Here is a 57,004-nt window from a genome sequence, read left to right on the forward strand (position 1 = left end):
GCGCCTTGTAAAACTCGGCTAGGACCCACGAGTCGTTGATATTAGCCTCTGGCCTGCAATCAGACCCATGGGTTTACACCGGGACTTTATACGAAGTACGCATAGGTCCATACCGGTGGTTAACCGCCTGAATTTTTCACAGCAATTTCTGTGCCGCGTGTGAAGTGCTTGAAGGCGGCCCGGAGGTGCAGGCGTCGCGCTGGTGACGGAATACTGCTTGTGTTGGGGCCTTCCCGGATGCGGCTTGTCTGCCGAGGCGATAGGCTTGGACAGTCCACTTTTTTAGGAATCCCGTGCGCGCCCATTACAAAGTCTGGCCCAAACGGCTGCCCCACACCATTACCGTGCCCGCCACCTCCTTATGGGACAACCTGGCCACCAGCGCGCGCCGTTACCCGGACAAGCCGGCCATGGTGTTTTTCGGGCGCAGCATCAGCTACGCCGAGCTGCACGAAAAAGCAGAACGGGTGGCGGCCTGCCTGCATGCGCTGGGTGTAAAAAAGGGCGACCGTGTGTTGCTCAGCATGCAGAACTGCCCGCAACTGGTCATCGCCCACTTTGGCATCCTGCGGGCCAACGCGGTGGTGGTGCCGGTCAACCCCATGAACCGGGCCGAAGAGCTCAAACACTACATCACCGACCCGGACGCCCGGGTGGCCATTACCACCGCAGATCTGGCGGCCGAGCTGGCACAGGCCAACAGCGCGCTGGAGCCCGCCCAGCGGTTGCAGCACCTGCTGGTGACCCACTTTACGGATTGTTTTGACGGCGCAGTCGACGGCCCGGACGCACCGCCCGACACCTGGCGCGACTGGCTGCTGACGCAACATGCAGCCCCCGTTCTGGACGGGGGCCAGGTGCACCACTGGGAGGCGGTGATGGGCACTCCTGGTGCGCCGCCCGCGCTCACGGTGGGGTCTGCGGACCTGGCCGTGCTGCCCTACACCAGCGGCACCACGGGCCTGCCCAAGGGCTGCATGCACACCCACGCCAGCATCATGCACAACGCGGTGGCCAGCGGCTTGTGGGGCAATGGCACCATGGAAAACGTCACACTGATGGTGGTGCCCATGTTCCACATCACCGGCATGGTGAGCCTGATGCACACCAACATCTGCGCCGGTGCGACCATGGTCATCATGCCGCGCTGGGACCGTGACCTGGCGGGGCGGCTGATCTCGCGCTACCAGGTGACGCACTGGACGAATATCCCCACCATGGTCATCGACCTGATGGCCAGCCCGAACTTTGCGCTGTACGACCTGTCCAGCATGGTCTACATCGGTGGCGGTGGCGCGGCCATGCCGCAGGCCGTGGCGCAGCGCCTGCTGGAGCAGTTTGGCCTGCGGTATGTGGAAGGGTATGGGCTGACCGAAACCGCGGCCCCCTCCCACAGCAACCCGCCCGATGCACCCAAGCAGCAATGTCTGGGCATTCCTTTCATGGGCGTGGATGCGCGGGTCGTGGACCCGGACACGCTGAAAGAACTGCCGGTGGGTGAGCAGGGCGAAATACTGATTTGCGGCCCACAGGTCTTCCAGGGCTATTGGAAGCGGCCCGATGCGACCGCCGCCGTGTTTGTGCAGATCGACGGCAAACGTTTCTTCCGTTCGGGGGATCTGGGCCACGTGGATGCGGATGGTTATTTCTTTTTGACCGACCGGCTCAAACGCATGATCAACGCATCGGGCTTCAAGGTCTGGCCCGCTGAGGTGGAGGCACTGATGTTTCGCCACCCCGCCATCCAGGAGGCCTGCATCATCTCCACCAAAGACAGCTACCGCGGCGAGTCGGTCAAGGCGGTGGTGGTTTTGCGTGCTTCGCACAAGGGGCAAGTTAGTGAGCAGAACCTGATCGACTGGTGCCGTGAGAACATGGCGGTTTACAAAGTGCCGCGCAGCGTGCAGTTTGTTGATGCCCTGCCCAAGAGTGGTGCGGGCAAAGTCATGTGGCGCAAGCTGCAGGAAGCAGAAAACCCATGAACATCCACCGGGCCGCGCCCGACACCCTTGGCAAGCCCCTGGCGGGCTGGCGCCTGCGCCTGTACACCATCATTTTTGAGGCAGACACCCGCGCGGGCCGCCTGTTTGACCAGTGGCTGATCGCCGTCATTCTGTTGAGCGTGGTGGCGGTCATCGTCGACAGCGTGCAGGGCATGGGCACGCGTTACCACCTGTGGTTTACCGTGCTGGAGTGGGTGTTCACCGTGGCCTTCACGCTGGAGTACCTGGCGCGTCTGGCCTGTGTGCGGCATCCGATGCGGTATGCACTGAGTTTCTTTGGCGTGATTGACCTGCTGGCCCTGTTGCCGACCTACATTGCCCTGCTGGTGCCGGAGGTGCATGCGCTGATCGATGTGCGCGTGCTGCGTCTGCTGCGCGTGTTTCGGGTTTTCAAGCTCACGGCGTATGTGTCCGAGTACCAGTCGCTGGGGCGTGCGCTGGCAGCCAGCCGGCGCAAGATACTGGTGTTTCTGTCGGCCGTGCTCATGATCGTGCTGGTGATGGGCACGCTGATGTATGTGGTTGAAGGGCCGGCCCATGGCTTTACCAGCATTCCCACGTCGGTCTATTGGGCTATCACCACCATGACCACGGTGGGCTTTGGCGACATCACGCCCAAGACCGATCTGGGCCGCCTGATTTCCTCAGCCATGATGCTGTTGGGTTGGGGCACGCTGGCGGTGCCTACGGGCATCGTCACGGCCGAGATGACGGCCCGCCGTGCTGTCGAACCGCTGCCCACCACCCGCACCTGCCACGAGTGTCTGACCGAAGGCCATTTGCCCGAGGCCCGTTACTGTCTGCACTGCGGTGCCCATTTGTCCGCCTACCTGCACGAAACCACCCGTTAACCCGCTCCAAGGAAACACCACACCATGTTCGAAACCGCCATCGCCGGTAGCCTGCCCAAACCTTCCTGGCTCTCTGAGACCGAAAAACTCTGGCCCCAGTGGAAGCTGGCCGGCCCTGAGCTGCAGCAGGCCAAGGCCGATGCCACTCTCTTGTGGATCAAGGCGCAGGAGGATGCGGGGCTGGACGTGGTGGGCGACGGCGAGCAAAGCCGCCAGCACTTTGTGCATGGCTTTCTGGAGCAGGTGGAGGGCATCGACTTTGAGAACAAGGTCACCATGGGCATCCGCAACAACCGCTACGACGCCCAGGTGCCGCAGGTGATTGCCGCGCTGCGCCTCAAGGGCCGAGTGCATGCGTTCGAGGCCCAACTGGCCCGCGCCCACACCAAAAAGAAACTCAAGTTCACCTTGCCCGGCCCGCTGACCATTGTGGACACCGTGGCCGACCGCTTCTATGGCGACAAGAAAAAAATGGCGTTTGCGTTTGCCGAGCTGCTGAACCAGGAAGCCCTGGCCCTGCAGGCCGATGGCGTAGACATCATCCAGTTCGACGAGCCGGGCTTCAACGTCTACATGCAGGACGCCGTGGACTGGGGCGTGCAGGCGCTGGAGATTGCCGCGCGTGGGCTGACCTGCACCACCGCCGTGCACATTTGTTACGGCTACGGCATCAAGGCCAACAACGACTGGAAAGAGACGCTGGGCCAGGAGTGGCGTCAGTACGCGCAGGTGTTCCCCGCGCTGGCCGCCAGCAGCATCCAGCAGGTGAGCCTGGAGTGTTACCACTCGCATGTGCCGCCCGACCTGATGGCGCTGCTCAAGGGCAAGGATGTGATGGTGGGCGTGATCGATGTGGCCAGCGACGTGATCGAGACGCCCGAACAGGTGGCCGACACCATTGGCATCGCACTGCAACATGTGCCCCTGAACCGCATATTTCCTTGCACCAACTGCGGTCTGGCACCCATGATCCGTGAGGTCGCGGTGAAGAAACTGGAGGCGCTTGCCAAAGGCGCGGCCCTGGCACGCCAGCGTTACGGAGCCTCTGCATGACGCAAAGCCCGAGCTGGTCCGCAGTGCCGCCCCACAGCGTGGGTTTTGACGGAAAGCGCACCGAGGCACTGGTGCAGCGGCTGGCACGCGACGTGGCCCAGGCCCGCCTGCCTGGCGCTGTGGTGCTGGTAGCGCGCCACGGGCAGCTTGCGCTGCACACAGCCATCGGCCAGCAGAACCCGGCAGATGGCACACCCATGGCACTGGACAGCATCTTTCGCATCTATTCCATGACTAAGCCCATCGTGTCGGTGGCGATCATGCAGTTGATGGAGCAGGGCGATCTGCTATTGAGTGACCCGGTGTCCAAGTATTTGCCCGCGTTTGCCAATGTGCCAGTGGTTGCTGACGAAGCCGGTACCGCCGTGCGCGCACCGCAGCGCCCACCCACCGTGCAGGACCTGCTGCGCCACACGGCAGGCCTCACCTACGACATCCTGGGTGATGATCCCATCCAGCAGCGCTACACGCAGGCAGGCCTGGGCAGCCGCACGCGCAACAACGCCGCGTTTGCGGATGCGTTGGCCGCCATTCCGTACCGTTATGAGCCGGGCAGCATCTGGCAATACAGCCGTGCCACTGACCTGCTGGGTGCGTTGCTGGAGGCCGTTACGGGCCAGACGCTGGGCGACTACCTGCAGCAGCACATCCTTGGGCCACTGGGCATGGTCGACACCAGCTTTGTGCTGCCACCCGACAAACATCAGCGCATGGCCCATGCCTTTGCCCACGATCCCGATGGGGGCGAGCAAATGCCTTTGATGGACCTGCGTGAGGCCGTGCCCCTGCAGGCTGGCGGCGCGGGCCTGGGCTCCACCGCGATCGACTACGCGCGCTTTCTGCAATGCCTGCTCAATGGTGGCACGCTGGGCGACGCCCGCATTCTCAGCCCCGCATCGGTGCGCCTGATGACTTCCGACCATCTGGGTAGCATCCCCGTCAACCGCACAGGCCGCGCGGCAGACCTGCTGCCTCCGGGGCACGGCTTTGGTTTGGGCTTCGCAGTACGGCTGGAAGATGGTCTGGCGAATCAGTTGGGCAGCAAAGGCATGTATTACTGGAGTGGCATCTCGGGCACCGTGTTTTTTGTGGACCCGGTCAAAGACTTCTTTGCGCTGATGCTCACCCAGGCGCCCAACCAGCGCACCTTTTACCGCCCGCTGTTTCGCAACCTGGTTTACGCTGCGCTGCAGGACTGAACAGGAGCACCGCCATGGGCCACGACCATTCGCACCCCCACGACCACCCCCATACCGACTGGAAACACGACGGCGTGCGCGTGGTGCCCGGCAACCAGCTCGATGGCAATGTGCCGTCCACGCCGGGCATGGACCGCAAGGCCGCCATCAACTTTGCCCGCGTGGGTGCGCAAAAGCTGTGGGCCGGTACCGTCACCATCCACGCCAATGCCAAGACCGGCGCCCACCACCATGGCCCACTGGAGAGCGTGATCTATGTTGTCAAGGGCCGTGCCCGTATGCGCTGGGGTGAACACCTGGAATTCACCGCCGAAGCCGGCCCGGGCGACTTCATCTACGTGCCGCCCTATGTGCCGCACCAGGAAATCAACGCCAGCGCCACCGAAGTGCTGGAATGCGTGCTGTGCCGCAGCGACGGCCAGGCCGTGGCGGTGAATCTGGACATCGAGCCCGTGGAGAAGCCGGAGAACGTGTTGTGGGTAGACCCCACGCACCCGAACGGGGGCGTATGAACAGCTTTCACCCGCACGGGGGCGATTGAACCCTCTTCACCTGCGTGGCAAGGAGATTTAGGAATCAAATAGGCCTCTATCCCGCATGGAATATGCGCAGGCAGCTCCTGAAAACATAGCGTTTCTGCGTGTAGCACATACATGCGACATACAGGCGTGCCCATTGTTCCGAGAATCGCGCATCGCAGGGCACTTCGCCCCACCAGATCACACGTCGTGCGCGTGGCACTGGCGCCGCATAACGCACGCACTTTTTCTTCAGGAATCCACCATGTACCGCACCAAGGCCTTGTTGGCCGTTTGTCTGTTGGCTGCCGCTGGTATGAGCCAGGGTCAGCAGGGCACCGGCATAGCGCTCCCCAATCTCCAACCCATCAGGGACATACAAATCAGTGAATTGAACCAATCGATTCAGTCGACCAATGGGGCCATCGCCCAACTGAGGGCGGTCCTGGCCGCCGCCATGAACTTGCGTGTCACCGTTCCTGCCAATGCCCCGCCAGCAACGGCTACCCCCGCCGGTGCTCAGAAAACAGCGCTGGAGGTGGCCTCCAGAAATTTTGGCACCACATTGCCCATCGCCACGGTGGGCGAGCTTGACCTCGCGATGCTGCAATGGCGGAAAACCATAGATGGCCTCAGCGGTAACGTGCAAATGATGATGCTGCGCATTCAAAGTCTGGCGAACAAGAACAACGACGGCGGCACTGTCCTCATCACCAACTCCGAGAAGAAAATACAAGCGACCCGGCCCGGCGACCTCAACGGCATGCGCTGAGGCGCATCCCGGGATCGGCCGCCTCGTTCAGGGCCGCCCATTGAGATTTTTAAGAAAAATAGGCCTCTAGCCCCGGCTCGCTCAAAAGTGAAGTGCAACACACCGATTGAAACTTCAATAAGGTGTGTCCATGAAACTGAACCAAGAGTACAAACAGCTCGATTACAAAGAGCGCCAGACCATTGCTGTATGCCTTGAGCTCGGATTGAGTATCCGGGCGGTAGCCCGAGTACTGGGTCGTGCCCCCTCCACGGTGAGTCGTGAGATCAACCGAAACAGCGGTGCTGGTGCCTATAGTTGCCGATTCGCACAACAGCGCTTTGTGCGCAGGCGTCGCCACAGCAGACCGCCCCCGAAGCTGGTGGCGGGCAATGCCCTCTTCGCCTCTGTGCACGCCTTATTGCAACTGCGTTGGTCACCCCAGCAAATTGCCTCTCGCCTAGCTACACTGCATCCGCATGAGGCGCACCAACGCGTCTCTCACGAAACCATCTACAACGTCATCTACGCCCAACCCCGGGGTGAGCTGCGCCGCGAGCTCATTGCCTGTTTGCGTCTGGCCCGCACCAAGCGCTGGCCCCGTTCACGTGGCGAAGACCGCCGCGGTCAGATCGCTGATCTCTTGAGCATCCATGTACGTCCCCCGCAGGTTGAGGATCGACTGTTCCCTGGTCACTGGGAAGGTGACTTGATCAAAGGAGCAGGCAACCTCAGTGCTGTGGGCACCCTGGTAGAGCGCAGCACCCGGCTCCTGATGTTGGTAAAGCTGCCGCATCCCAACCCAGCCACTGCAGCCCACGTGCTGCAAGCGTTTACGGACAAGCTCAACGGTATTGCCAAGCCTATGCGCCAAACACTGACTTATGACCGGGGGCGTGAGATGGCTCACCATGCGCAATTGACAGCCAACACCGGGGTTGCCGTGTATTTCTGTGATCCGCACAGTCCTTGGCAGCGTGGCACCAATGAGAACACCAACGGTTTGGTACGACAGTTCCTGCCAAAGGGGACAGACCTGTCGGGTTACAGCCAGGAGCAACTCGACGGGATTGCTGACTTGATGAATGGACGGCCTCGCAAGACGCTGGGCTGGTTGACTCCGCTGGAGGTGTACGGCCAGTGGCTGGCCAAGCTTGAGCACTCTCCTGACTCCATCCAATAAACTCAGCTTGTGTTGCACTTGGATTTGACTCCGCCCCCCGTGGAATATGCGCAGCCAGCTATTGAAAAAATAGCAAGTTGCGTATCTCCCACGCACTGGATGCGTCAGTCCTTGGCGACTTCCAGCACCAGCTTGCCGAAGTTCTCGCCGTTGAACAGCTTGAGCAGCGTGTCGGGGAAGGTGTTCAGGCCCACCACCACGTCTTCCTTGCTCTTCATGCGGCCGTCCTTCAGGTAGCCCGCCATCTCGGCCACGGCCAGGTGGTAGCGGTCGGCGTAGTCGAACACCACAATACCCTCCATACGCGCGCGGTTGACCAACAGGCTCAGGTAGTTCTTGGGGCCTTGCACGGCGGTCGTGTTGTTGTACTGGCTGATCGCGCCGCAGATGATGATGCGTGCGCCGCGTGTGATCTTGGCCAAAACGTCGTCGAGGATTTCGCCGCCCACGTTGTCAAAGTAAATATCCACGCCCTTGGGGCAGTGTTCTTTCAGTCCCGCACGCACACTGCCTGCGCCAGCCTTGTAGTCGATGCAGGCGTCAAAGCCCAGCTCTTTCACGACCCATTCGCACTTGGCCGCACCACCGGCAATGCCGACCACGCGGCAACCCTTGATCTTGGCCATCTGGCCCACGGTCTGGCCCACGGCACCGGCAGCACCCGACACCACCACGGTTTCACCGGCCTTGGGCAGACCCACATCCATCAGACCAAAGTAGCCGGTCATGCCGGGCATACCCAATACGTTGAGCCATTGAGTGGGCGTGCCTACGCGCAGATCAATCTTGAACAGGCCGTTGCGCTTCATCTCGTCCTGCGCCACGGTGATGTACTCCTGAATGCCGAAGCCGGCGCTCACATAGTCGCCCACGGCAAAAGCGGGGTTCTTGGACGCAATGACCTTGCCCACGCCACCGGCGCGCATGACTTCACCAATGCCCACGGGCGGGATATAACTTTTGCCTTCGTTCATCCAGCCGCGCATGGCCGGGTCCAGCGACAGCGCCAGCGTCTTGAGCGTGACGCCGCCTTCGGCAGGTTCGGCCACCGCCTCGGTGGTGTGGCTCCAGTTGGCAGCCGTGGGCATGCCCACAGGGCGGGCGGCGAGGCGGATCTGGTGGTTGACGAGATTGGCGAGGGACATGACAAAACTCCGGTCTGAAATAGGGGGCACCCGCCTGGGGGCGGTACAGGAGGCGCATCGTAGCCTGCCTGGGGGTGTACCGGCGTAGCCTGCGCGACAGACACTGTTGGCCAAAGGACTGCCGCTTCTGGCGTTTGGGTCTATCCTGTGCTTTCACTTCGAGGATCTCGCAATGTCGGCACTTTCACCCTCCCGCCCGTTTGATGTCGTGCTCTACGGCGCCAGTGGTTTTGTCGGGCGCCAGACCGTGGCGTACTTCGCAAAACATCCCGATGTGCAATCGTCCGGGCTGCGTTGGGCGCTGGCCGGGCGTTCTGCCCGCAAGCTCGAAGCGGTGCGGGCTGACTGTGGTGCATTCGACGCGGGCATTGTGGTCGCCGATGCGCAGGATGCTGCGGCACTGGATGCACTGGCGCGTAATGCCAGGGTGGTGCTCAGCACGGCTGGCCCGTTTGCGCTGTATGGCAGTGAACTGGTGGCGGCCTGCGTGCGCCACGGCACGCACTATGTGGACATCACGGGTGAGACACCCTGGGCCAAAGGATTGATCGACCGTCACCATGCGGACGCGCAGCACAAGGGTGCACGCATCATCCCGTTTTGCGGTTTTGATTCCATCCCTTCCGACCTCAGCGCCCTGTTGGCCAACCAGACGATGTGGGCACGGCATGGCGAGAAGTGCACGGAGGTGAAGGCAGCGTTCAGCATCCGGGGTGGTTTCAACGGTGGCACGCTGGCTTCCTTGTTCAACATCCTGGCGACCGGGCAGGACAAGGCGCTGGCCGATCTGTTTTTGTTGAACCCCGAGGGCACACGCCCCGCGCGGCCGCAGGACCATGCGGATCCGCGCGGGCCACGCCACGATGCGGATTTTTCTGCCTGGCTGGGGCCGTTTTTCATGGCCGCGATCAACACCCGCGTGGTGCGCCGCAGTGCAGCATTGCTGGGGTATGCCCCCGACTTCAGTTACCAGGAATATTTGCGCCTGGGCCGTGGCCCGGGTGCTGCAGTCGCTTCGTCGCTGCTCAGCGCCGGTTCGTTGGCGTCCAACGCTGCACTGCGCCTGGCCCCCGTGCGTCGTCTCGCCGAGAAGTGGTCACCACCGCCTGGTGCAGGCCCGTCCGAGGCCAGCATGGACGGTGGTTCTTTCCGCTGTCAGTGGGTAGGCACCAGCGCCAGCGGCCAGCAGGTGCGCGGCAGCATTGCCGACCAGGGCGACCCCGGCAACCGCGCGACCACCAAGATGGTGTGTGAGTCGGCACTGGCGCTGGCGTTACAACTGGAAGAACTGCCCGGTGGCTCTGGGCATGGTGGTTTGTTGACACCAGCCAGCGGTCTGGGTGATGTGCTGGTGCAGCGGCTGCGCGCTGCGGGAATGAAGCTGGAGATCCAGCCCTAGTTTTTTTAGTAGGGTAGCTTGAATCCGTTTTTGCCCGCATTGATGCGTTGCACCGTGGGTTTGCCATCCACCAGTTGGGCTGACAGCGAAACACTGGCGCCGGGCACCAGCAGGCTGCGGTCGCCCGGCCGGAAGGTCACCACCGGCGCGTCTTCGGGCACCACGATCAGCATCGCGCCGTCCTTGTATTTCAACTGCAGGCGCCGTCCGTTGGCGGCGGCGCTGACTTCGGCCACGGTGGCATTGGTCATGGTGCTTTGCGGTAGCAGGTCAAATGGGCGGTGGCCCTCACCCGCACCGCGCGCCGATTCGGGAAACACCGTCACGGCGATGGCGCGCTGGCTGCCGTCGGCCTGGGGCAAGGCGGCCGTGCCAATGAAGCTGCCGGGCTGGATGTCGGCCAGCGCAATCGGGTAGACCTCGGTGACCACCAGCGCTGCAGGTAATAGCAACTCGACCACTTCACCGCTGCGGTCTTTCACGGTCAATGTGCTGGCGCTGACGGATTGCACGGTGCCGCGCATGCGCACGGTGGCTGGTGCCTGGGCCCATGCGGCGCTAGCGGCGCAGTACAGGATGGATAGGAGTGCGGCGTGCAGGCGGGTCATCATGGCAATGGGCTCCGTGGGGGACTGTGATGCAGTCTACAGCGCGCCCACGGCGCTTCGTAAATATACGTAAACCCGGTCAACGGGTATTTCGCTGTTCCGTTGGAGGTGTAAGCCCGGGATATCTCTGGCTCGCTCAACAAGGTCGGAGCACATGCGGCCTTTGTGTATGCGGGAAAATAAACCATGTTGAATATCAAAACTCTGATCGTTGCCACCCTGATGACCGGCGCTGCCGCTGCTTCGTTTGCCCAGGCTGCGCCTGCTGCACCGGCCAAACCTGCGGCTCCCGCAGTGGCGGCCACACCGGCGGCAGCACCTGTCGCCGCAGCCACACCGGCCGCCAAGAAAAAGGCCCATGTGGCCAAAGCCAAGAAGGCCAAAGCCAAAAAGGCCGCTATGCCAGCGTAATACGCTGATTTCGCGCAAAGCGACCAAGGCACCCGGGAAACCGGGTGCCTTTTTTCATGCGGCCGCCACTGTTAGCTTATGCGGCTTCACCACAACCGCCGCCACAGCCGTGTATCGCTTGCAGAGGCAGGTGTTCGTGCTGGCTGAGCGCGCCGGTTTCGGGGTCGTAACCGGCTGATCGCAGGTGCAAGGCCAGCGATGCGTCCATGCTTTGCGCATGCTGCGGAAACCACAGGCCCAGTTCACGCGCCATGTGGCGTACTACCGCCAGATCGCCGCCGTGCCCGCTGGCCTCACCCTCACGCATCACCTGCAGGATGACCTTGTGCTGGGTAGCGTGGCAGTTGCCCGCAGCAAAGCCGGTGTCCTGCATCCACTGGTCTTCGCGGTCAAAGTGCTCCTGGGTGTGGGCAATCAGGGCCGACCAACTGGGCAGCAGCACCTCGTCGGTTGCGTGCACCACCTCGGCCAGCAAGGCCACAAACTCCTGGTGGGTGGCGTCCATCACCGGCATGTCCAGCACCAGGGCGTCGCTCCACTGCAGGGTGTCGGGATGGTTGGCGGTGGTCATCATGGCGGTTTCTCCAAATAGGGAAGGCCAGATTACCCAGTGACGCCGTCGGGCGTCTTGACCCACATCAGTCGGCGTGCAGTCTTCTCGGTTGATAATGCCGCGCAGCCCGTGTGTGGCTGGACTTTGGTGCCTTGTTCCCAGCCTTACTCTGCTTGACGCCCGCCATGACCCTGTCTTTCTCGCCTCCCGCCATCGCCAGCCCCCAGGATCTGGACGCCACCCTGCGTACCCAGGGTTATGCGGTGGTGGCGCCGCAGCATGTGGCCCAGTTGGCAAGGCTGGATCTGGCGGCACTACTGGCCTGGCGCCCGCTGTGGGACGACCTGCCGCCCGATGCCTATCTGCGTGATGGCGGCCGCTACCGCCGCCGCCGCCATGCCTGTTTTGTGGTGGAAGGCGCTGCCGTGGCGCTGGCCCCGCACCGCCCGCACTGGCAGCCGGTCGAGTACAACGCCCTGCATGGTGGCATGCAACGCCACTTTGAACCCATGCAGGCCGCGCTGGTGGCACAACCCGCCTGGCAGCAACTGCTGGTTTGGCTGGGCCAGGTGGCCAGTGCGCTCAAAGGCCCGCAGACCTGGTACACCGAGGCGCACCAGTTCCGCATTGACACCACCGACGGCATTGGCCGCCCCACACCCGAAGGTGCGCACCGCGACGGCGTGGACCTGGTGGCGGTGTTTCTGGTGGGCCGCGAGGGCGTGAAGGGCGGCGAAACGCGCGTCTTCGAGGCCGATGGCCCCAATGGACAGCGCTTCACGTTGACCGAGCCCTGGTCCCTGCTGTTGCTGGACGACCCGCGTGTGGTCCACGAGTCCACCCCCATCCAGCCAGTGGCCGAAGGCGGCCACCGTGATACGCTGGTGGTGACCCTGCGTGCCGGTAATTTTCAGGGCGAACCCGCGCGCTGAACCCCAGGTAACCCTTCCATGTCCTGCACCCCCGAAGACCTCCAAAAACGCTGCCAGGAGCTGGCCGCCAAATGGCAAACCTGCACCCGTCAAACCGGGTTGGACAGTTTTGTCGAATTCGCTGTGTCGGTGTCCAGCTTCACCGAATTTCTGGAGGGGCATGGCCTGTCGGGTTTGCACCAGAGTGCACACTCGCTGGAGCAAAAGGTGCTTTCGCTGATGGACCAACTGATGGACCCCTCGGGCGGAGGCGCACTGTCGGCCGATGCCAGCACGCTGCTCAACGCGCAGGTGCAGGAGTTCGCCGGAAGGGTCCAGGCGTTTGTCCAGGGACATTCTTCCCACCTGACCGAACGCCGCCACGCGCGCGACGCCACCCCGGATGCAGAGCCGGTCAGCACGCTGGAGCTGCCCAAGAACATTGCCTTTGTGACCGATACCCCCACCGCCTGGAAAGACCTGGTCGCCCAGGTCGGCTTCTTCCATGTGCAGGTGGAGATGGTGGGCACCGCGCAGACGCTAGCCGCTGCGCCGGAGCCGGCCATGGTGCTGGTGGACGCGGCCAACCGCCCGCTGACGGCGTTTGTGGCCCAGGTGCAGACACTGCGCGGCCAGTTTTCTGCCAGCAACATCGTGGGCGTGAATGTGGGCGTGGATTTCGAGAGCCAGCAGCAGGCGCTCAGCGCGGGCTGCGACGCCTGTTTTGCCACCGGTACCCAGCACGCGGCCATCATGGCGCGCATCGTCAAGCTGTGCAGCAACGAAGAAGAGCCAGCTTACCGCGTGCTGGTGGTGGAAGACTCCAAGACCGCCGGCGCGATGATCCGCCGCACCCTGTCCGAGGCGGGCATCGAGTCGCTGGCCATCACGCGCCCGCAAGATGTACTGACTGCGCTGGTGTCCTTCCAGCCCGACCTGGTGTTGATGGACATGTACATGCCCGGCTGCACCGGTGTGGAGGTGACTCGGGTGATTCGCCAGCACGCCGAGTTTTTGTCCACGCCCGTGGTCTACCTTTCGGGCGACAGCAATGTGGCGCTGCAGGTGGACGCGCTGCGCCTGGGCGGTGACCACTTCCTCACCAAGCCTTTCAACCCGGTGATCCTCAACGCCGTGGTCAAAAGCAAGATCGACCGCTACCGCACGCTGCGCCGCACCATGTTGCACGACAGCCTGACCGGCCTGCTGAACCACACCACCTCCAAGCAACAGTTGCAAAGTGCTATCAACGCCGCACGCCTGGACGGCAGCACCCTGTGTGTGGCCATGGTGGACATTGACCATTTCAAGTCGGTCAACGACACCTACGGCCACCCCATGGGCGACCACGTGATCCGCAGCCTGTCGTGGCTGCTCAAGCAGCGCGTGCGCAAGACCGATGCCGTGGGTCGTTACGGGGGTGAAGAGTTTGTGGTGATCCTGCCGGGCGCACTGTCCGAGCAGGCGTACACCTTGCTGGACCGTATCCGTGTGGATTTTTCGCGCATTCGCCATCCGGTGGACGACGGCTGGTTCAGCTCCAATTTCTCGGGCGGTATTGCACAGTGGAATGCCGACCTGGATTCCGAGGCCTTGCTCAAACGCGCCGACGAAGCGCTTTACCAGGCCAAACGTGCCGGGCGCAACCGGTTGCAGGTGCTGCAGTCGGGTTCACAAGCAAAATAGGCCTCTAGCCCCCGTGGATGTTGCGCAAACAGCTCCTGAATAGATAGCGGTTTGACGGTGGCTCAGACGGCTGCCACGCCCAGTTGGGCCACGCCGGGTGTCAGCAGGCGCTGCACCAGTTCGCGCACGGTCTTGATCTGGCTGCCAAAGGGCAGCTCGCCCGCACCGCGGAAGAACAGGCCTTTTTTGGAATCACCACGCAGCGCTGCCGCCAACTGGTTGTCAATGCAGAACTGGCCCCAGCCCGGCAGGCCATCCCGCAGGCCACATTGGGCCAGGCAGTCGAAGCTCTTGGTGCAGCGCGCTTTCACATGGGCCACGGCCTGCAGCCTGGGTTCGATCTTCAGGTAGGCACGCAGCCACGGTGTGCCAACGGCGCGTGCGGGCAGGCCGGCCACGCTGGTGAATTCCACCATGTCTTCCGGGCGCGCTTCGGCCAGCACGCGCTTGAACTCGGCATGAGCATCGCTCTCTTCCGTCACCGCAAAGGCGGTGCCCAACTGCACTGCATCCGCCCCCAGCGCCTGCAGACGGGCGATGTCCTCAAAGCTGCGGATGCCACCGGCCACGATCAGCGGAATGTGCTGCTCGTAACCTGCATCCTTGAAAAACTGGCGCACCTGCGGGATCACGTTTTCAAAATCAAAACGGGGGTCCTGCAGATCCGCAATTTTGGCCGCACCCAGGTGGCCACCGGCCAGGCGCGGGTGTTCGATGACGATGGCGTCGGGCAGGCGTTTCTTGCGCTCCCATTTTTTCACCAGCAACTGCACGCCGCGCGCGTCGGACAGGATGGGAATCAGCGCTGCTTGGGGATGGTCTTTGGCCAGATCGGGCAGGTCCAGCGGCAGGCCCGCGCCCACCACCACGGCGTCAATGCCGCACTCCAGCGCTTTCGTCACATTGGCCGCGTATTCGCTCACCGCGCGCATCACGTTGATGGCCAGCATGCCTTTGCCGCCCGTGCGGGCGCGGGCGGCCTGGATTTCGCGGTCCATGGCGATCAGGTTGGCCGCATTGATGCCGGTTTTCGCGGCATCGCCCGGCGCCAACTCGCGGGTCTGGTCCATCAGATCAGGATGGTGGCGCCGTAGGTCCACGCTGGACAGCGTGCCTATACCGCCAAGTGCCGCCACGCTGCCGGCCAGCCGGTTGCCCGAGATGCCGATGCCCATGCCGCCTTGCACGATGGGCAGCAGCGTGCGCCTGGCCAGGCACAAAGCTTGCAAGCCGCTACGGCGTAGCCAATCGCGAGAATCCCCGTCTATATGTGGCAATTCAGTGCTTGCGTGGGTCATGGCGTGCTCTAAGATAGTAGGCGTTGGACAGTCGCACAGCTTAGGACGGGCTGGGCGAACTGGCTTTGAGGTGGGTCAACTTGCCGCGTAATCGGCTGCGACCACCGATGCATGACACAAAAAAGGTAAACACCAAGAATGAACGCGCTTGTGCGAAGTCTGGCGGCCATGAGTGGTCTGCGTGACCGCGAGGCTCTGGATGCGGCGCTGGTGCGTTTGGTGATCAGCAGCGGCGAGGGCATGGTGCACAGTGCCTGCCTGATCCGTGTGGTGGGTGAGGGGGACGACCGGCGTTGCCTGGTGCTGGCCCGTGTGGACGCAGCCTCCGCCCCGCTCAGCCGCGACCTGCTCTGGACCGACTGGACCATCTTGCCCCATGTGCACGACTTTCCGCTGCGCCAGCAGGCGGTGGAGTCAGGGCATGCGGTGCATGCCGCAACATCTCCCCGCACCACTGTGGTTCCCTTGGTCACTCCGCAAGGTATCTGGGGCCTGCTGGAAATCGGCACGGACCAGGCCCTGTCGGCACAGGCGCTGGAGCTGGTGGACGGTATTTTGCTGACCTACAACAACCTGCGGGGCTTGCTGGACTACGGCGAAAAAGACGCGTTGACCGAACTGCTGAACCGCAAGAGCTTTGACGGCGCCTTTTTCAGGGCCACAGCCGAGCAGCATGATGACAGCCTGCCCGAAGGCGGTGATCGCCGCCATCTCCATTCCGAGGCGGGTGTGTGGCTGGCCGTACTGGACATTGACCACTTCAAACACGTGAATGACACCTTTGGTCACCTGATCGGTGATGAGGTGCTGCTGTTGCTGGCCCGCCTGATGCGCAGTTGTTTCCGCTTCCACGACCAGCTCTATCGCTTTGGAGGCGAAGAGTTTGTGGTGCTGATGCGCTGCGACAGCGTGGACCACGCCGAGGCGGCGCTGGAGCGTCTGCGTGAACGGGTGCAGGCCTATGCGTTCCCGCAGGTGGGCACCATCACGGTGAGCATCGGCTTCTCAATTCTGCTGCCGCACGACACCCCCAGCGATGCTTTTGGCCGTGCCGACAAGGCCGTGTACCACGCCAAGGAACATGGCCGCAACCAGGTCTGCAGCTACCAGGCTCTGGTCGCCTCGGGTGACCTGAAGGACCAGGTCGCCGAGGGCATGGACGTGGACCTGTTTTAACGCGCGCGTTCGAAAATGGCGGCAATGCCCTGGCCGCCACCAATACACATGGTCACCAGCGCGTAACGGCCATTGATGCGCTCCAGCTCGTACAGTGCCTTGACGGTGATCAGCGTGCCGGTGGCACCGATGGGGTGACCCAGCGAGATGCCGGATCCATTGGGGTTGACCTTGGCCGGGTCCAGGCCCAGATCGCGCGTCACGGCGCAGGCTTGGGCCGCGAAGGCTTCGTTGGCTTCGATCACGTCCAGGTCCTGCACGGTCAGGCCGGCTTTTTTCAGCGCGGCTTGCGTGGCAGGTACCGGGCCGATACCCATGTATTTGGGGTCCACACCGGCGTGGGCGTAGGCCACCAGGCGCGCCAGGGGTTGGAGTCCGCGCGCCTTGGCAGTCGCTGCATCCATCAGCACCACGGCGGCTGCGGCGTCGTTGATGCCGGAGGCATTGCCGGCGGTCACGGTGCCGTTTTCTTTCAGGAAGGCAGGTTTGAGCTTGGCCATGTCCGCCATGGAAACATCACTGCGGAAGTGTTCGTCTGTTTCGTAGGCCACATCGCCTTTCTTGCTTTTGAGCATGACCGGCATGATCTGGCTCTTGAAGTAACCGGCCTCGGTGGCCTTCTGTGCGCGGTGGTGGCTTTCCACGGCAATCGCGTCCTGTTCTTCGCGGCTGATGCCCCACTTGGCGGCGATGTTCTCGGCCGTCACACCCATGTGAATGGTCTGGAACGGGTCGTGCAGCGCACCAATCATCATGTCCACCATCTTGGTGTCGCCCATGCGCGAACCCCAGCGCATGTTCAGGCTGGCGAATGGTGCACGGCTCATGTTTTCGGCACCACCGCCAATGGCAATGTCGGCGTCGCCCAGCAGAATCGTCTGCGCGGCATTCACGATGGCCTGCAGGCCCGAGCCGCACAGGCGGTTGACGTTGTAGGCCGGGGTGGTTTCTGCGCAACCGCCGTTGATGGCGGCCACACGGCTGAGGTACATGTCTTTGGGTTCGGTGTTGACCACATGGCCGAAGACCACATGGCCCACATCCTTGCCGTCCACGTTGGCGCGCTTGAGCGATTCACGCACCACCTGCGCGCCCAGCTCGGTGGGGGCGATGTCTTTGAGGCTGCCGCCAAAGGTACCAATGGCGGTGCGCACAGCGCTGACAACAACAACTTCACGGGACATGGAAATACTCCTTCAAGGGATAAAACAAAAATGGGATGCCGCGGGCAGGCGCCTTCATAGGCCGAAGGTCAAAGAGGCAAAAAGCCGCTGTTTTTTTGTTGTGCCACCAGGTCGGCTAGCACGATGCTGGATTCCTGCAGGCGGCCCGACAGGATGCGCGCAATGTTGCGGTAGATCACGTGGGCGATCTCGGGGTTGCCGTCGACCCGCTCGCGTTCGAAACGCATGGTCACACTGTCACGTGTGGCCACCACACCGGCCGAGCGCACGTCGTTGCGCACCAGCGCCATTTCACCGAAGCATTCACCCGTGCCCAGGGTTGCCAGAACCACGGATTCGCCATTGCGCTGTGTCTGCACCACCACCTCGCCCGAGATGACAACGTAGAAAGCGCTGCCGATGTCGCCTTCGTTGAACACGGCTTCCCCGGCCTTGAGGGGGTAATGGTCGGCACTGGCCAGGGTTTGCATCAGGCAGTTGGAGGTCATGCCGGAAAACACAGGCACACGCTGGGCGATCTTCTGCACGATTTGCGGGTCCAGCTTCATGCCGGGGGCGGGCGTCAGGATCTGGGCGCGCACGTTCTCGGCCAGGATCTGGACGATGGCGGGATCAATTTTGGAGGACATGGATACGGTTTCAATAACACGCGGCCCTTGTCAGGCGGCGCGAGACGTATCGTACACGCGCCACCCCGTCATTCAGGTAACGGTCTGAAACAGCTGGACCCGGTCGCGACCGGCCTCTTTGGCGACGTACATCGCGTCGTCGGCGTTGCGCAGGAGTGCTTCGGCGGTATGGCCATGCTCTGGGTACAGGGCAATGCCGATACTGCACGCAATCTGCGCCAGATGGGCATCTGCCAGTGCGAAAGGCTGGTTGATGGCGTTGCGGATTTTTTCGGCCACTGCCACGGCGTCCTGTGCCTGCTCAATGGGCGAGAGCAGCAGCACAAATTCATCGCCCCCCATGCGCGAGACCGTGTCCGAGGCACGCACACATTCCTGCAGGCGCAGGGCCACCGCGCGCAGCAACTGGTCACCGGCCTCATGGCCCCAGGCGTCGTTGACGGGTTTGAAGCGGTCCAGGTCCATGAACAACACGGCCAGGCGGGTCTGGTTGCGCTGGGCACGCAGCAGCGCCTGCTCCAGCCGGTCCGACAACAGCCCGCGGTTGGGCAGGTCGGTCAGCAGGTCGTGGTGCGCCATGTGGCGGATGCGTGCGTCCTGCTCCTTGCGAGCCGTGATGTCCTGGGTAGTGGCGACAAAGTAGTCGGGCTTGCCCTGTGCATTGCGCGCGCAGTGCACGTCCACCGCTGCATGGATCACACTGCCGTTGCGGTGGATGAATCGCTTTTCCTGCGTGTAACCATCGGTATCGCCGCGCAGCACACTTTCGAATGCAGCGCGCGAGCTGGCCAGGTCTTCGGGGTGCGTGAGTTCTTCCCAGCCGCGCAGTAGCAATTCTTCACGGCTGTAGCCCAGCATCTCGCAGAGCTTGTCGTTGACCTTGATGCGTTTGCGCGTCAGCGGGTCGGTGATGGACATGCCGACAAACGGCAGGTTGTAGAACAGCTGGATCAGCTCGGCCTGCTTTTGGGCCTCCAGTTCGGCCAGCTTGCGTTCGGTGATGTTGGTGGTGATCAGGATGACGCTGCGTACCGCCCCGTCGCGCACCACGGGTGAGAGGCGTGACTCGTACCAGCGTGCATCGCCCAGCAAGCCCATGCTCTGGGTCTGGTACCAGGCGGATTCCCCGCTGGTGAAAACTTTCTCCAGCGTGTCGCGCATGAGGGCATGTTCGGCCGGGGATGCCCACTCGCCAAAGTCGCGACCGAGCAGGTCTTCCATGTCAAAGCCGGTCAGCGTCTTGCTGACAAACAGGATGCTGCCACTGCGGTCCAGTTCCAGAATGACATCGTTCAGGCTGGACAGGATCGTCTGTACGCTGCTCTCGAGCTTGCGCCGTCCTATGCGTTGCTGCGGATCACGTCGGTCTTGGTCCATGGTTTCCTCCACCGTGTTGGCTTGCTTTTTCGGGTCAGTTTAGCGGGTTCCCGGAGCACGCAGCAGGCGTTTTTACTGCCGCACGTCGGCCACGGCCTCCGTCCCAAAGTCCTTGCGTGCCAGAAAGGCCAGCACCCGCTGGGCAGCTTCTGCGGGGCTGGTGAGTTGTCCTTGGCGGTGCAGGCCGGCAAAACTGTCGCGGTCGGGAAAGGCGTCGCCATCCGCATTGCGCAGTTGCACCTGCATGTCGGTGTCAATCACGCCCGGGGCCAGCGAACACACGCGGGCACCGTTGCTGCGCGTGGCTTCGTCCAGCGCCAGGCAGCGGGTGAAGTGGTCCATGCCGGCCTTGGCCGCACAGTAGGCCGATTGCGAGGCCATGGCGCGCCGCCCCAGACCCGAGGAGATGTTCAGCACCTTGCGCGGCACCGTCCAGTCCTGCGTGGCACCCAGAAAGGCGGCGCTGAGCTGCATGGGTGCCTCCAGCCCCACACGCAGTGCATGGGCCAGCTCCGCCGGGTCGGCCTGGCGCAGCGGCACCACAGCGGGAATTACCCCGGCGTTGTTGATCAGTGTGGCACTGGCTAGCAACTGCGGGTCTTGTGCCAGCAACCAGGTGCGCAGGCGGGCGGCCACTGTGGCGCAGTCCGCCAGATCGGCGGTCCATTGCGTCAGTGTGCTCTGGCTGCGCTGCGCCAGCACAGTCAGGCCAGGGTTGGCCGAACGTGAAATGCACAACAGCGTGGTCGTGGTGGCCAGCAATTGCTCGGCCATGGCAAGGCCCATGCCACGCGAGGCGCCGGTGAGGATGGTGAGGTGGGTCTTCATGGTCTGCACTTTACTGCGGTGGCGTGAAAAGATTCCAAGGTCGGATGCGGTTATTACCTAGGCCGACCGACATGGGCGCAGAGTAATATGTCCTATATGCAGATTCATATAAGACGTTGGACCCTGATCGGCATGTCGCTGGTGGCGGTGTTGTGCGCTGCATCGTGGGCGCACGCAGCGACCACCACGGTACGCATTGGTATTGGCGAGTACCCGCCCTTCAAGGTGGAGTCGGAGCTGGGTGGTGGTGCGTTGACCGAGATCGTGGTGGAGTCTTTCAAGGCCAAAAATATCACCGCCAGTGTGGATTGGGTGCCCAACAACCGTGCCATTGCGGGTGTGATGGCCGGATATTTTGACGGCAGTTTTGGTTGGGCGCACAGCCCGGAGCGCGATGAAGCGCTGCTGTTTTCCAGCAAACCCATCTACACCTACCGCATGGTGTTTGTGCAGCGCGCGGGCGAGCAGCGGGACTGGAATTCGCTGGCTGATCTGGCCGGCATGCGCATCGGCATTACGCGCGGTAACTTCTACTCCCAGCCCTTTGCTGACCTCAAGGCCCAGGGCGTTTTGACCACCGATGAAGCCTCGGACGACACCAACAGCCTGCAAAAGCTGCTGCGCAAACGCATTGACCTGTTTCCGCTGGAATATTCGGTGGCGCGTTACCTGATGGCCAGCAAACTCGATGCGGGCGAAGGCGCCCAACTGACCGTGCAAGACAAACCGTTCTGGACCGTTCCCATCCACTTTGTGGTGTCCAAAAAAGTGCCCAATGCGCAGGAACTGATAGACGCGTTTGATGCAGGTTACCGTGAGCTGCAGCGCACCAAGCGCATCGACGTGCTGGAGCGCAAGTTGCGCCGCTAGGCTTCTCTTTTTGCTACTGTTTTGGTAGCTGCTTGCGCAATATCCACGAGGGCTAGGGCCCTAAAACGCTTAAATTTTCACGCTCTCCACTGGAAAGTTGCGCCGGAGTGGTTCAGCGCATGGATGGCAAAAGCCCCAGACCCTGGGCGAGCGAGGCGGCCGCATCGGCGGTGAACGCTCCCTGCTGTATCCGCTGCACCACCTCGGCGGGCGCCAGGCACATGAATTCCTGCACCTCGCCATCCTGGTTGTGCGGCACCACATCGATTGCCAGCGTGAGGTTAAAGACCAGCAGGGTTTCATCGTGCCAGCCTTCTTCTTCGGGGCGTGTGGTGCGTCGCACACCCGCAGCTACCAGTGCAGTGGCATCCAGATGCAGCCCCGCTTCTTCCTGCAATTCGCGCAGCGCACAGGTCTGCGCCGTTTCGCCTGCGGGCAGTCCGCCCGCTGTGACGTTGTCCAGCAACCCGGGGTCAGTCGCCTTGCTGGCCGCGCGGCGCCCGCACCAGAGCCGTCCATCCGGCGTAAAGCCGTTGATGTGAACCGCGTGGCTCATCAAACCCAGGTAACGAAACCCGGCCCGCTCCACGGTCAAAAAGGGTTCTTGCGCCAGCAGGGGGGCGTCGCACCCGGTGTGCCAGAACGCAAACGCTTCACCGCGCCATCCGGGCAACAGCCCCAGGGCCTGGGCGTGCTCCAGCAGGCCTTGCACCGCAGCGCTGCGTTGGGTGCCCGTCCAGTGGTCGCTGTGCCAGACCAGGCCGTCGGAGTCCGCGAAACAATCGGTCAATTCGGCCTGCACTGTGTGGGCCCGCGTCGCTGGCAACCAGCCCAAATGCCGGGATGGGCTGCGCCATGCAACCCAGCCCGGCGCAGGAGTCTGCACGCAGGGAAACTGCGCCAGAACGTTGCGTTCCGCCGTGCTGAGCTGTGCCAGAAATGCTTGCGCCCCAGGAGGGTGCGGATGGGGTGTATTCAGGGGTGTTCGCCGTTGTGGATACGAGCCTCTATGGTACGCAAGGCCTGGTCCAGCGTTGCAACCGAAGAAATCACTACGTGGGCACCGGCCATGCGCAGTTGGGCGCTGGCCGCCTGTACCGCGACATCCCGCTCGCCCTCGCTGGCCCGCTGCCACTCGTCCCAGGACCAGCCCAGTGCATTGCCGCTGGCGGCCACGCCGACGGTCCAGCAGCCGGCGTTGCGTCCTTCCTGAATGCCAGGCGCGGTGTCGTCCACTTTCACCACAGAGGAGGGTGTGTCGCCCAAGCCCAATGCCGCCATGCACAGCTGCATGCCCAGGGGGCTGGGCCGGCTGTGTGCCACGTCGTCACAGCACACCACCTGTGCGGGGGCAAAACCCGCAGCGTGGGCCAGGGTGATCAGCGGCTCCATGATTTTTCGGGTGTAGCCAGTGGTGGTGGCCACCCCAATGCCCTGGGCCTTCAGCTGGGCGTAGGTGTCCATGAAGCCGGGAATGAAGTCGTTGCGCTCCAGTGCGGCCTGCGCGCTCATGGGTTCAAACTCTTCCAGCAGCGCCTGCGCATCTGCGTCGGTGAAGGACTGTCCTTTCGCGGCCTGCCATTGCGCTGCCACTTCAGGCATGGCACCCAGCGCCTTGATGTGCGCCAGCTTGGGCAGGCCCATGGGCACGCGGGCCTGCGCGATGCTGATGGTCACACCGTGGTTGGCGAACAGAGTGACAAAAGCGCCCATGGGTGCCAGGCTGCCAAAGTCAATGATGGTGCCTGCCCAGTCGAACACCACGCCGCGAATTGCTGTCATATCGTTTCCTTCCCGGTTAAACATTCTTCTGCCAGGGCAAACGCGGTGCTCATGCCGGTGCCGCTGGTCACACTCATCAGTTGCACGCCAGGCAGTACGGTTTCAATAAACGCGTCGGTATTACCACTGGGGTAGATGCCGGTCCAGCGCTCTTCCACCTGGTAGCTGCCCAGGCACAACAAGCGTTGCATCTCGGCCAGGATCAGCGTGTCTACCTGGGCGGAGGCAAAGGGAGGCATGGCGGCGCCGTAGTGGTGCGAGTCGCCGACCACCAGCGAGCCATCTGCGCTTTGCACCACGATCAGGTGGATGCCGTGGTGCAGTTCAGAGGGGCACTCCAGCCGCAAGCGGTCTTCCAGCATTTGGGAGCCGGGAAGCTCCCTGTAGCCGCGGTAGCGCACCAGGCTCAGGTCGCTCATCACGCCGCTGCCCAGCTGGTAGCCCTGTGGCGGGCGCACACGCAGCATTTGCAACTGGCACTGTTGCGTCTGGTAGCGCGCAAACACGTCGGGAAACAGGCTGCGGATATCGGGTCCCGGGCACACCACCACGCGTTCTGCGCGGTAGACGCTGGCACCACACACCACGCGCCCGGTAGCAACCTGGTGGACGGTCTGCTCCATGCGGAACTGGACGCCCTGAGTGGCCAGCCACTGGCGCAAGCGTTCGATGGTGTGGCGCGCCTCAATGCGCAGTTCGTGGGGGCTGTACAGAGCGCCACGGATATGCGCATGGGCCAGATGGGGCGCGCGTTCCTGCAATTGGGTGGGTGCTAACCACTCCAGTTGCTCCCCCTCTTCGGTTAGCAACAGTTCCTGCAACACGGACTCTGCCTGCTGGCGTTGTGCCAGCAACAGCAAGCCCGTGTGTTCTATCGGGATGCCGGCCAGCGGCGCAACCGTGGCCCAAATATCGCGTGAGCGCCGCGCGCGCCGCCAGGTGGCGCCGCTGCCCTGGCCGGTCACGGTCACAAAGCCAAAGTTGCGGATCGACGCGCCCACGCAAAACGGGTCGCGGTCAATGACTTGTACTGTCAGGCCCTGGCGCAGGCCGGCGTAAGCGCAGGCCAGGCCGACGATGCCGCTGCCGACAACCAGCAGGTCGGTTTTAGTGGTTTCCAATGAAGTTTCTCCCACGGGCGGACTGCAATGCCTCCGCCAGTTGTTGGCGCCCTTCGGCGGTGTCGCGCAGTTCGCGTGTGGTGATGCCCAAGGCGTGCAGCCAGTCGCCCAGCAATCGCACACCGTCTTCGGGTGGGGTGTTGAACACTTGGCCCAAGTGGTGGTCGCACTGCGTGTCTTGACCCAGTGCCAGGGACCAGGCCATAGGCAGCCAGAGTGCACAGGCCTGTCCATGCTGCATGCCCTCCTGCAGGGTGACGGCGTAAGACAGGGCGTGTGCCAGTGCGGTCTGGGTGTGCGACATGGCAGTACCCGCCAGCCAACTGGCGCGGCACAGGGCGGTGCGGGCTTCCAGGTCTTGCGGGTCTTGCAGCACCTGGGGCAGGTAGGCCAGCACATCGCGCGCGGCCGTCACGGCCAAGGATGCGGTGAGTGCGTTGCAGCGCCGATTCCAGAGGACTTCCAGCGCATGGGCCAGTGTGTCCAGCGCGCAGTCTCGCGTCACGGATGCGGGGCAGCTTAGCGTCAGCAGCGGGTCTATCCACGCGGCATCGGCAAAGCCGTCCGGTGGTGTCCAGGCCAGTTTGTGGCCGGGTGGTGTGTCGGTGTCCCACACCGTGGCGCTGCGGCTGACTTCGCTGCCTGTGCCGGCGGTGGTGGGTACTGCCCAAAGCGTGTGGCGTTGGGCATCATCGGGCAGGGTGTTGTTGCGCCAGGCGAGGGCGGTCGTGTCACTATGGCTATCTTGTACAAAGCAATAACGCACCACCTTGGCCAAGTCCAGCGTAGAGCCACCGCCGATGGCCAGCACTACAGCATCGGGTGCCAAGCGCATCGCAGGCCACAGGGCGGCACAGTGGCTGCGTGCCTGGTCCAGGCTGGCCAATCCGGGTTGCATCCATTGCCAGGCCAGGCAACCGGTGCCCAGGCGCATGCGCAATGCGACTTCCTGCGCGGTAGACAGCGCAGCGCGGTCGGCGAGCACCACCACGGCAGGGGCGGCGGGAATGCTCTCCCACACACCCGCACCAAAGTGCACACGAACCGGGTTGTGCCAGCTCAGATGAAGCGCTTGCGCAGCCATGCAGAAAACACGTCAATCACCGAGACCGTGACGATGAGCATCAGCAATACGGCACAGGTTTGCGCGTACTGGAAGCCGCGAATCACCTCAAACAAAATCACGCCAATGCCGCCCGCACCCACCATGCCCACGACGGACGCCGAACGCACATTGGATTCAAAACGGTACAGCGAATACGACAGCCACAGCGGCATGACCTGCGGAATCACGCCATAGGCCAACTCGGCCAATTTGTGGGCACCGGTGGCGCGTATGCCTTCCACCGGGCGCGGGTCAATCGCCTCCACGGCTTCGGAGAACAGTTTGCCCAGCGTACCGGTGGTGTGTACAAACAGAGCCAGCACGCCGGCAAACGGGCCCAAGCCCACGGCCACGATAAACAGCATCGCAAACACCATTTCATTGGTGGCGCGGCAGGCATCCATGACACGGCGCACCGGTTGGTGCAACCAGATGGGAGCGACATTGGAGGCACTCATCAAACCCAGTGGAACGGCTGCAATGACCGCCAGCACCGTGCCCCAGATGGCAATGTGCAGGGTGATCACCATCTCTTTCAGGTAGATGCGCCAGTCGTGAAAATTGGGCGGGAAAAAGTCTCTGGCGTACGTCGCCATATTTCCCGAGTCGCGTATCAAATCCAGGGGGCGGATTTCGGCCCCCTGCCAGGCCCAGGCCAGCAGGGCGATGGCAGCCACCCACCCCGCAGAGTGCATCCAGCCCGTGCGGCTGGATACGGACTCCCGGGCCAATTGTTCGAGGCGGGTGTCTGCCATGGCTTATTTGCCCAGCGCGGCCAGTTTCTTGTCGATATCAGCCAATTGCTTGGCCTTGTCTGCGGCTGCCAACTGTTCATCGTTTTCCACCTTACGGCGGTCCTTGAACAGCTCCAACTGACGCGTGGGGATGAGTTGGTCGTTATTGGATTCGCGGAATCCGCCGTAGTTCAGGATGTTCTTGAGCACCAATTTCTCAGCGGCATCGGTCTTGGCATAACCCAGAACGAAGTTTTTGATCTTGGCCTTGACGGCGGGGTCCAGGTCCTTGCGGTACACCAATGGGTCGCTCGGGATCAGGGGGCTCTTCCAGATCACGCGCAGTTTTTCGAACATCTCGGGTTTGGTGGCTTCGAGTTTGTCGATTTCCTCGGTGTTGTTGGTGGCGACGTCGAGCTGGTTGGCCAGTACGGCCTGGATGTTGGCGCCGTGGCTGGCATTGCGAATCGATTTGAACGCGGTACGGGGGTCCACGCCGTTCTGGGCGAACACGTAGTAGCTGGGCACCAGGAAGCCGGAGGTGGAGTTGGGGTCGCCAATGCCGAAGTTGATGGACTTGCTGTTCTTCAGCACGTCGTCCAGGCTCTTGTACGGGCTGTCTTTCTGCGTGATCAGCAGTGCACGGTAGCCAAAGGTGCCGTCGGCATACATGAGTTGGGCAAACACCTCGCCGTTGGCGCGGTCCACCGCTTCGAGGGCGGCCTTGTTGCCATACCAGGCCACCTGGATCTTGTTGAAACGCATGCCTTCGATCACGCCGGCGTAATCCGGGGAGTAGAAGGACTTGACGGTCAGGCCGGTCTTCTTCTCCATGTCGCGGAAGAAGGGCTCCCAGCGCTCGCGTTGCACGCTGGCCGAGTCGGTGGCGATGATGCCAAAACTGATTTCCTGCGCGAAAGCGCTGAAGCTGGTGGCGGCAAGCACGGTGGCTGCCAGGATGCGGGACAAAGTCATGAAAGTCTCCTTGGGTGAAAAATCAGGCTGAAAAGTCAGGTTGCCAGTTCGGCCGGGTCCATCAGCAGCTCTTCCGAGCTGGCGCCATACAGGTGGCGCAAACGTGTGTCGTCCAGCTCCAGCGGTGGGCCGTCAAACACCAGTTCGCCACCCCGCAGGGCAACGATGCGGTCGCAGTACTTGCGCGCCATGGCCACGTTGTGCAGACTGACCACCAGCGTCATGCCCTGGCTGCGGTTGAGGTGGTGCATCAAATCCATGACGCGGCGGGCGCTCTCCGGATCCAGCGAGGACACGGGTTCGTCTGCCAGCAGAATGCGTGCGCCTTGCACCAGCGCACGTGCCACAGCGGCGCGCTGCTGCTGCCCACCGGACAGCGTGGAGGCGCGCTGCAAGGCGTAGTCCGCCAGGCCGACCGCGTCCAGCGCCTGCACGGCCTGCAGGCGTTCGGCATGGGTGAACCGGCCCGACAGGCTGCGCCACAGGGGCATGCGCGGCAGCAAGCCGGTCAGCACATTGCTGAGCACGTTCATGCGACCTACCAGGTTGAACTGCTGAAAAATAATGCCGGTGTGCCGGCGCATGGCGCGTATGTTGGAACTCAGTGCACCGGCCGACTGCAGGGGACTGCCAAAGATGCTGACCTCGCTGTGCTGGCCATCGAGCCGTTCCAGCCCGCAAATGCTGCGCAGCAGGGTCGACTTTCCGGAACCGGAGGCGCCCAGCAGACCGACACACTCACCAGGCTGTATGGTGAGGTTGATGTCGTTCAGGGCCTGGGTCTTGCGGTTGAAGGATTTACTGGCGTGGGCAATGCGGATAGCGGGGGCAACGGTCATGCCCGGCATTGTTGACAGACTGTGTGACCTCTTTGTGACAGGGCTGACGCGGCGTTGTCACACAACTGGCAAATGGTTGCGGCACCATTGGAACCATGCAAGAACATGCCATGGTCCTCCTCTTTCGCGCGCACGGTCACTTGAGTTACGACGGAGAAGGGGTGACCCAGTTGGAACATGCCTGGCAGTGCGGCCAGTTGGCATTGCAGGCCAACGCCTTGCCCGCATTGCAACTGGCAGCCTGGTTGCATGACGCGGGCCACCTGGTCACGGGTCTGGGCGACACGCCGACACTGCAAGGTGTGGACGACCGGCACGAGGAGTCCGGTGCGCGTTTGTTATCCAGCCATTTTCCGGAAGCGGTGTTCGAGCCGGTGCGCTGGCATGTGGAGGCCAAGCGCTACATGGTGGCCAGCATTCCGGGCTATCGCGCGAGGCTTTCCGCGGACTCCGTTCGCAGTCTGGCCCTGCAGGGTGGGCCCATGTCGCCCGAGGAGTGCCAGCGGTTTGAAGCCAATCCCCACTGCATGGATGCCCAGCGGCTGCGTGTCTGGGACGATGTGTCCAAACGCATGGATTGGCCGCTGGTGGACGAGGAAAGAATCTGCGGCGAGTTGCAGACCTTGATTGCGCGGGTGTTGCAGGCGGCCTAAATTTCCGCGCCTTCCACGAGGAAGCGCACACGCCGCACGCCATTCCATTCGTCCGCATCCAGCCGGAACGCCAGCGTCACCTTGGCTGGCAGCGGATCGGTGTGGCCAAACCAGATGCCATCCACGGGCTGGCCCTGGTGTTTGAGCTTCAAGGCCAGGTGCTTCTCGCCGACCAGGCGTTGTGACACCACTTCCACTTCTTCGCTGAAGGTGGGCGCGGCAAAGCCCTGGCCCCAGACTTCCTTGTGCAGGGTGTCGACCAGGTCCACGCGGCGGTATTCCGGGTTCAGCGGGCCATCGGTTTCCAGGCGGCGCGTGAGTGTGGCGGCGTCCAGCCATTCCTGCGCCACCTCGTTGAGGCCTTGCTCGAAATCGTCGAAATGTTCTTCCGCAATGGTGCAGCCTGCCGCCATGGCGTGGCCGCCGAAGCGCAACAGCACGCCGGGATACCGCTTGGCCACCAGGTCCAGTGCATCGCGCAGATGGAAGCCAGGGATGCTGCGGCCCGAGCCTTTGAGCTCATGCTCCTTGCCCGGTGCGGCGCTGGCCGCAAACACAAAGCTCGGACGGTGCAGCTTGTCCTTGATGCGGCTGGCTACGATGCCGACCACACCTTCGTGGAAATCGGGGTCAAACACACAGATCGCGGGGGGCGGCTCGTCGCCTTCGTCAAACAGGCTCTCGGCAATCATCATGGCCTGCTCGCGCATGTCGCCTTCGATCACGCGGCGCTCGCGGTTGATACCGTCCAGCGTTTTGGCCAGTTCGTCGGCGCGGCCCGTATCGTCGGTCAGCAGGCATTCAATGCCCAGTGTCATGTCGCTCAAACGGCCGGCGGCGTTGATGCGCGGGCCCAGTGCAAAACCAAAATCAAAGGTGGTGGCTACGGCCGCTACCCGGCTGGATGCTACAAAAAGGCTAGCTAGTCCCGCAGGCAGGGAGCCGGCCCGGACCCGTTTTAGGCCTTGAGCGACGAGGCGGCGGTTGTTCGCGTCCAGCTTCACCACATCGGCCACGGTGCCCAGTGCCACCAGCGGCAGCAGCGTGTCCAGCTTGGGCTGGCTCGCGGCATCAAACACACCACGGGCGCGCAGCTCGCTGCGCAGGGCCAACAGTGTGTAGAACATCACGCCGACACCGGCGATGGATTTGCTCTCAAATGGGCAGCCGGGCTGGTTCGGGTTGACGATCACATTGGCATCCGGCAGCGCAGGCCCGGGCAAATGGTGGTCCGTCACCAGCACCTGCAGCCCCAGTGCTTTGGCTTTGGCCACACCGTCCACGCTGGCGATGCCGTTGTCCACGGTGATCAGCACATCCGCGCCCTGGTCTTTCACGCGCTGGGCGATGGGGGCAGTCAGGCCATAGCCGTCGACCACGCGGTCGGGCACCAGGTAGTTGACATGCTGCGCGCCCAGCAGGCGCAGGCCGCGCATGGCCACGGCACAGGCGGTGGCGCCATCGCAGTCGTAGTCGGCCACGATGCACAGGCGTTTGTTGGCGGCAATCGCATCGGCCAGCAACACGGCGGCGCGGTCCAGGCCCAGCATGGTGGCGGGCGGCAGCAGCTTGCCCAGCGCGTCGTCGAGTTCGTCGGTACCGGTCACGCCGCGTGCGGCGTACAGGCGTGCCAGCAGCGGGTGGATGCCGGCCTGCTCCAGTGCCCAGACGGAGCGTGGAGGGATGTCGCGGGGGACGATGTTCATAGAGACTTCAATAGATCAATGGCAGATAGCGGCAGCATGCGTCGGCGCAGCCGCTCCCAGGTGGAAAGAGGATGGGGTTCGAGGGTCAGCGCCTGGGTTTCACCACACAGGGTGAGCCGCACGGCTTCGCCGTTTTGCAGACGCTGTACATCGTGCGCCAGCGTCGTGGCGTCCAGCGCGTGCCAGGCAGTGACCCAGGCCGCAGCATCGTCGTTGAGCGCGGGAATACGCAAGGCGTCGCGCACCGAACACACGCTGTCTTGCTGCGCCGTGCTGGTTGCGTCTTGCAGCGTGCCGGTGCCGCTGACCCAGAAGGCGTTGACGCTGGGCAACTGCGTGTTGTGGCGGTGCTCGTTGACGGTGTGGGTGTAAAGCAGCATCTGCATTTCGTTTTGCAGGCGGCGCATGGGCTGCGCTTGCGGTTGGCGTGGCATCCAGGCATCCACCGTGTGGCCCGCCACCCGGTCCAGCGATGCGGTGGGCAGATTGGCAAATACCGCGCCGTGCGCCAGCCAGCGCGTGTAGGCATGGCCCAGCGGATGCGGGAACAGGGTGATGCCGTCCTCGGCAAAGTAGGGCTGCATGGCCAGGTAGAGGGTTTCTGCGTCACGCGGCGTGAGGCTGAGCTTTTGCGGATCGGCCATGGCCACGTGGTCGCTGTGTACGTCCCAGTGGCAGGGCGTGACCCAGGCCCATCCGTCGGGGCCATGCAGCGCGGTCAGGCCCAGGCGGTGTGCATCCTGCGCGGCCCAGGGCAGCAGGCCATCGGCGCCTGCCAGGCCCATGGCATTTGCCAGCACGCGCTCGTGGATGGGCGTGTGATCGCCGGCTTGGCCCTGCAGCCGCTCACCGGGCGTGAGCACCTGCAGCAGGCGGCCCAGATGGGGCAGGGCCAGATGTGCCAGCGCCTGCTGGCACTGGGGGCCGGCAGGTGCCGCATGGGTGATCAAGGTGTGCATGGGGCGATTGTCCCGCATGGATGCCACAATTCAAGGGTGAAACAAATTCCTTACGAACTCCGCATCGGCTGGCGCTACACCCGCGCCGGCCGCGCCACCCGGCGCAACGGTTTTATCTCTTTCATCTCGGGTGTCTCCATGCTGGGCATTGCGCTGGGGGTGGCGGCGCTGATCATTGTGCTCAGTGTGATGAACGGCTTCCAGAAGGAAGTGCGTGACCGCATGCTGGGCGTGGTCTCGCACATCGAGATCTACGCCGCAGGTGGCCAGGCACTGCCCGATGTGCAGCAGACGCTGGCCCAGGCCAAGGCGAATCCGCAGGTGATTGGTGCTGCACCGTTCATCGCCGCGCAGGCCTTGCTGGCGCGCGGGGAAGACATGCGTGGCGTGATGGTGCGTGGCATTGACCCGGCGCTGGAGCATGAGGTGACTGACCTCGCGTCGGGCGCCCAGGCGGCCGTGCTGGCGCAATTGGTGCCGGGCGAATTTGGGGTGGTGCTGGGGGCCGAGCTGGCGCGTTCTCTGGGCGTGCGCGCTGGCGACAAGGTCACGCTGGTGGCGCCCAGCGGGCAGGTCACACCGGCTGGTGTGGTGCCGCGGCTCAAGCAGATGTCGGTGGTGGGCACGTTTGACTCGGGCCACTTTGAATACGACTCGGCCATGGCCTTTGCCCATGTGGAAGACACGGCCAAGATATTCCGGCTCGAAGGCCCCTCGGGCGTGCGCCTGAAACTGCGCGACCTGCACCAGGCGCGCCAGGTGGCCGACGAGCTGAGCAAGACCATGACCGGCGACCTGCTGCTGCGCGACTGGACACGCCAGAACCGCACCTGGTTTGCCGCGGTGCAGGTGGAAAAACGCATGATGTTCATCATCCTCACGCTGATCGTGGCCGTGGCCGCGTTCAACCTGGTGTCCACGTTGGTGATGACGGTGACCGACAAACGTGCCGACATTGCCATCCTACGCACGCTGGGTGCCAGCCCGGGCAGCATCATGGGGATTTTTGTGGTGCAGGGCGCCATGGTCGGTGTGATCGGCACGCTGGCCGGGCTGCTGCTGGGCTTGGGTGTTGCGTTCAACATTGATGTGATCGTGCCCGCGCTGGAGCATGCGCTGGGCGCGAGCTTCTTGCCGAAAGACATTTACCTGATCAGCCGCATGCCCAGCGACCCGCAGCAGGCCGATATCGTGCCCGTGGCGCTGATTTCCCTGTTGATGGCTTTTGTGGCCACGCTGTACCCGAGCTGGCGTGCCAGCCAGGTCAACCCTGCGGAGGCCTTGCGTTATGAGTGATACCACCAACACGCCCCAGGTGCCAGGTGCCCTGGCGGCCGCGCACTACCAATGGGTGGCCGATATGGGCAAATCACCCGCTGCCAGTGCGGGCCAAGGAGAACTGCTCATGCAGGTGCGCGGTCTGACCAAGCGCTTTCATGAAGGGCGCCTGGATGTGACGGTGCTGCAGGGCGTGGACCTGGATGTGCGTCGGGGTGAAACCCTGGCCATCGTGGGTGCCTCGGGCTCTGGCAAAAGCACCTTGCTGCACTTGATGGGTGGTTTGGATGCGCCCACCAGCGGCAGTGTGGTGTTGCACGGCAAGCCCTTGGCAGGCCTAAGCGCTGCCGAACAGGGCCGTTTGCGCAACCGCCATCTGGGTTTTGTCTACCAGTTCCACCACCTGTTGCCGGAGTTCAGCGCGCTGGACAACGTCGCCATGCCATTGACAATTCGGCGTGTAGCCCCCGCCGATGCTGCGCAAGCAGCTATGAAAATGCTAGCGGCTGTAGGACTGAAAGACCGCGCCCACCACCGGCCGGCCGAGCTGTCGGGCGGGGAGCGCCAGCGTGTGGCGATAGCCCGGGCACTGGTCACCAACCCCGACTGTGTGCTGGCCGATGAGCCCACGGGCAACCTAGACCGCAGCACCGCTGACGGCGTGTTTGCGCTGATGCTGCAACTGGCGCGTGACCAGGGCACGGCCTTTGTGCTGGTCACCCACGACGGCACGCTGGCCGCGCGCTGCAGCCGCCAGTTGCACCTGGAAACCGGGCGACTGGTGCCGGACCACACGCTTGCCGCTTAAGGGCGCGCCGTGCGCTGGATCGACACCCACTGCCATCTCGATGCATGGGAGTTTGGGCCACTAGCCCAGGAGGTACGTGCGCGGGCTGCTATCAAAGGTGTAGCGTATTGCGTGATTCCAGCGGTTGAAGTGGGCAATTTCGATGCGGTGCGCACCCTGGCCCACGCCACGGGTGACAGCTATTGCCTGGGCATTCACCCGCTGTACGTGCCACGCGCCAACCCCGGTGATCTGGCGCTGCTGGAGGCGGAATTGGCCGCACGCCACAGTGACCCACGCTTGGTGGGCGTCGGGGAGATCGGGCTGGACTACTTTGTGCCCGCGCTGCAGCAGGAGCCGCAGCGCACCCAACAGGAAAATTTTTACCGCGCCCAGCTCCGGCTTGCGCGCCAGTACGGCCTGCCGGTGGTGCTGCATGTGCGCCGCTCGGCCGATCGGCTGCTCAAACACCTGCGCGATCTGTCACGCCACGGCCCGGCGTGGACGGGCATTGCCCATGCATTCAACGGCAGCGAAGTGCAGGCGCAGGAGTTCATCCGCCTGGGGTTCAAGCTGGGCTTTGGCGGCGCGGTGACGTTTGAGCGTGCATTGCAACTGCGCCATCTGGCCAAGACCTTGCCGCTGGAGTCCATCGTGCTGGAAACCGATGCGCCCGATATCCCGCCGCATTGGCTGTACGCCACGGCAGAGCAGCGCGCCCAGGGCCAGCCACAAGGGCGCAATGAACCCGGCGAGTTGCCGCGTATTGCCGAGGTGGTGGCCCAGTTGCGTGGCATGCCGGTGGAAGCGCTGGCAGAGGCCACCACGCAAAACGCCTGTGCGGCGCTGCCGCGTCTTGGCGCGCTGCTGGTATAAATCCCTATGCCCAGAAAAGAACCCATCCAACACCCCGAAGTGAATTTCTCCGAAGAGGGGCCGATACGGCACCTGCACCTGGGCAGTGAATGGATTCAGGGCTCCATGCTGGTGGATGCGCCGACGGTGCTGGTGCACGAGTACATCCAGCGCATGATGGCCTGGCTGTTGTTTGTCGACCCAGCGACGGTTGGCAAACGCCAGGCGCTGCAGTTGGGGCTGGGCGCGGGCTCGCTCACCAAGTTCTGCCACAAGGAACTGAAGATGAAGACCACGGCGATTGAACTCAACCCACAGGTGTTGCATGCGTGCCGCGGCTGGTTCAAGCTGCCGGCCGACAACGCACGCATGCAGGTGGTGCTGGGCGACGCCGCACAGGAAATCCGCCAGCCGCATTGGCTGGGTGCAGTGGACGCGCTGCAGGTGGACTTGTATGACGAAGAGGCCGCAGCGCCCGTGCTCGACAGCACCGACTTCTACGCCGACTGCCGCAACACGCTGACGGAGGAGGGTTGCATGACGGTAAACCTGTTTGGCCGCAGCTCCAGTTACCAGAAGAGTGTGGACAAGATCTCTGCAGCGTTTGGCAAAGACGCTTTGTGGGCGTTTAAATCCACCCGCGAGGGCAATACCGTCGTGCTGGCCCAGCGCACACCCTCGCGCCCCAAGCGGGCCCTCTGGGCCGAGCGGGCTGAAGTCATCAAGGCCCAATGGGGCTTGCCCGCAGACAAATGGATTCGTGTTTTCAAGCCGGTGACACCATGAGTACAAGCCCTAAACGTCCCGCAGCAACTGCCGCCGTGTACTCCGGGCCCCTGGACTGGCGCAAGCTGGTGGAGTGGCTGCACCACGATGCCGTCATTTCTGACGAAGAGGCTCAGCGCACCATTGCCCGCTGCTCCCAGGCCGAGAGTGCGCAGCATCCGCTGGTGCGCCTGGCCAGTGTCTCCATGCGGCGTGTCTCCGACGGCAAGGCGCTGGATATCGAGACACTCACGCAGTGGTTGGCAGGACGCGCGGGGTTGAACTATCTGCGCATCGATCCGCTCAAGGTCGATGTGGGCAAAGTGGCCGACGCCATGGGCGCGGCTTATGCCGAGCGCCACAAGATTTTGCCGGTGGTGGTGACCTCCACCGAAATCACCGTGGCCACGGCTGAGCCGTTTATTGCCGACTGGGTGGCCGAGGTAGAGCGCCAATCGCGCCGCGGCGTGCGCCGCGTAGTGGCCAGCCCGCAAGAGATTCACCGCTACACCGCCGAGTTTTATGCACTGGCCAAGTCGGTGCGCGCGGCCAGCAAGTCGGGTGTGAACAACGGCGCGAGTTTTGAGCAACTGGTGGAGTTGGGCAAGAGCAATAAACAGCTCGACGCCAATGACCAGGGCGTGGTGCAGGTGGTGGACTGGCTGTGGCAATACGCCTTTGACCAGCGCGCCAGTGATATCCACCTGGAGCCGCGCCGCGAGCAGGGCGTGATCCGCTTCCGCATCGACGGTGTGCTGCACCCGGTGTACCAGATGCCCATGGGCGTTCTCAACGCGATGACGGCACGCATCAAGCTGCTGGGCCGCATGGACGTGATTGAAAAACGCCGCCCGCAGGATGGCCGCATCAAGACGCGCAACCCGCGCGGTGATGAAATTGAAATGCGGATTTCCACCTTGCCCACCGCCTTTGGCGAGAAGATGGTGATGCGTATTTTTGACCCCGACAACGCGGTGAAGGACCTGGATGCGCTGGGCTTCACCTCCCACGACGCCACGCGCTGGGAAGCGCTGGTGAAACGCCCGCACGGCATCATCTTGGTGACCGGTCCCACGGGCTCCGGCAAAACCACCACGCTGTACTCGACGCTCAAACGCGTCGCCACCGAAGAGGTCAACGTCAGCACGGTGGAAGACCCGATTGAAATGATCGAGCCGGCCTTTAACCAGACCCAGGTGCAGCCGCAACTGGATTTTGGTTTCCCCCAGGGCCTGCGTGCGCTGATGCGGCAGGACCCGGACATCATCATGGTCGGCGAAATCCGCGATCTGGAAACCGCCGAGATGGCGGTGCAGGCCGCGCTGACCGGCCACCTGGTGTTTTCTACCCTGCACACCAACGACGCGCCCTCGGCCGTCACGCGCCTGATGGAGCTGGGCATTCCACCTTACCTGATCAATGCCACGCTCCTGGGCGTGCTGGCGCAGCGCCTGGTGCGCACCCTGTGCAAGCAATGCCGGGTGCGTGACGAAGAGACACCGCGCGAGGCATTGGGCGAGCTGGTCAAGCCCTGGCAGATCAATGGTGGTTACAAGCCGTACAAGCCGGTGGGTTGTGTGGATTGCCGCATGACCGGTTTCATGGGCCGCATGGGCCTGTACGAGCTGCTGGTGGTCACCGAAGGCTTCAAATCCAAGGTCAGTGCAGACCCCAGCATGGATGCCCTGCGCCGCCAGGCCGTGGCTGACGGCATGCGCCCCTTGCGTCTGGCGGGTGCTTTGCGCGTGGCCGAAGGCCAGACGGTTATTGAAGAAGTATTGACGTCCACACCACCCCTGAGTTGAAAAGCCTGAGGAATCGAGGGGTTTTCCGTGCAAAATGCGCAACTGGTCAAAATTTGAGGAGACACGTTTTGAATATAAAAAGCCAAAAAGACTTTTTTTCAGGTCTTATGTTTATGGGCGTTGGAGTGGCCTTTGCGTGGGGTGCGACAGGCTACACCCTGGGTAACGGTGCACGCATGGGGCCCGGTTACTTTCCCCTGGTGCTCGGCATCCTGCTGGCATTTCTGGGTGGGGTGATCACCTTTACGGCCCTGGTGGTGGAAACCGTGGACGGTGACAAGGTCGGCAAGTTCGCCTGGAAGCCGCTGTTTTTCATCATCATGGCCAATCTGGTGTTTGGCGTCTGCATCGGTGGCCTGCCCAGTATTGGCTTGCCTCCCCTGGGGCTGATCATTGGCATCTTCCTGTTGACTTTCATCTCCAGCAATGCCGGTGATGAGTTCAAGTTCAAGGAAGTCGTCGTTCTGGCCACCATACTGGCCGTGATGAGCTACCTCGCCTTTATCGTGCTGCTCAAGCTGCAGTTCCCGGTATGGCCCGTTTTGTCCAAATTCTGAGAGAGCCCCACCATGGATCTGTTTAATAACCTCGCGCTCGGATTTGGTGTTGCGTTCACCGTTCAGAACCTGATTTACGCCTTCGTCGGCTGTCTGCTGGGTACCCTCATTGGCGTGCTCCCTGGCATCGGGCCTCTGGCCACCATTGCCATGCTGCTGCCTGCCACCTACGCACTGCCACCCGTGGCCGCGCTGATCATGCTGGCCGGTATCTACTACGGCGCCCAGTACGGTGGCTCCACCACGGCGATTCTGGTGAACCTCCCAGGCGAATCGTCTTCCGTCGTCACGGTGATTGACGGCTACCAGATGGCGCGCAATGGCCGGGCCGGTCCCGCGCTGGCAGCCGCCGGTCTGGGTTCGTTCTTTGCTGGCTGCGTCGGTACGCTGATCCTGGCGGCCTTTGCGGCCCCGCTGACCGAGTTGGCCTTCAAGTTCGGCCCAGCAGAGTATTTCTCGCTGATGATTCTGGGCCTGATCGGCGCTGTGGTGCTGGCTTCCGGTTCCCTGCTCAAAGCGGTGGCCATGATTGTGCTGGGCTTGCTCATGGGCATGGTCGGCACCGACGTGAACTCGGGCGTGGCCCGTTTCAGCTTTGACATCCCCGAACTCACTGACGGCATTGGCTTCATCGTCATTGCCATGGGCGTTTTCGGCTACGGTGAAATCATCAGCAACCTGTCCAAACATGAGAGCGAACGCGAGGTCTTTACGGCCTCCGTCTCGGGACTCATGCCGACCAAGGAAGACTTCAAGAACATGATTCCAGCGGTGCTGCGCGGTACGGCCCTGGGCTCGATCCTGGGTATCCTGCCCGGTGGCGGTGCCGTGATGGCGGCCTTTGCGGCCTACACCCTGGAGAAGAAGACCAAGTTGCGTCCGGGTGAAGTGCCGTTTGGCAAGGGCAACATCCGCGGCGTGGCAGCCCCTGAGGCGGCCAACAACGCAGGTGCACAAACCTCTTTCATCCCCTTGCTGACCCTGGGTATTCCACCCAATGCGGTGATGGCGCTGATGGTCGGTGCCATGACGATCCACAACATCCAGCCCGGTCCGCAGGTCATGACCAGCAACCCCGAGTTGTTCTGGGGCCTGATTGCCTCGATGTGGATCGGCAATCTGATGCTGGTCGTGCTGAACCTGCCGCTGATCGGCATCTGGATCAAGCTGCTGACCGTGCCTTATCGCTGGTTGTTCCCGTCCATCGTGCTGTTCTGCGCGATTGGCGTGTACTCGACCAACAACAACACCTTTGACATCTGGATGGTGGGCATCTTTGGCTTCATCGGATACCTGTTCATCAAGCTGGGTGCGGAGCCTGCGCCGTTGTTGCTGGGCTTTATTCTGGGGCCGATGATGGAAGAGTATCTGCGCCGGGCCCTGCTGCTCAGCCGCGGTGACTGGAGCGTGTTCCTGACACGTCCGCTGTCTGCCGGTCTGCTGGCTGCTGCGGTGCTGCTGCTGGCAGTGGTGCTCATGCCGTCTGTCAAATCGAAGCGGGAAGAGGCGTTTGTCGAGGATTGATATCCACGCATTCGGACTCACCAACAAAAGGCACCTTCGGGTGCCTTTTGTTTTTAGGGCTCATAGGAAAAACCAATGCGCTTCATTGGATCAATCAAACCAAAACATGGTGCGCAGGGCCTAAGATTCAACCTGTTCATGTTTGGAACAGCAACTTCAAGAGGAAATCACCATGTCTTTGATCAACACCCAAGTTCAGCCCTTCAAGACGGAAGCCTTTCACAACGGCAAGTTCGTGACCGTGTCCAACGAAAGCCTCAAGGGCAAATGGTCTGTGCTGATTTTCATGCCTGCCGCTTTCACCTTCAACTGCCCCACCGAAGTGGAAGACGCCGCTGACAACTACGCCGAGTTCCAAAAGGCCGGTGCTGAGGTCTACATCGTCACCACCGACACCCACTTCGCACACAAGGTGTGGCATGAGACTTCCCCAGCCGTTGGCAAGGCCAAGTTCCCACTGGTGGGCGACCCCACCCATGCGCTGACACGCGCCTTTGACGTGCATATCGACGAAGAAGGCCTGGCACTGCGCGGCACCTTCATCATCAACCCCGAAGGCACGATCAAGACGCTGGAAATCCATTCCAACGAAATCGCCCGTGACGTCAAGGAAACCCTGCGCAAGCTCAAGGCTGCCCAGTACACCGCCGCTCACCCCGGTGAAGTGTGCCCAGCCAAATGGAATGACGGCGCAAAGACCATCACTCCGTCGCTGGATCTGGTCGGCAAGATCTGATTGATACCACCGAAGCTACTGCGCGAGTCATGCGCGGCGTTGGGCGGTGCTCGGAATCCTCACGTACGGGTGTACGTTCCGGTTCCTGTGCTCCGTCCGCCTAACGCCTGACCCGCTCGCTACGCTTCAGCGGCATCAATCGTTGGCCGGACAGCGTCAAGGCGTGTTGCGCCTTGCCGTCCGGCTTTTTTACGCCAAAAATGGCTGTAGCCCGCATGGAATGTGCGCAAGCAGCTACCAAATTTATAGTAAATAGAAGGAATTCACCATGCTCGACGACACACTCAAAGCCCAACTCGCTGCCTACCTGGAACGCGTGACGCTGCCTATCGAGATCGTGGCGTCCCTCGGTGACGACGACAACTCCGTGCAGATGCGCGAGTTGCTGCAAACCATCCAGACGGCGCGCGCCGACAAGATCACCGTGGCCTATGACGGCCAGGACGCACGCAAGCCTTCGTTCACGCTCAAGCGCGCTGGCACTGCCACCAGCCTGCGTTTTGCCGGCTTGCCGCTGGGCCATGAATTCACCTCGCTGGTGCTGGCCTTGCTGTGGAGCGGCGGCCATCCGCCCAAGGTGGAGCAGGATGTGATTGATCAGATCAAAGCTTTGTCTCCTGTTGATGGCGGAGACTTCAACTTTGAGGTCTACATGAGCCTCACCTGCCACAACTGCCCCGACGTGGTGCAGGCGCTAAGCCTGATGGCGGTCTTGAACCCCAAAGTGAAAACCACCGTGATCGAAGGCGGCGCGTTCCAGGATGAAGTCAACGCCCGTGAAATCATGGCCGTGCCCAGCGTTTACCTCAATGGCGCGCTGTTCGGCAATGGCCGCATGCTGGTCGAAGAAATCGTGGCCAAGCTCGACACTGGCGCGGCCGACAAGGACGCCGCCAAGCTCAATGCCAAGGATCCGTTTGACGTGTTGATCGTCGGCGGCGGTCCCGCCGGTGCGGCGGCTGCCGTCTACGCCGCACGCAAGGGCATCCGCGTGGGTGTGGCTGCAGAGCGTTTTGGTGGCCAGGTGAATGACACCATGTCTATCGAAAACTATATCTCGGTGCAAGAGACGGACGGCCCCAAGTTTGCTGCCGCACTGGAGGCGCAAACCCGCTCCTACGGCGTGGACATCATGAACCTGCAACGCGCCGACAAGATCATCCCGGCCTCAGAGCCCGGCGGCTTGGCCGAAGTGGTGCTCGCCAACGGTGGCAGCCTCAAGGCGAAGACCATCATCCTCTCCACCGGCGCGCGTTGGCGCAATGTCAACGTACCCGGCGAACAGGAGTACAAGAACAAAGGCGTGGCCTACTGCCCGCATTGCGATGGCCCGCTGTTCAAGGGCAAAGATGTGGCTGTGATCGGTGGCGGCAACTCCGGTGTGGAAGCGGCCATTGATTTGGCCGGCCTGGTGCGCCACGTGACCGTGTTTGAGTTCATGCCCGAACTCAAGGCCGACGCCGTGCTGGTGAAAAAACTGCACAGCTTGCCCAACGTCACCGTGCACACCAACACGCAGACCACCGAGATCACCGGTGCGGACGGCAAGGTCAACGGCATCAAGTACAAGAACCGCGAGACGGGCACAGAGTCCCTGCTGCCGCTGGAAGGCGTGTTTGTACAGATTGGTCTGGTGCCCAACACGGAGTGGCTGAAGGGCACCGTGGACCTGAGCAAGTTCGGCGAGATCGAAGTCGACGCCAAGGGCCACACCAATGTGCCGGGTGTGTTCGCTGCGGGCGATTGCACCACCGTGCCGTTCAAGCAGATCGTGATTGCGGCGGGGGATGGGTCCAAGGCGGCGCTGAGTGCGTTTGACCATTTGATTCGCTCGCCTATCGCGGCATAGTCTTCGTCCCGTTCGGGCGGAGCACCTTCCGTTCGGGTTGAACAATCCCCGTTCAGGCCGCCCCACCCGCCCGTACGGGCTGAATACTCCCACCCGTTCGGGCTGAGCCTGTCGAAGCCTTTGAGTTCTTTTGAATTCAAAGGCTTTTTTCTTTGCACCCGCAGCAGCCCCGGGGTAAGCCCCTCCGCGAATGTCCTCCGCCCTGCGGGCTCCCCCTTTATTTCGCTGCGGGACTCACCCCGCGTCTGCTGCTCCATGTTTGGGCACAGAGTCGCTACTTTCAGTTTGCAAAATCACCCAAACGGGGGATGCCCAAAGCACAGTAATCGGGTCAGAATCACCTCGTGGCTAAGTCAAGCTACATCGGTCACAGTGCGGGGTTTGTCGCTATTTTTAATAGAGCAAACTATTCAATAGAGGTAAGGGGAAAGGTCGCTTCATATGGTTAGTCTCGCCACGTTATCTCGCAGTACCTTGCGGTATAAATTACGTTAGCCATCATGAAACGACCGCGTCTAGTTCGAGCCATGGGAGCTTTGGGTGTTGTGCTTTCCGTCATCGCAGGAGCCGTCGCGCTCGTCATGACACTTGGCTTTTCGTGCCACTACTTCCCGCGAAATTCGCTCCAGAGCATGTATCGGGACCTCGGCGTCGTTTGGATGGCGTCGCTGTACTCGGTCGCCGTTCTGGTTTCCGGTTCAGTTCTACCTTGGCGTCCTGCCCGCAATCCGAAGGTCGGCGGATCGGATGGCTAACTTGTCGGTCGACACGGACACGTTGCGGCAAGGGGCCGCACGGCGCCGTTGGAAATCGTGCACCGCGCGGCCCCTTGCCGCAACGCGCCGGTCACCTTCACGTTATGTTCCCGTTCCACTGAGGTTTTAAAAATGTTGTTCCGCCCGCCGCGTGCTTTGATTTCAAGGCTTGAAGCCGCTCTCCTTTTATGCATTTCGCTCTGCGCTAGCCATGTAGTGCACGCACAGGCACCGGCCGAGGCAGGCCCACCCAAATCGATCTGGCTGGTAAAGCAGCTTTCTTGCAATGGCTTTGTGGCGCACGAGATGGCCCGTAGTCCTGACGCCGCCGAAATTGGACGCACTGGCATCGTGAAGATTCCGAACCTGCAGATGGAATTCATTGTTCCGAGTATTCCGGAGTTGGCGGTGAGCTCGGTCAAGCTGGCTTTTGATGACCGTGGGCGGAAGGTCGTGGATCACTACGTGCTTCTCTCTCGGAATGACTTGGATGATCCAGTGGCGGCGGTGATGGTGACCGAACTTCCTTCTTCGGTTGACACACCTCAAAAGGCATTGGGAGCGGCGGTAGCTGGTGAACGTGACAACCTGCGGGGCACGTCCGCTCAACCGACGCTTGAGCGTATTAGTACTTCTTGGGGTGAAGGCTTGGATATCTTCGTACCGAACCGCATTGGTTCGCCCTGCTTCCCGGCAGCGCGTTTCAAATTGACCGCTGATTCGGAAACGAAGCCTACCATTAGCTTGAGCCGATTCGTCACTCTGCCAGGGCGACTGATTCAGTTTGCTCTTATCCTACCTGTCACGCCGGGAACACCGCTTGAGGCGCAAAAGGCGAATGCACGCCGGATAATGGAAATCTATGCAGCAGGACTGAGAGCGCGGTAGGTGCTCTACTAGGCTAGGCTTGATACCTCAGATGAGACATAACAGGTCGTTCGACGCGGATACGCAGCGCCATCGCGCTGATCAACGATGACGCTAAAGCATTCTTATCTACACGCGCCCAGACCAAACCAGATCAGAATGGTTAGGCGTTCTTCGATGTGACGAAATTTAGATAAAAAATGCCTGTAGCCCTCGTAGGTATTGTGCAACCAGCTATGAATTACATAGCAATCGAAGCCTCTAAGACCACAAACGCTCCAACCCACCCTCCGGCAAAAACCGCTTGTTGCGGATATACAGCCGCGTAGGGCCGGGCAGGGCGCGTTGGTGCACCGAGTGCTGCGGGTCGCCGGGGTAGCAAAGAAAAACTTCGCCGTTGTCCGTGTAGTTCTCCGGGCAGATACAAGGCGGCATCTGTTGCCGTGCGGCATGCAACACATCTGCAGCATTGTCAAAACGTGCCAGGTGCGCCAGGCTCATGATTTGCGGCGGGGCCATTTCGATCTCGCCGCGGTCGTAGCGTTGCAAGGCTTCCTTGGGTGTGAGCCACACGCTGGCGGTGGTTTCAAAGTTGTCGTGGCTGGCGACTTGGTTTGCAGGGGCCAGGGCGAGGAAGAAGCGGGTGTCGAAGCGCTTCTTGCTCAGCGCCGCCATGCGCGGTGTGACCCAGCGGCTCCAGGGCACCAGTTGGCTGGCTTGCAGTTGGGTTTCGGGGCTGGCCAGCCAGGCTTGCCAGTCGCCTGACGTGGCTCCGCAGGGGCGGCTGTTGCCTTGGGCCAGCAGCACGCCAGCTTCTTCAAACATTTCGCGCAGCGCCGCCACAAACAGACCAGCGGCGACGCTGCCTTCCAGTTCCGGTTCGCCCAGATGCTGCACCAATGTGCCCAAGGGGGTGTCCAGCGCGGCCAGCGCGGTGGGTGACTGGTCGTGGGCGTCGAGCTTGCCGCCGGGGAATACATAGGCTTCACCAAAGGTGTCGGACAGGCCACTGCGTTTCATCAGAAATACTTCAAGCCCTGAAGCGCCATCGCGCAGCAGGACAACGGTGGCGGCGTCGCGGGGTTGGCCGTCGGCGGGTTGCAGGGTGGCTTGCATGGGGGGTCTTTTCTGCTTTGCTTTTTGGTGAGCGATTGCTTGAATTAAAGTACGTCCAGCGGGCAAGGGCTATACGCACAAGCCCCTATGGCTTCGCCCTTCGGCAAGCTCAGGACAGGCCAAGCTCAGCCCGAACGGCTGTATATCAACGACAAAGAGGAAATAGCGATGAATCTGGATTTCAAAGGCCGTGTAGCCATTGTGACGGGCGCGGGCGGTGGCCTGGGTCGCCAACATGCCTTGGCGCTCGCAGCGCGGGGCGCCAAAGTGGTAGTCAATGACCTGGGCGGTGCGCGGGATGGCTCCGGCGGCTCGCTCAGTGCGGCCGAATCGGTAGTCGCGGAAATCCGTGCCGCGGGTGGTGAGGCCATGGCCAACGGCGCATCGGTGACTGACTTTGACGCGGTGCAAGCGATGGTGCAGCAGGCCGTGGACACTTGGGGCCGGGTGGACATTCTGGTGAACAACGCGGGCATCTTGCGCGACAAATCGTTTGCCAAGATGGAGCTGGCCGATTTCCGCCTGGTGATGGACGTGCACCTGATGGGCGCGGTGCATTGCTGCAAAGCTGTCTGGCCGCACATGAACGCACAGAAGTACGGCCGCATTCTGATGACCACTTCGTCCTCCGGTCTGTACGGCAACTTTGGCCAGAGCAACTACGGCGCGGCCAAGCTGGCGCTGGTGGGCCTGATGCAGACGCTGTCGATTGAAGGCGCCAAGAACAACATTTGTGTCAACAGCCTGGCGCCCACCGCCGCCACACGCATGACCGAAGACCTGATGCCACCTGCCGTGCTGGAGGCGCTCAAGCCCGAAGCCGTGGTGCCTGCCATGCTGGTGCTGGTGGCTGAGAGCGCGCCTACGCGCACCATCCTGTGCGCGGGTGCCGGCAGTGTCGAAGCCGCCCACATCACGCTGACCCAGGGCGCCTGGATTGGGCTGGACGCACAGTCGCCCGAGCGCCTGGCTGAGCAGTTGGCGCAGGTGCGTGACCGTTTGGGTGAAGCTGTGCCCGAGAGTGGTGCCGCACAGGGCTCTTTGGAAATTGCCCGCGCCACGGCCAAGCTCGGCTAAGCCCTACGACAGGTTCAGTGGCTCTCGCTGGGCGGCTGGTCCAGCGGCCCCAAATCAGAGGCCAGCGCCATGCGCTCGGCCTCGTCAATCACGGCGGCCGGGTCTGCGCTGCTGGCGGTCACCATCACAATGCCAATGCTGAAGCGTGGGCTGAAAGTGTGGTGGCCTTCGTCCATGCCCACCACGCCCAGTGGTTTGGCCATCAGGTAACGCAGGCGTGACACCGTGCGCAACACCAGCTTGGGGTGTTTGATGCTGGACACCACCACCACGAAACAACGTGGGTGGTACAGCCCCACCACACTGCGAAAACCCACAGCGCGGCGCACCCGTGCAGTCAACGCGGCCAGGATTTGCTGGTCCACATGGTGGCCCGCCACCTCGCCCAGTTCATACAGGTTGCGCAGGTGCAGACAGATCACCGCACATTGGGTGTTCATGCGCGCGCTGCGCCAGAAGGCGTCATCCACCTTGGACAGCAGGATGGAACCCTTGGGCAAACCGGTGGCCGGGTCCACTCCTTGCGCCAGCCCGGCCAGGCGCTCCAGCCGCCGGTTCATGCGGCCACGCCGGATGCTCAGCGAGGTCACGATCAAAAAGTAAGACACGGTGGAAACGGCAGTCAAGATCTGTAACGGCAGGCCAAGTGCGCCTGGCCGCAGTGCGTGACCGTACAGGCCTGCAATCATGAGCGCGAGGAACAGGCAGGCCAGCACCATCCAGCGTGCCAGCCGGTCCCCCAGCAGCGCCGCACGTACCGAGGCCAGTGTGGACAGCAACACGGCCACGCAACTGATCGCAGCGGTGACCACCATCAAACCCGCCGCATCGTGGGCGGAATACCCCAGTGAGAGCACGGCCAGAAAAACCGCTGCGATGACCATCAGCGTGGAGCCCCAGACGATGGTGTAGTGCACCACCGGGTCTTCTGCCGCCACACCCAGCCAGAGCCCGAGGTAGGTGAGTGCCAATGCGCCACACAGCGGCCCCAGGCTGACCTTGAAAACCAGCACCGGTATGGCGGGCAATTCAGGCAGCAGGAATTCGGGCAGCCCGGTCATCAGACCACAGCTGGTGCCCGTGAGCACGATAAAGATCAACCCGCGCCAGGAGCCAACGCTACGGCTGATGAGCACATCCGAGATCGCCATGGCCGCCAGGGTCAGCAGGCCCCCCAACATGGCACACCAGACGACAAGCTCGGAAGTGATCATGGTGCGGATTATTGCCCTGTGGCGGGGATTGGGCTAGGGCCTGTTCACACAAATTTCCCGCGTGTGAACAGGCCCTAGTGCTTGGTCGGTTCCGGCTTCAGTGCGTCCGCCCAGACACGGTGTGAGATATGGGTGCCCAGTTTGTCCAGTATCAAAGGCACAAACTCCGGGTGCACCTCATGGCCGATGAACGGCAATACTTCGGCCGTGATGTCGGTGTCCAGATCGCGCAGGTGGTGCGCCGCCAGGACGGTGTGGCTGTAAGGGATGACAGCATCCTGTTTGCCGTGCAAAAAATGGATGGTGCCGGGGTAGGTGCTGTGCGATGGAAGCTGGGCAAAACGGCCACTGATGGCCACCACCCGGCTCGCCAGTGCCGGTGGCACCTGGGTGGACTCCAGCGCCATGATGGCGCCTTGCGAGAACCCGATGAGCGCCGTGGCTTCGGGCCCCAGGCCTGCTTGCGCCTGCCAATGCTGGATGCAGTCGATAAATGCGGGCATGGCATCCGCAATGCGGCCGAGCCGGTTGTCTTCGGTGATACCGGCCACGCTGAACCACTGAAAGCCGCCGGGTGCGTGGCTGGGGTAGGGCGAATTCACAGAAACTACCATGGCCTGCGGAAAACGTTCGGCCAGTTGCTGGCCCAGCGGTCCCATGGACCGGGCGTTCGAGCCTACGCCGTGGAACAACAGGATCAGTTGTGCCGGCTGGGCGGGGTTTTGAAGGATGAGTGCGTCCTGGGGCATTGAAATCTCCGCTTTGACTGCAATCTACAACGAATATGGCAATGGTCCGGGCTGTGTGCAGAAAATTTCAGCCTGTGTTACCTTTGCGCCGCACAAAACGTAGAAGGGCCATTGGCATGGACAGTTTCACAGAGGCCCTTGGCACTCTTACCCCCCAGCGCCTGCTGGGTATTCGCCGCGGGGTGGAGAAAGAAAGTTTGCGCGCACTACCCACAGGGGCGTTGGCCATGACACCGCACCCGGTGGCGCTGGGCTCGGCGCTCACGCATCCGCATATCACCACGGACTTCAGCGAATCGCAGGTGGAGCTGATCACCGGCGTGCACGCGGGCGTACAGGAGTGTGTGGACGAGCTCACGCAGGTGCAGCAGTTCACTATGGCCGCATTGGGCGAGGAAATGTTGTGGGTGTCCAGCATGCCCTGTGGCCTGCCCACCGGTGAACAGATCCCGATTGGCCAGTACGGTGTGTCCAATGTGGGGCAGTCCAAAAGTGTCTACCGCATGGGGCTTGGCTACCGCTACGGGCGTCGCATGCAGACCATTTCCGGCATCCACTACAACTGGTCGTTGCCCGATGTGTCCAGCGATGCCTACTTCGGGCTGATCCGCAACTTCCGCCGCCACGCCTTTTTGCTGCTGTACCTGTTTGGCGCTTCACCAGCCGTGTGTTCTACCTTTGTGGCGGGACGCCCGCACCAGTTGCAGGCGCTCAGCGCCAACACCATGTATTTACCCTATGCCACCTCGCTGCGCATGGGCCGATTGGGCTACCAGAGTGATGCACAAACATCGCTCGCGGTGAGTTACAACAACCTCGAAGGGTATGGCGACTCCCTTCAGGATGCGTTGACGCGGCCGTATGCGCCGTACCAGTCCATCGGTGTGCGCGGCCCGGACGGCGCCTACCGCCAGTTGGGCACCAGCCTGCTGCAGATCGAGAACGAGTTCTACGGAACCATCCGCCCCAAGCGCGTGATCTTCCCAGGCGAGCGGCCGCTGCATGCGCTGCGCGAGCGCGGTGTGGAGTATGTGGAAGTGCGCCTGATGGACCTGGACCCGTTTGAGCCTGTGGGCATCAACAGCCAGACCATGCGTTTTCTCGATGTGTTCCTGCTGCACTGCCTGACCGCGGAGAGCCCCAAGGACACACCTTCCGAAATTGCGGCATTGGCGCGCAACCAGCACCGCGTGGCCGAGCGCGGGCGCGAGCCGGGGCTGCAACTGGAGCGCGGCGACAGCACCATCGGCCTGCAGGACTGGGGGCTGGAGCTGGTCAAGGCGCTGACACCCATTGCCCACCAATTGGACGCGGCCCATGGTGGCACGGACTATGCGGCTGCGGTGGATGCAGCGTGGCAGTCCTTGCACCACCCCGAAACACTGCCTTCTGCGCGCGTGTTGCGTGTCATGCAGGAACAGTTTGACGGCTCGTTTGTCGCGTTTGCACGGGCCCAGTCGGTGGCAACCCGCCAGGCTGTGCTGGATGCACCGCTGGATGCCGGTGTGCGCGCTAAGTTTGAACAGCAATCGCGCAAGTCCCTCGAAGAGCAGCGCGCCGTGGAAGCGGCAGACACCATGCCTTTTGATATCTACCTGCAGGAATACCTCTCGCCCCGGCGCCTGGTGGCGGGCAAGGGTCGCTAGGGTCGGTTCACAGACCCCAGTAAAAAAGCGCCGCTTGCGTAAGCAAGGGCGCTTTTTCTTTCAGGCCACACAGGGTGGCCTGTGGGTGCGACTTAGGCAGCCTTGCGAGCGGTGCGAACCACTTTCTTGACAGCGCGCTTGACCGTGGCCTTGACCTTCTTGCCGGCAATCTTGTCAGCCAGGGTGGCGGACTGGGCTTCCAGCTTGGCAGCCGCCTTGGTCAGGCTTTCCGCGGCAGGCACAGCGGCCACAGCCAAGCTGTGCAGGGCGGTCACGCCCAGGGCCTTTTCGAAACGGCTGGCGTTGGCGGCAACTTGTTGCACGCCCTTGCCGGCCAGTTCCACTGCCTTGTTCACGGCGGTGTCAGCACCGTCGGTGGTCAGGGTCACGCCTTGGGCGTAAACCGAAGTCACTTTCTTCTGGGCAGCCAGGGCGTTGCCACGCACTTCGGCGCTCAGGCGGGTACCGGCTTTGCTCACAGCAGTGGCCCAGCTCTGGTCCACGTAACCCACAGCGCGGGCATTGCCGACGCGGTAGGCGTTGATCACGTTCTTGGCGGTGTTGCCGTAGGAAGCGATCAGTTCGTTGGTGACGGTGGAGAGTTTCTTGTTAGCCATGGTGATGTCCTGGGAGTTGAGGGAAAAACGGGAGAACGAAACGGATTCTCACGATTCACCCTAGTGGGGACACCTTAAATCCCGTGCATTTCCTAGAGCTACGCCCCTAGGTTGTGCGGCTCGACAACCAGCCGGCCACCTCTTCGGCAGGCATGGGTTTGCCATGCAGGTAGCCCTGAATCTCTTCACAGCCCATCTCTTCGAGCAGGGCGTGTTGCTCTGCCGTCTCCACACCTTCGGCAATCACGGAGAGCCCCAGGCTGTGGGCCAGAGAGATGATGGCGCCCGCAATGACGCGGTCATCACGGTCGGTGCAGATCTGGCGCACAAAGGACTGGTCGATCTTCAGCACATCCAGTGGGAAGCGTTTGAGGTAGGCCAGGCTGGAGTAGCCGGTGCCAAAGTCATCAATGGCCAGTTTGAGTCCCATGGCCTTGAACTGGCGCAGCAGGTTCAGCGTGTGCTGCATGTCCAGCATGGCCGTGCCTTCGGTGATCTCCAGCTCCAGTTGTTCGGGTGGCAGGCCGGTGCTGTCCAGTGCCTGCTGCACGTGGCGCGCCAGGTGCGGATCACCAAACTGCCGCAAGGACAGGTTGACCGCCACGCGCAATGGGGTGGTGTGTGTGGCTTGCCAGCGCACCGCCTGCTGGCAGGCCTCCTGCAGCATCCAGGCACCCATGCGGACAATCTGCCCGTTGTCTTCGGCGAGCGGAATGAACTTGGCCGGCGATACCAGCCCCAGCGTGGGATGTCGCCAGCGCATCAGCGCTTCAAACCCTTTGATGGCTGCGCCTTGGGCCGTGACCTGTGGCTGGAAAAAAGCCGCCAGTTCGCCCCGATCCACGGCGCGGTGCAGGTCATTGTGCAAACGAAAGGTCGAGGTCTGATCGGGCGTCGCACTCGCGTCGTGCAGGGCAATGCGCGGGCCGGTCTGGGCGCGTGCTGCGGCCAATGCCAGGTCCAGCCGCGCCAGAACCACTTCGGCACGCTCGCCGGTCTGCAACTGGTTGCAGATGGCCACGGAGATGGTTGGGAAATGTTCCTCACCGGCAACGCGTACCGGCAGGCTCATGCCTGCCAGCAGGTGGGCAGCGATTTCGCGGTGGGCCAGTGCGGCGGGCCAGCGGGGTGTGAGCACGGCCAAGCGGTCATCACCCAGGCGTGCAATGCTGCAGCGCCCGGCGCTGACCAGTGGCTCGGCTTGGGTGAGTGTTGTGAGGCGCTGTGCGAGCAGGCCCAAGCATTCGTCCACCGGCCCGGCGCCCAGCACCTGGGCAATCTGCGCCAGGTTGTCCAGCCCGATGGCCAGTAACGTGATTTCTTCGCCCGTGTCGGGTGCAATGCTCAGTGCATCCTGCAGCAAGAGCAGAAAGTGCGCGCGGTTGGGCAGGTCGGTGACCTTGTCGTAATGCAGCAGGTGGTGGGCCTGCTCTACGGCACGGCGGCTGGCGATGTGTTGCAGGGCGGCCTTTTCCAGTTGGGCCTGGATGCAGGTCAGCAGTTCGTCGCGCTGGAATGGTTTGGTCAGGTAGTCGTCTGCGCCCAAGTTCATGCCTTCGCGCACGTCGACGCGGTCGGCCTTGGCCGTGAGCAGGACGACGGGGGTATGGGCGGTGGCTGGGTCGCTGCGCAGGGCGCGCACCAACTGGTGACCTGTCATGCGCGGCATCATCACGTCGCTCAGGACGATGTCCGGCTGGTGGGCGCGCACCAGGGCGAGGGCTTCCTCGCCGTTGGGCGCGGCAAATACCGTAAAGCCCTCCATGCCCAGCAGCAAGGACAGGTTGCTGCGGATATCGGGCTCGTCTTCCGCAATCACAATGGTGGCGCTCACGGGGTGGGTTCTTTCTCTAGGGCCTGTTCACACTATTTTTGCAAGTGCGAACGTCGTTAAAACAGCGCCAATCTAGGCGCGCGACGACGCCCAGACTGGCCGTCTGGGCTAGGAGTGCAACAACGATTGGCACTGTTTTAACCCCGTTCCCTTCGGGTTGTGGCCAAAACTGCCATGCGCGGCGTTGCAAAACCTTGCCGGGGGGATACCCCGGCTGTGTTTCGCGCCTTGCGCATGACAGTTTTGATCCGCAACGCATCTTGTAAAAATAGTGTGAACAGGCCCTAGTGTGCGGGATGTTGGCATGTCAGACCTTGACGATGAAGCGGGTGCCCTTGCCGGTGCCGCTGTGCACCTGGATTCTGCCGCCGTGCAGGTCCACCGAGTTTTTGACGATGGCCAGGCCCAAGCCGGTGCCCTGGATATCGCCCACATTGCTGGCGCGGTGGAAGGATTCAAACAAGTGCGGGATTTCTTCGGCCGGAATACCGATGCCCTGGTCCGACACTTCCATGACCCATTGCCCGTCTTCGCGTGTCACCCGGAAGCGCACTTCTCCGCCTTCGGGCGAATACTTTATGGCGTTGGAGAGCAGGTTGCCAAAAATGTGGCGCAGCAGCTTTTCGTCAAACAGGCCGACGGAGGGCAGATCGACAAAGTCGCTGACCAGGGTGCAGTGGGTCTTGGGGTGCTGGGTGCGTGCATCGTCCATGAGGGCGTGGCACAGCGGGATCAGGTCGATCTCACGGGGCTGGAACTCCAGCATCTGCGCATCGACTTTGCCCAGCAGCAACACGCGGTCCAGCATGCGGGTCATGCGGTGTACGCTGTTTTCAATGGTTTGCACCACCTCGGCCTTGTCGGCCGCGGGCAGGCGGTCGCCGTAGTATTTGAGCAGTTCGGCCGACGACAGGATGGTGGCCAGTGGCGTGCGGAACTCGTGGCTGGTCATGGCCACAAACCGCGAGCGAAGTTCGTTCAGCTCTTTTTGCTGCTCCAGCGCGGCCCGGGTGCTCTGTTCGGCCTTGATGCGCTCGGTGATGTCCAGAAAGGTCCAGATGATGCCGGAGTCCGGGTCGCGGTCGCGCACACAGCGCCCGGCCATTTGTACCCAGAGGATTTCGCCGTTGCGCCGCTTGAGCGGGCGCTCGTTGGTGTAGGTGCCGCTAGAGACCATGGCCGCGCGCTGCTCTTCGCCCCAGCGTTCCCAGGTCTCGCGGTCGGAGTGCACCATCAGGGTGGACTGGCCGATCAGCTCTTCGCGCGTGTAGTCCACCATCTCGGCAAACTTGTCATTGACCCACTGGTGTTTGCGGTCCACCGACAGCACGATGCCGACCAGCGCACTTTGCAGGATGGCTTCACGTTCGGAGGAGGTGCGTTGCAGGTCGGCCTCGCCCTGTTTGCGTTCGGTGATGTCGGAGAAGAAGGTCAGCGTGGCGGGGGTGCCGTCCCAGGGGACGACGGTAACGCCTATATCAATCCAGCGCACCACGTTGTCTGGCAGCAGCAGGCGAATTTCATAGCGGTTGGGAATTTCCTCGCCCGCCAGCCGGCGCTTGCGCCGGTCGTCCACCATGGCGTGGTCATCGGGGTGGATGCGGTGCAGGTAGCCCTCGCGCAGCAAGTCCTCGCGTGTCATTTGCAGCAGCTCGGCTGCGCGGAAGTTGGCAAACACAAAGCGTGCGTCCTGCACCACCAGCATGCCTTCGCCGGAGTGCTCGATCACCGCGCGGTAACGTTCTTCCGAGCGGTGCAGGGCCTGTGTCATGGCCTTGCGTTCGGTCACATCGGAGAAGAAGGTGATGGTGGCAGGCTGGCCATTCCAGGGCACGACCGACACACCCAGCTCGATCCAGCGCACGCTGCCGTCGTCAAACAGCAGGCGCACCTCGTAACGGCTGGGCACTTCTTCACCCGCCAGGCGGCGGTTGCGGCGCTCCTGGATCAACTTATGGTCATCGGGGTGCACGCGGTGCAGGAAGCCCACTTTCAGAATGGTCTCGGGGTCCATGTGGGTGAGTTCGGCCGCGCGCCGGTTGGCATACACCAGCCGGTCACCTTGCAGCACCACCATGCCCGAGTCCACATGTTCGATCACCGCGCGGTAGCGTTCTTCGGAGCGCTGCAGCGCTTCCTGAATCTGTTTGCTTTCGGTGATTTCGGAAAAGAAGGTCAGCGTGGCCATACCCCCTTCCCAGAACACTGGCTTGGGGCGGATGTCGAGCCAGCGCTCTACACCGTCGCGGCCGACGTGGCGTGCCTCGTAGTGGGTGGCGATGGTGCGGCCCTGGGCCAGGTTGGCGCGCAGCTCCAACACGGCGGCGCGGTCATCCGGGTGGATCCAGTCCACCGGGTCGGAGCCAATGATGTCCTCATTGGGAATACGCAGGATGTCGCTGGCCTGGCGGTTGGCAAACACGATGCGGTTGGCCTTGGCCACAAACATGCCTTCACCCAGGTGTTCCACCACAGAGCGGTAGCGCTCCTCGGAGGTGCGCAGGGACTCCTGGGCGCGGTGGCGTTCGGACACATCACGCACCGAGGCGCCGAAGCCTCCACCCAGTTCTCTGGAGATGTTCCAGATCGAGAGCTCGATGGGGAAGATGCGCCCATCCTTGTGCTGGGCCTCGATCTCGATGATGCGGTTGAGCACCCGGGCCTCCCCGGTCTGTACGAAGCGGCGCATCCCCTTTTCATGGGCCTCACGGTACTGCGCGGGAATGATCAGGTCCGACATGCGCTTGCCCATGGCTTCTTCGCGCGCCCAGCCCAGCACACGTTCGGCGCCGGGGTTCCAGTCGGTCACCATGCCTTCGGTGTCCATGCCCAGAATGGAGTCGGGCGCTGACCCCAGCAGGCCTTCGAGATGGTTTTCGCGTGCCTGCAACTGGCGCACGGTGTCAGCCAGTGTGCTCGGGTTCTGCGGCGGCTGGCTGTTGTTGGGGTGCATGCGTCAAACCTGTGGAGGCGATGGTCAGGGCGTAGGAACCGGGGGCAGGTCCAGCACGGTGCGAATGCGGTGCTCCAGCAGAGCCGCGGTAAAGGGCTTGATGATGAAGTCCGTCACGCCGCCAGCGATAGCGCTCTTGACCTGGTCCGTGGCGTTCTCGCCGGTGATCATGACGAAAGGCATGGTGGCGTACTTCTCATGGCGGCGCACGGTTTCCAGCAGCTCTCGCCCCGACATCTTGGGCATGTTCCAGTCACACAGCACCAGGTCATAACCATGCGCCTGGATCAGTGACCAGGCTTCTTCACCGTTGCGGGCAATGGTGACTTTGGTAAATCCCATAGCGCCGAGCAGACGGCGCACGATGTTGCGCATCTCCTCCATGTCTTCCACCAGCAGCAGGCTGGCATTCAAAGGTGTGTTCACGTCAGGGGGTTCCCGTCAAAATAAGACCCGTGGGAGAAGCCGGTTGCGCAAATTCTGGTTCAGGCCAAAAGTGTAGCCGCAACGGTGTGGGGCGCCGCCCCAATCTGCCCGACAATCGCGTACTCAGTTTCCCTCCCCCAAGAAAGAGCAAAGGCATGGCCATTCAGTGGTTCCCAGGGCATATGCACCTGACCCGCAAGGCAATTCAGGAACGCATCAAGGACATTGATGTGGTGATTGAATTGCTGGACGCACGCCTGCCCGGCTCCAGCGCCAACCCCATGCTGGCCGACATGACCGCTGGCAAACCTGCGCTAAAGGTCTTGAATAAGCAAGATCTGGCCGATCCAGCGCGCACGGCGATATGGTTGGCGCATTTCAATGCCCAGCCCGGTACACGTGCTTTGGGGCTGGACGCCAGCATGACCACGCCCGCCAAGGCCCTGGTGGAGGCCTGCTTTGCCCTCGCCCCCACGCGGGGCGGCAGCATGGCCAAGCCCATGCGGGTGCTGATCTGCGGCATTCCCAATGTGGGTAAGTCCACCCTGATCAACACGCTCAAAGGCAAACGCTCGGCCAAGACCGGCGATGAGGCCGGCGTGACCAAGATCGAGCAGCGCATCGTGCTGCAAGACGCTTTCTACCTGTTCGACACGCCCGGCGTGTTGTGGCCGCGCATCATCGTGGCCAAGAGCGGCTACAACCTGGCGGCCAGCGGTGCCATTGGCAAAAACGCCTTCGACGAAGAAGAGGTGGCGCTGGAACTGCTGGACTACCTGCGCCAGCACTACCCCGCCGCCGTGGAGGCACGCTACAAGCTCAGCGGTGTGGCGGATATGACCGACGAAGAATTATTGGCCGCCATCGGCCGCAAGCGTGGCGCGTTGCAAAGCGGCGGCAAGATCAATCTGCAAAAAGCGGCCGAGATCGCTATCCACGATTTCCGCTCGGCTGTGCTGGGCCGCATCACGCTGGAAACCCCCGAGCAGTTTGCCCAGTGGCTGGCAGCGGGCCAGAAGATAGACGCCGAGCGCCAGGTCAAGAAAGACGCCATTGAACTGGACCGCCAGATCCGCTTCAAGAAGGTTCCACGGCCACCGCGCAAGCCCGAGCCGGAAGACGAGATTTCAGACTAAATCGGCCTCCAGCCCTTGTGGAGGTTGCGCAAGCAGCTATGAAAATAGTAGCGGTTTGAGCGACTGCAGGCGTAGACCAACGCCCCGAAGGTGACAATTGCGCGGGCAGCGCTTAGCATGCGCACACTTCCACCCACCCAAGGCAGACCGATGGCCAAAGACTTCACCCCCAGCACCCAGTGGCAAGAGCAGGTGGAGGCCGATGAAGCCCAGCGCTTCACCGCTTACGGCCAGCAGTTTGTTGCCATCCAGGCGCGCAAGTCCGCCAAATTCGGCCCTGGCCGTGCGCTGCACCGCAAACAACTGGTAGCGGCCAAGGGCACGCTGGAGGTGCTCAGCAACATTCCGAAGTTTGCGCAGCATGGCCTGTTTGCCACACCCGGAACCCATGATGTGCAGGTGCGGCTGTCCAACGGCGGCATGGACCGTGCGCCCGACAAGATGCCCGATATACGCGGTTTTTCCTTGCGTGTGTTTGGCGTACACGGCGACTCGGCACTGGGCCTCGGTCCGGCCAAGAGCCAGGACTTCACGCTGATCAACCAGGAGCAGTTCGCCTTTCCCAAAAGCGCGGAGTTTGTGGACTTTGTGGTGGCGGCATCCGGTGGCAATGGCAACCTGCTGAAATTCCTGTTGAAACGCTACGGCCTGCTGGGTGGACCGGCGCGTTTACTCAAGTTGCTCAAGTCCGTGGGCCGCTCGTTTGGTGGTTTTGCCACTGAACCGGTGTTCAGCGCCGTGCCTATCGCTTGCGGCCCTTACGCTGTGCGCGTGCGTCTGCTGCCGTCGGACGGCAATGGCAAGGCTACGCCCGGTGCCAATGCCGACTGGGGCGCCGATTTCAGCGCGCGCCTGAAAGGCCAGCCACTGACCTGGGAGCTGCAGTTGCAGCCCTTTGTGCGCGAAGATCTGACTCCGATTGAAGATGCCTCCGTCAACTGGCCCAGCCCC

The 57,004-nt window shown here is 62.5% G+C and carries 52 protein-coding genes (1 of these 52 only partly in view); 28 read left to right on the forward strand and 24 right to left on the reverse strand.

Annotated elements, in window-relative coordinates; genetic code table 11:
* Positions 1-293: 293 nt before the first annotated feature.
* From RS694_RS05955 to RS694_RS05985, 7 genes are all read left to right on the forward strand, one after another.
* Positions 294-1,982, forward strand: coding sequence for a long-chain fatty acid--CoA ligase (locus RS694_RS05955; protein WP_029705996.1), 1,689 nt, complete (start codon positions 294-296; stop codon positions 1,980-1,982).
* Complete coding sequence (locus RS694_RS05960; RefSeq protein ID WP_029705995.1) at positions 1,979-2,854, forward strand: ion transporter; 876 nt, start codon at positions 1,979-1,981, stop codon at positions 2,852-2,854. Before RS694_RS05955 ends, RS694_RS05960 begins: the two co-directional genes overlap by 4 nt.
* A 24-nt stretch (positions 2,855-2,878) precedes the next feature.
* Positions 2,879-3,907: a methionine synthase gene (locus tag RS694_RS05965; protein WP_029705994.1), complete on the forward strand. Its 1,029-nt coding sequence runs from the start codon at positions 2,879-2,881 to the stop codon at positions 3,905-3,907.
* Positions 3,904-5,106, forward strand: a complete 1,203-nt coding sequence (locus RS694_RS05970) for a serine hydrolase domain-containing protein (RefSeq protein ID WP_037246434.1) — start codon at positions 3,904-3,906, stop codon at positions 5,104-5,106. Before RS694_RS05965 ends, RS694_RS05970 begins: the two co-directional genes overlap by 4 nt.
* 14 nt (positions 5,107-5,120) lie before the next feature.
* Positions 5,121-5,618, forward strand: coding sequence for a cupin domain-containing protein (locus tag RS694_RS05975; protein WP_029705991.1), 498 nt, complete (start codon positions 5,121-5,123; stop codon positions 5,616-5,618).
* Between the two features lie 271 nt (positions 5,619-5,889).
* Positions 5,890-6,396: a hypothetical protein gene (locus tag RS694_RS05980; RefSeq protein ID WP_029705990.1), complete on the forward strand. Its 507-nt coding sequence runs from the start codon at positions 5,890-5,892 to the stop codon at positions 6,394-6,396.
* Between the two features lie 130 nt (positions 6,397-6,526).
* Positions 6,527-7,558 (forward strand): IS30 family transposase, encoded by a 1,032-nt coding sequence (locus RS694_RS05985; RefSeq protein WP_029705989.1) that lies wholly within the window; start codon positions 6,527-6,529, stop codon positions 7,556-7,558.
* Positions 7,559-7,662: 104 nt separating this feature from the next.
* Here the strand turns inward: RS694_RS05985 and RS694_RS05990 are convergent, their stop codons facing one another.
* On the reverse strand, positions 7,663-8,703 hold the full coding sequence (locus RS694_RS05990; RefSeq protein ID WP_029706933.1) for an NADP-dependent oxidoreductase: 1,041 nt from the start codon (positions 8,701-8,703) through the stop codon (positions 7,663-7,665).
* Positions 8,704-8,875: 172 nt separating this feature from the next.
* On the opposite strand from RS694_RS05990, the gene RS694_RS05995 reads away from it, so the two are divergent.
* Positions 8,876-10,102 carry a saccharopine dehydrogenase family protein gene (locus tag RS694_RS05995; protein ID WP_029706932.1) on the forward strand — a complete coding sequence of 409 codons (1,227 nt, stop codon included), beginning with the start codon at positions 8,876-8,878 and terminating at the stop codon, positions 10,100-10,102.
* 5 nt (positions 10,103-10,107) lie between these two features.
* Here RS694_RS05995 and RS694_RS06000 read toward each other — a convergent pair whose 3' ends face one another.
* Positions 10,108-10,713 (reverse strand): hypothetical protein, encoded by a 606-nt coding sequence (locus RS694_RS06000; protein ID WP_029706929.1) that lies wholly within the window; start codon positions 10,711-10,713, stop codon positions 10,108-10,110.
* A 183-nt stretch (positions 10,714-10,896) separates the two neighbouring features.
* Between RS694_RS06000 and RS694_RS06005 the strand changes: the two genes are divergently transcribed.
* Complete coding sequence (locus tag RS694_RS06005; protein ID WP_051391789.1) at positions 10,897-11,121, forward strand: hypothetical protein; 225 nt, start codon at positions 10,897-10,899, stop codon at positions 11,119-11,121.
* A 76-nt stretch (positions 11,122-11,197) separates the two neighbouring features.
* Here the strand turns inward: RS694_RS06005 and RS694_RS06010 are convergent, their stop codons facing one another.
* On the reverse strand, positions 11,198-11,695 hold the full coding sequence (locus RS694_RS06010; RefSeq protein WP_241463944.1) for a hemerythrin domain-containing protein: 498 nt from the start codon (positions 11,693-11,695) through the stop codon (positions 11,198-11,200).
* Positions 11,696-11,859: 164 nt separating this feature from the next.
* On the opposite strand from RS694_RS06010, the gene RS694_RS06015 reads away from it, so the two are divergent.
* Together RS694_RS06015 and RS694_RS06020 are read left to right on the forward strand one after the other, a co-directional pair.
* On the forward strand, positions 11,860-12,606 hold the full coding sequence (locus tag RS694_RS06015; RefSeq protein ID WP_029706925.1) for a 2OG-Fe dioxygenase family protein: 747 nt from the start codon (positions 11,860-11,862) through the stop codon (positions 12,604-12,606).
* An 18-nt stretch (positions 12,607-12,624) separates the two neighbouring features.
* Positions 12,625-14,271 carry a GGDEF domain-containing response regulator gene (locus RS694_RS06020; RefSeq protein ID WP_029706924.1) on the forward strand — a complete coding sequence of 549 codons (1,647 nt, stop codon included), beginning with the start codon at positions 12,625-12,627 and terminating at the stop codon, positions 14,269-14,271.
* A gap of 62 nt (positions 14,272-14,333) precedes the next feature.
* Here RS694_RS06020 and RS694_RS06025 read toward each other — a convergent pair whose 3' ends face one another.
* Positions 14,334-15,569: an NAD(P)H-dependent flavin oxidoreductase gene (locus RS694_RS06025; protein ID WP_029706923.1), complete on the reverse strand. Its 1,236-nt coding sequence runs from the start codon at positions 15,567-15,569 to the stop codon at positions 14,334-14,336.
* Positions 15,570-15,707: 138 nt separating this feature from the next.
* Between RS694_RS06025 and RS694_RS06030 the strand changes: the two genes are divergently transcribed.
* Positions 15,708-16,745: a GGDEF domain-containing protein gene (locus tag RS694_RS06030; RefSeq protein WP_029706922.1), complete on the forward strand. Its 1,038-nt coding sequence runs from the start codon at positions 15,708-15,710 to the stop codon at positions 16,743-16,745.
* Here RS694_RS06030 and bktB read toward each other — a convergent pair.
* From bktB to RS694_RS06050, 4 genes are all read right to left on the reverse strand, one after another.
* Positions 16,742-17,929, reverse strand: coding sequence for a beta-ketothiolase BktB (gene bktB / locus RS694_RS06035; protein ID WP_029706921.1), 1,188 nt, complete (start codon positions 17,927-17,929; stop codon positions 16,742-16,744). The genes RS694_RS06030 and bktB overlap by 4 nt on opposite strands.
* Positions 17,930-17,997: 68 nt before the next feature.
* Complete coding sequence (locus RS694_RS06040) at positions 17,998-18,558, reverse strand: cyclic nucleotide-binding domain-containing protein (RefSeq protein ID WP_029706920.1); 561 nt, start codon at positions 18,556-18,558, stop codon at positions 17,998-18,000.
* A gap of 72 nt (positions 18,559-18,630) precedes the next feature.
* A complete protein-coding gene (locus RS694_RS06045) occupies positions 18,631-19,935 on the reverse strand; it encodes a diguanylate cyclase domain-containing protein (protein ID WP_051391788.1) in 1,305 nt (434 codons plus the stop codon).
* A 72-nt stretch (positions 19,936-20,007) separates the two neighbouring features.
* Positions 20,008-20,763: an SDR family NAD(P)-dependent oxidoreductase gene (locus RS694_RS06050; RefSeq protein ID WP_029706916.1), complete on the reverse strand. Its 756-nt coding sequence runs from the start codon at positions 20,761-20,763 to the stop codon at positions 20,008-20,010.
* 96 nt (positions 20,764-20,859) lie between these two features.
* On the opposite strand from RS694_RS06050, the gene RS694_RS06055 reads away from it, so the two are divergent.
* A complete protein-coding gene (locus RS694_RS06055; RefSeq protein ID WP_076069462.1) occupies positions 20,860-21,633 on the forward strand; it encodes a substrate-binding periplasmic protein in 774 nt (257 codons plus the stop codon).
* Positions 21,634-21,745: 112 nt separating this feature from the next.
* On the opposite strand, the gene RS694_RS06060 is transcribed toward RS694_RS06055, so the two are convergent.
* The 7 genes from RS694_RS06060 to phnC form a co-directional block, all read right to left on the reverse strand.
* Complete coding sequence (locus RS694_RS06060; RefSeq protein ID WP_152528789.1) at positions 21,746-22,423, reverse strand: NUDIX hydrolase; 678 nt, start codon at positions 22,421-22,423, stop codon at positions 21,746-21,748.
* 185 nt (positions 22,424-22,608) lie between these two features.
* Positions 22,609-23,415 (reverse strand): phosphonoacetaldehyde hydrolase, encoded by an 807-nt coding sequence (gene phnX, locus RS694_RS06065; RefSeq protein WP_037246943.1) that lies wholly within the window; start codon positions 23,413-23,415, stop codon positions 22,609-22,611.
* On the reverse strand, positions 23,412-24,536 hold the full coding sequence (locus tag RS694_RS06070) for a TIGR03364 family FAD-dependent oxidoreductase (protein WP_076069467.1): 1,125 nt from the start codon (positions 24,534-24,536) through the stop codon (positions 23,412-23,414). Before RS694_RS06070 ends, phnX begins: the two co-directional genes overlap by 4 nt.
* Positions 24,523-25,620: an iron-containing alcohol dehydrogenase gene (locus RS694_RS06075; RefSeq protein WP_051391785.1), complete on the reverse strand. Its 1,098-nt coding sequence runs from the start codon at positions 25,618-25,620 to the stop codon at positions 24,523-24,525. The genes RS694_RS06070 and RS694_RS06075 overlap by 14 nt, the downstream gene beginning before the upstream one ends.
* On the reverse strand, positions 25,596-26,336 hold the full coding sequence (phnE, locus tag RS694_RS06080) for a phosphonate ABC transporter, permease protein PhnE (RefSeq protein ID WP_152528790.1): 741 nt from the start codon (positions 26,334-26,336) through the stop codon (positions 25,596-25,598). Before phnE ends, RS694_RS06075 begins: the two co-directional genes overlap by 25 nt.
* A 63-nt stretch (positions 26,337-26,399) precedes the next feature.
* Complete coding sequence (gene phnD, locus RS694_RS06085; protein WP_029706908.1) at positions 26,400-27,350, reverse strand: phosphonate ABC transporter substrate-binding protein; 951 nt, start codon at positions 27,348-27,350, stop codon at positions 26,400-26,402.
* Positions 27,351-27,385: 35 nt separating this feature from the next.
* The gene (phnC, locus tag RS694_RS06090; RefSeq protein WP_051391784.1) at positions 27,386-28,189 is read right to left on the reverse strand and encodes a phosphonate ABC transporter ATP-binding protein; all 804 of its coding nucleotides are present in this window, start codon (positions 28,187-28,189) and stop codon (positions 27,386-27,388) included.
* Positions 28,190-28,299: 110 nt separating this feature from the next.
* Here phnC and RS694_RS06095 point away from each other — a divergent pair, with 110 nt between their 5' ends.
* Positions 28,300-28,842: an HD domain-containing protein gene (locus RS694_RS06095; protein WP_152528788.1), complete on the forward strand. Its 543-nt coding sequence runs from the start codon at positions 28,300-28,302 to the stop codon at positions 28,840-28,842.
* On the opposite strand, the gene recJ is transcribed toward RS694_RS06095, so the two are convergent.
* Positions 28,839-30,548 (reverse strand): single-stranded-DNA-specific exonuclease RecJ, encoded by a 1,710-nt coding sequence (gene recJ / locus RS694_RS06100; protein WP_029706905.1) that lies wholly within the window; start codon positions 30,546-30,548, stop codon positions 28,839-28,841. The two genes, RS694_RS06095 and recJ, sit on opposite strands and share 4 nt — an antisense overlap.
* Entirely contained in the window at positions 30,545-31,507 is a 963-nt protein-coding gene (locus tag RS694_RS06105; RefSeq protein WP_051391783.1) for a hypothetical protein, read from the reverse strand. The genes recJ and RS694_RS06105 overlap by 4 nt, the downstream gene beginning before the upstream one ends.
* Positions 31,508-31,543: 36 nt before the next feature.
* Between RS694_RS06105 and RS694_RS06110 the strand changes: the two genes are divergently transcribed.
* The 10 genes from RS694_RS06110 to RS694_RS06155 all read left to right on the forward strand — a co-directional run bounded on the left by RS694_RS06110 (position 31,544) and on the right by RS694_RS06155 (position 43,306).
* Positions 31,544-32,803, forward strand: a complete 1,260-nt coding sequence (locus RS694_RS06110; RefSeq protein ID WP_029706902.1) for a lipoprotein-releasing ABC transporter permease subunit — start codon at positions 31,544-31,546, stop codon at positions 32,801-32,803.
* Between the two features lie 64 nt (positions 32,804-32,867).
* Positions 32,868-33,593: a lipoprotein-releasing ABC transporter ATP-binding protein LolD gene (lolD, locus tag RS694_RS06115; protein WP_029706901.1), complete on the forward strand. Its 726-nt coding sequence runs from the start codon at positions 32,868-32,870 to the stop codon at positions 33,591-33,593.
* Between the two features lie 9 nt (positions 33,594-33,602).
* Positions 33,603-34,448 (forward strand): TatD family hydrolase, encoded by an 846-nt coding sequence (locus RS694_RS06120; RefSeq protein ID WP_029706900.1) that lies wholly within the window; start codon positions 33,603-33,605, stop codon positions 34,446-34,448.
* 6 nt (positions 34,449-34,454) lie between these two features.
* Positions 34,455-35,213: a class I SAM-dependent methyltransferase gene (locus RS694_RS06125; RefSeq protein WP_029706898.1), complete on the forward strand. Its 759-nt coding sequence runs from the start codon at positions 34,455-34,457 to the stop codon at positions 35,211-35,213.
* Positions 35,210-36,997 carry a type IV pilus assembly ATPase TfpB gene (gene tfpB, locus RS694_RS06130; RefSeq protein WP_029706897.1) on the forward strand — a complete coding sequence of 596 codons (1,788 nt, stop codon included), beginning with the start codon at positions 35,210-35,212 and terminating at the stop codon, positions 36,995-36,997. Before RS694_RS06125 ends, tfpB begins: the two co-directional genes overlap by 4 nt.
* Before the next feature lie 68 nt (positions 36,998-37,065).
* Positions 37,066-37,554 carry a tripartite tricarboxylate transporter TctB family protein gene (locus tag RS694_RS06135; protein ID WP_029706895.1) on the forward strand — a complete coding sequence of 163 codons (489 nt, stop codon included), beginning with the start codon at positions 37,066-37,068 and terminating at the stop codon, positions 37,552-37,554.
* 12 nt (positions 37,555-37,566) lie between these two features.
* Positions 37,567-39,078: a tripartite tricarboxylate transporter permease gene (locus tag RS694_RS06140; RefSeq protein WP_029706894.1), complete on the forward strand. Its 1,512-nt coding sequence runs from the start codon at positions 37,567-37,569 to the stop codon at positions 39,076-39,078.
* Positions 39,079-39,250: 172 nt separating this feature from the next.
* Positions 39,251-39,814 carry an alkyl hydroperoxide reductase subunit C gene (gene ahpC, locus RS694_RS06145; RefSeq protein ID WP_029706893.1) on the forward strand — a complete coding sequence of 188 codons (564 nt, stop codon included), beginning with the start codon at positions 39,251-39,253 and terminating at the stop codon, positions 39,812-39,814.
* Between the two features lie 268 nt (positions 39,815-40,082).
* Positions 40,083-41,663 carry an alkyl hydroperoxide reductase subunit F gene (gene ahpF, locus RS694_RS06150; RefSeq protein WP_029706892.1) on the forward strand — a complete coding sequence of 527 codons (1,581 nt, stop codon included), beginning with the start codon at positions 40,083-40,085 and terminating at the stop codon, positions 41,661-41,663.
* Between the two features lie 887 nt (positions 41,664-42,550).
* Entirely contained in the window at positions 42,551-43,306 is a 756-nt protein-coding gene (locus tag RS694_RS06155; RefSeq protein ID WP_029706891.1) for a hypothetical protein, read from the forward strand.
* A 240-nt stretch (positions 43,307-43,546) separates the two neighbouring features.
* Here the strand turns inward: RS694_RS06155 and RS694_RS06160 are convergent, their stop codons facing one another.
* The gene (locus RS694_RS06160) at positions 43,547-44,401 is read right to left on the reverse strand and encodes an NUDIX hydrolase (RefSeq protein WP_029706890.1); all 855 of its coding nucleotides are present in this window, start codon (positions 44,399-44,401) and stop codon (positions 43,547-43,549) included.
* Positions 44,402-44,569: 168 nt separating this feature from the next.
* Between RS694_RS06160 and RS694_RS06165 the strand changes: the two genes are divergently transcribed.
* Positions 44,570-45,478, forward strand: coding sequence for an SDR family oxidoreductase (locus RS694_RS06165; RefSeq protein ID WP_029706889.1), 909 nt, complete (start codon positions 44,570-44,572; stop codon positions 45,476-45,478).
* 14 nt (positions 45,479-45,492) lie between these two features.
* Here the strand turns inward: RS694_RS06165 and RS694_RS06170 are convergent, their stop codons facing one another.
* Positions 45,493-46,692 (reverse strand): GGDEF domain-containing protein, encoded by a 1,200-nt coding sequence (locus tag RS694_RS06170; RefSeq protein WP_081708581.1) that lies wholly within the window; start codon positions 46,690-46,692, stop codon positions 45,493-45,495.
* Positions 46,693-46,766: 74 nt separating this feature from the next.
* Complete coding sequence (gene ypfH, locus RS694_RS06175; protein WP_037246935.1) at positions 46,767-47,441, reverse strand: esterase; 675 nt, start codon at positions 47,439-47,441, stop codon at positions 46,767-46,769.
* 116 nt (positions 47,442-47,557) lie between these two features.
* Here ypfH and gshA point away from each other — a divergent pair, with 116 nt between their 5' ends.
* Complete coding sequence (gshA, locus tag RS694_RS06180) at positions 47,558-49,087, forward strand: glutamate--cysteine ligase (protein WP_029706885.1); 1,530 nt, start codon at positions 47,558-47,560, stop codon at positions 49,085-49,087.
* A 92-nt stretch (positions 49,088-49,179) separates the two neighbouring features.
* On the opposite strand, the gene RS694_RS06185 is transcribed toward gshA, so the two are convergent.
* The 4 genes from RS694_RS06185 to RS694_RS06200 all read right to left on the reverse strand — a co-directional run bounded on the left by RS694_RS06185 (position 49,180) and on the right by RS694_RS06200 (position 54,917).
* On the reverse strand, positions 49,180-49,704 hold the full coding sequence (locus RS694_RS06185) for a hypothetical protein (RefSeq protein ID WP_051391782.1): 525 nt from the start codon (positions 49,702-49,704) through the stop codon (positions 49,180-49,182).
* A gap of 106 nt (positions 49,705-49,810) precedes the next feature.
* Positions 49,811-51,538, reverse strand: coding sequence for a putative bifunctional diguanylate cyclase/phosphodiesterase (locus RS694_RS06190; protein WP_051391781.1), 1,728 nt, complete (start codon positions 51,536-51,538; stop codon positions 49,811-49,813).
* A gap of 307 nt (positions 51,539-51,845) precedes the next feature.
* A complete protein-coding gene (locus RS694_RS06195; RefSeq protein ID WP_029706879.1) occupies positions 51,846-54,491 on the reverse strand; it encodes a PAS domain S-box protein in 2,646 nt (881 codons plus the stop codon).
* Between the two features lie 24 nt (positions 54,492-54,515).
* Positions 54,516-54,917, reverse strand: coding sequence for a response regulator (locus RS694_RS06200; RefSeq protein ID WP_083664558.1), 402 nt, complete (start codon positions 54,915-54,917; stop codon positions 54,516-54,518).
* A 155-nt stretch (positions 54,918-55,072) separates the two neighbouring features.
* Here RS694_RS06200 and ylqF point away from each other — a divergent pair, with 155 nt between their 5' ends.
* Both ylqF and RS694_RS06210 read left to right on the forward strand, forming a co-directional pair.
* A complete protein-coding gene (gene ylqF / locus RS694_RS06205) occupies positions 55,073-56,053 on the forward strand; it encodes a ribosome biogenesis GTPase YlqF (RefSeq protein ID WP_029706875.1) in 981 nt (326 codons plus the stop codon).
* A 117-nt stretch (positions 56,054-56,170) separates the two neighbouring features.
* Positions 56,171-57,004 carry the 5' portion of a catalase family protein gene (locus tag RS694_RS06210; protein ID WP_241463941.1) on the forward strand. Its footprint extends 195 nt past the window's final position, so 834 of the gene's 1,029 nt are visible here — the first part of the coding sequence; the start codon lies at positions 56,171-56,173; its stop codon lies off the right edge, out of view.

The sequence above is a fragment of the Rhodoferax saidenbachensis genome, assembly GCF_001955715.1.
Classification (GTDB): Bacteria; Pseudomonadota; Gammaproteobacteria; order Burkholderiales; family Burkholderiaceae_C; genus Allorhodoferax; species Allorhodoferax saidenbachensis.

Bases quoted from the DNA above. Each gene is read 5' to 3' on its own strand.
- ypfH (WP_037246935.1), bottom strand. From the start codon at position 47,441: ATGCCCCAGGACGCACTCATCCTTCAAAACCCCGCCCAGCCGGCACAA.
- RS694_RS06040 (WP_029706920.1), bottom strand. From the start codon at position 18,558: ATGTCCTCCAAAATTGATCCCGCCATCGTCCAGATCCTGGCCGAGAAC.
- RS694_RS06165 (WP_029706889.1), top strand. From the start codon at position 44,570: ATGAATCTGGATTTCAAAGGCCGTGTAGCCATTGTGACGGGCGCGGGC.
- phnX (WP_037246943.1), bottom strand. From the start codon at position 23,415: ATGACAGCAATTCGCGGCGTGGTGTTCGACTGGGCAGGCACCATCATT.
- RS694_RS05995 (WP_029706932.1), top strand. From the start codon at position 8,876: ATGTCGGCACTTTCACCCTCCCGCCCGTTTGATGTCGTGCTCTACGGC.
- bktB (WP_029706921.1), bottom strand. From the start codon at position 17,929: ATGTCCCGTGAAGTTGTTGTTGTCAGCGCTGTGCGCACCGCCATTGGT.
- RS694_RS05970 (WP_037246434.1), top strand. From the start codon at position 3,904: ATGACGCAAAGCCCGAGCTGGTCCGCAGTGCCGCCCCACAGCGTGGGT.
- RS694_RS06030 (WP_029706922.1), top strand. From the start codon at position 15,708: ATGAACGCGCTTGTGCGAAGTCTGGCGGCCATGAGTGGTCTGCGTGAC.
- RS694_RS05980 (WP_029705990.1), top strand. From the start codon at position 5,890: ATGTACCGCACCAAGGCCTTGTTGGCCGTTTGTCTGTTGGCTGCCGCT.
- RS694_RS06170 (WP_081708581.1), bottom strand. From the start codon at position 46,692: ATGATCACTTCCGAGCTTGTCGTCTGGTGTGCCATGTTGGGGGGCCTG.
- gshA (WP_029706885.1), top strand. From the start codon at position 47,558: ATGGACAGTTTCACAGAGGCCCTTGGCACTCTTACCCCCCAGCGCCTG.
- RS694_RS06055 (WP_076069462.1), top strand. From the start codon at position 20,860: ATGCAGATTCATATAAGACGTTGGACCCTGATCGGCATGTCGCTGGTG.
- ylqF (WP_029706875.1), top strand. From the start codon at position 55,073: ATGGCCATTCAGTGGTTCCCAGGGCATATGCACCTGACCCGCAAGGCA.
- RS694_RS06045 (WP_051391788.1), bottom strand. From the start codon at position 19,935: ATGGACCAAGACCGACGTGATCCGCAGCAACGCATAGGACGGCGCAAG.
- tfpB (WP_029706897.1), top strand. From the start codon at position 35,210: ATGAGTACAAGCCCTAAACGTCCCGCAGCAACTGCCGCCGTGTACTCC.
- recJ (WP_029706905.1), bottom strand. From the start codon at position 30,548: ATGAACATCGTCCCCCGCGACATCCCTCCACGCTCCGTCTGGGCACTG.
- RS694_RS06155 (WP_029706891.1), top strand. From the start codon at position 42,551: ATGTTGTTCCGCCCGCCGCGTGCTTTGATTTCAAGGCTTGAAGCCGCT.
- RS694_RS06010 (WP_241463944.1), bottom strand. From the start codon at position 11,695: ATGATGACCACCGCCAACCATCCCGACACCCTGCAGTGGAGCGACGCC.
- RS694_RS06005 (WP_051391789.1), top strand. From the start codon at position 10,897: ATGTTGAATATCAAAACTCTGATCGTTGCCACCCTGATGACCGGCGCT.
- RS694_RS06185 (WP_051391782.1), bottom strand. From the start codon at position 49,704: ATGGCTAACAAGAAACTCTCCACCGTCACCAACGAACTGATCGCTTCC.
- RS694_RS06020 (WP_029706924.1), top strand. From the start codon at position 12,625: ATGTCCTGCACCCCCGAAGACCTCCAAAAACGCTGCCAGGAGCTGGCC.
- RS694_RS06105 (WP_051391783.1), bottom strand. From the start codon at position 31,507: ATGCACACCTTGATCACCCATGCGGCACCTGCCGGCCCCCAGTGCCAG.
- RS694_RS05985 (WP_029705989.1), top strand. From the start codon at position 6,527: ATGAAACTGAACCAAGAGTACAAACAGCTCGATTACAAAGAGCGCCAG.
- RS694_RS06025 (WP_029706923.1), bottom strand. From the start codon at position 15,569: ATGACCCACGCAAGCACTGAATTGCCACATATAGACGGGGATTCTCGC.
- lolD (WP_029706901.1), top strand. From the start codon at position 32,868: ATGGGCAAATCACCCGCTGCCAGTGCGGGCCAAGGAGAACTGCTCATG.
- RS694_RS06195 (WP_029706879.1), bottom strand. From the start codon at position 54,491: ATGCACCCCAACAACAGCCAGCCGCCGCAGAACCCGAGCACACTGGCT.
- ahpF (WP_029706892.1), top strand. From the start codon at position 40,083: ATGCTCGACGACACACTCAAAGCCCAACTCGCTGCCTACCTGGAACGC.
- RS694_RS06075 (WP_051391785.1), bottom strand. From the start codon at position 25,620: ATGGCTGCGCAAGCGCTTCATCTGAGCTGGCACAACCCGGTTCGTGTG.
- RS694_RS06000 (WP_029706929.1), bottom strand. From the start codon at position 10,713: ATGATGACCCGCCTGCACGCCGCACTCCTATCCATCCTGTACTGCGCC.
- RS694_RS05975 (WP_029705991.1), top strand. From the start codon at position 5,121: ATGGGCCACGACCATTCGCACCCCCACGACCACCCCCATACCGACTGG.
- RS694_RS05960 (WP_029705995.1), top strand. From the start codon at position 1,979: ATGAACATCCACCGGGCCGCGCCCGACACCCTTGGCAAGCCCCTGGCG.
- phnC (WP_051391784.1), bottom strand. From the start codon at position 28,189: ATGACCGTTGCCCCCGCTATCCGCATTGCCCACGCCAGTAAATCCTTC.
- RS694_RS05965 (WP_029705994.1), top strand. From the start codon at position 2,879: ATGTTCGAAACCGCCATCGCCGGTAGCCTGCCCAAACCTTCCTGGCTC.
- ahpC (WP_029706893.1), top strand. From the start codon at position 39,251: ATGTCTTTGATCAACACCCAAGTTCAGCCCTTCAAGACGGAAGCCTTT.
- phnD (WP_029706908.1), bottom strand. From the start codon at position 27,350: ATGACTTTGTCCCGCATCCTGGCAGCCACCGTGCTTGCCGCCACCAGC.
- RS694_RS06015 (WP_029706925.1), top strand. From the start codon at position 11,860: ATGACCCTGTCTTTCTCGCCTCCCGCCATCGCCAGCCCCCAGGATCTG.
- RS694_RS06095 (WP_152528788.1), top strand. From the start codon at position 28,300: ATGGTCCTCCTCTTTCGCGCGCACGGTCACTTGAGTTACGACGGAGAA.
- RS694_RS06160 (WP_029706890.1), bottom strand. From the start codon at position 44,401: ATGCAAGCCACCCTGCAACCCGCCGACGGCCAACCCCGCGACGCCGCC.
- RS694_RS06050 (WP_029706916.1), bottom strand. From the start codon at position 20,763: ATGAAGACCCACCTCACCATCCTCACCGGCGCCTCGCGTGGCATGGGC.
- RS694_RS06140 (WP_029706894.1), top strand. From the start codon at position 37,567: ATGGATCTGTTTAATAACCTCGCGCTCGGATTTGGTGTTGCGTTCACC.
- RS694_RS05990 (WP_029706933.1), bottom strand. From the start codon at position 8,703: ATGTCCCTCGCCAATCTCGTCAACCACCAGATCCGCCTCGCCGCCCGC.
- phnE (WP_152528790.1), bottom strand. From the start codon at position 26,336: ATGCACTCTGCGGGGTGGGTGGCTGCCATCGCCCTGCTGGCCTGGGCC.
- RS694_RS06125 (WP_029706898.1), top strand. From the start codon at position 34,455: ATGCCCAGAAAAGAACCCATCCAACACCCCGAAGTGAATTTCTCCGAA.